General features: G+C 47.8%; 43 protein-coding genes and 2 tRNA genes (1 of these 45 running past the window's edge). 30 read left to right on the top strand and 15 right to left on the bottom strand.

The window, feature by feature from the left end; all coding sequences use genetic code 11:
• From thiL to acnA, 9 genes are all read left to right on the top strand, one after another.
• Positions 1-386: the 3' portion of a thiamine-phosphate kinase gene (thiL, locus tag JNN12_14845; GenBank protein MBL7979613.1), read on the top strand. The gene continues 643 nt to the left of window position 1, outside the view; the window shows 386 of its 1,029 coding nt (coding positions 644-1,029); its start codon lies beyond the left edge, outside the window; the stop codon is at positions 384-386.
• A gap of 9 nt (positions 387-395) precedes the next feature.
• Complete coding sequence (locus JNN12_14840) at positions 396-1,049, top strand: hypothetical protein (protein MBL7979612.1); 654 nt, start codon at positions 396-398, stop codon at positions 1,047-1,049.
• A gap of 24 nt (positions 1,050-1,073) precedes the next feature.
• Positions 1,074-1,952, top strand: a complete 879-nt coding sequence (locus JNN12_14835) for a 1,4-dihydroxy-2-naphthoate polyprenyltransferase (protein ID MBL7979611.1) — start codon at positions 1,074-1,076, stop codon at positions 1,950-1,952.
• Positions 1,953-1,973: 21 nt separating this feature from the next.
• Positions 1,974-3,005 carry an o-succinylbenzoate synthase gene (menC, locus tag JNN12_14830; GenBank protein ID MBL7979610.1) on the top strand — a complete coding sequence of 344 codons (1,032 nt, stop codon included), beginning with the start codon at positions 1,974-1,976 and terminating at the stop codon, positions 3,003-3,005.
• A 113-nt stretch (positions 3,006-3,118) separates the two neighbouring features.
• A tRNA-Ile gene (locus tag JNN12_14825) sits at positions 3,119-3,191 on the top strand.
• 92 nt (positions 3,192-3,283) lie between these two features.
• Positions 3,284-4,774, top strand: a complete 1,491-nt coding sequence (locus tag JNN12_14820) for a phosphotransferase (protein ID MBL7979609.1) — start codon at positions 3,284-3,286, stop codon at positions 4,772-4,774.
• A gap of 324 nt (positions 4,775-5,098) precedes the next feature.
• Positions 5,099-7,348, top strand: coding sequence for a S9 family peptidase (locus tag JNN12_14815; GenBank protein MBL7979608.1), 2,250 nt, complete (start codon positions 5,099-5,101; stop codon positions 7,346-7,348).
• Positions 7,349-7,785: 437 nt separating this feature from the next.
• Entirely contained in the window at positions 7,786-8,442 is a 657-nt protein-coding gene (locus JNN12_14810) for a DedA family protein (protein MBL7979607.1), read from the top strand.
• A gap of 231 nt (positions 8,443-8,673) precedes the next feature.
• On the top strand, positions 8,674-11,400 hold the full coding sequence (acnA, locus tag JNN12_14805; protein ID MBL7979606.1) for an aconitate hydratase AcnA: 2,727 nt from the start codon (positions 8,674-8,676) through the stop codon (positions 11,398-11,400).
• 1,005 nt (positions 11,401-12,405) lie between these two features.
• On the opposite strand, the gene JNN12_14800 is transcribed toward acnA, so the two are convergent.
• Positions 12,406-13,110 (bottom strand): acetolactate decarboxylase, encoded by a 705-nt coding sequence (locus JNN12_14800; GenBank protein MBL7979605.1) that lies wholly within the window; start codon positions 13,108-13,110, stop codon positions 12,406-12,408.
• Positions 13,111-13,131: 21 nt separating this feature from the next.
• Positions 13,132-13,836, bottom strand: a complete 705-nt coding sequence (locus tag JNN12_14795) for a sulfite exporter TauE/SafE family protein (GenBank protein ID MBL7979604.1) — start codon at positions 13,834-13,836, stop codon at positions 13,132-13,134.
• A gap of 1,012 nt (positions 13,837-14,848) precedes the next feature.
• On the opposite strand from JNN12_14795, the gene JNN12_14790 reads away from it, so the two are divergent.
• The 4 genes from JNN12_14790 (at position 14,849) to JNN12_14775 (ending at position 17,341) form a co-directional block, all read left to right on the top strand.
• Positions 14,849-15,214, top strand: a complete 366-nt coding sequence (locus JNN12_14790; protein MBL7979603.1) for a WG repeat-containing protein — start codon at positions 14,849-14,851, stop codon at positions 15,212-15,214.
• A gap of 72 nt (positions 15,215-15,286) precedes the next feature.
• A complete protein-coding gene (locus JNN12_14785; GenBank protein MBL7979602.1) occupies positions 15,287-15,844 on the top strand; it encodes a WG repeat-containing protein in 558 nt (185 codons plus the stop codon).
• On the top strand, positions 15,834-16,403 hold the full coding sequence (locus JNN12_14780) for a DUF1572 domain-containing protein (protein ID MBL7979601.1): 570 nt from the start codon (positions 15,834-15,836) through the stop codon (positions 16,401-16,403). Before JNN12_14785 ends, JNN12_14780 begins: the two co-directional genes overlap by 11 nt.
• A gap of 224 nt (positions 16,404-16,627) precedes the next feature.
• Positions 16,628-17,341, top strand: a complete 714-nt coding sequence (locus tag JNN12_14775) for an SDR family NAD(P)-dependent oxidoreductase (protein ID MBL7979600.1) — start codon at positions 16,628-16,630, stop codon at positions 17,339-17,341.
• Between the two features lie 273 nt (positions 17,342-17,614).
• On the opposite strand, the gene JNN12_14770 is transcribed toward JNN12_14775, so the two are convergent.
• On the bottom strand, positions 17,615-18,208 hold the full coding sequence (locus JNN12_14770; GenBank protein ID MBL7979599.1) for a hypothetical protein: 594 nt from the start codon (positions 18,206-18,208) through the stop codon (positions 17,615-17,617).
• Between the two features lie 4 nt (positions 18,209-18,212).
• The gene (locus tag JNN12_14765; protein ID MBL7979598.1) at positions 18,213-20,561 is read right to left on the bottom strand and encodes a glycoside hydrolase family 127 protein; all 2,349 of its coding nucleotides are present in this window, start codon (positions 20,559-20,561) and stop codon (positions 18,213-18,215) included.
• Between the two features lie 330 nt (positions 20,562-20,891).
• Here JNN12_14765 and JNN12_14760 point away from each other — a divergent pair, with 330 nt between their 5' ends.
• The gene (locus JNN12_14760) at positions 20,892-21,119 is read left to right on the top strand and encodes a hypothetical protein (GenBank protein MBL7979597.1); all 228 of its coding nucleotides are present in this window, start codon (positions 20,892-20,894) and stop codon (positions 21,117-21,119) included.
• A 75-nt stretch (positions 21,120-21,194) separates the two neighbouring features.
• Here JNN12_14760 and JNN12_14755 read toward each other — a convergent pair whose 3' ends face one another.
• Positions 21,195-22,976, bottom strand: a complete 1,782-nt coding sequence (locus JNN12_14755) for an AAA family ATPase (GenBank protein MBL7979596.1) — start codon at positions 22,974-22,976, stop codon at positions 21,195-21,197.
• Between the two features lie 199 nt (positions 22,977-23,175).
• Here JNN12_14755 and JNN12_14750 point away from each other — a divergent pair, with 199 nt between their 5' ends.
• The 16 genes from JNN12_14750 to JNN12_14675 all read left to right on the top strand — a co-directional run bounded on the left by JNN12_14750 (position 23,176) and on the right by JNN12_14675 (position 39,162).
• Positions 23,176-23,646 (top strand): putative metal-dependent hydrolase, encoded by a 471-nt coding sequence (locus JNN12_14750; GenBank protein MBL7979595.1) that lies wholly within the window; start codon positions 23,176-23,178, stop codon positions 23,644-23,646.
• 21 nt (positions 23,647-23,667) lie between these two features.
• Positions 23,668-24,336: a hypothetical protein gene (locus JNN12_14745; GenBank protein MBL7979594.1), complete on the top strand. Its 669-nt coding sequence runs from the start codon at positions 23,668-23,670 to the stop codon at positions 24,334-24,336.
• 16 nt (positions 24,337-24,352) lie between these two features.
• Positions 24,353-26,566: a hydantoinase/oxoprolinase family protein gene (locus JNN12_14740; protein MBL7979593.1), complete on the top strand. Its 2,214-nt coding sequence runs from the start codon at positions 24,353-24,355 to the stop codon at positions 26,564-26,566.
• A 244-nt stretch (positions 26,567-26,810) separates the two neighbouring features.
• Positions 26,811-27,818, top strand: a complete 1,008-nt coding sequence (pheS, locus tag JNN12_14735) for a phenylalanine--tRNA ligase subunit alpha (protein MBL7979592.1) — start codon at positions 26,811-26,813, stop codon at positions 27,816-27,818.
• A 55-nt stretch (positions 27,819-27,873) separates the two neighbouring features.
• On the top strand, positions 27,874-30,366 hold the full coding sequence (locus JNN12_14730; GenBank protein MBL7979591.1) for a phenylalanine--tRNA ligase subunit beta: 2,493 nt from the start codon (positions 27,874-27,876) through the stop codon (positions 30,364-30,366).
• A 92-nt stretch (positions 30,367-30,458) separates the two neighbouring features.
• On the top strand, positions 30,459-30,893 hold the full coding sequence (locus tag JNN12_14725; GenBank protein ID MBL7979590.1) for a hypothetical protein: 435 nt from the start codon (positions 30,459-30,461) through the stop codon (positions 30,891-30,893).
• Complete coding sequence (locus JNN12_14720) at positions 30,890-31,225, top strand: cell division protein ZapA (GenBank protein ID MBL7979589.1); 336 nt, start codon at positions 30,890-30,892, stop codon at positions 31,223-31,225. The genes JNN12_14725 and JNN12_14720 overlap by 4 nt, the downstream gene beginning before the upstream one ends.
• A gap of 98 nt (positions 31,226-31,323) precedes the next feature.
• Positions 31,324-33,606, top strand: coding sequence for a phosphoribosylformylglycinamidine synthase subunit PurL (gene purL / locus JNN12_14715; protein ID MBL7979588.1), 2,283 nt, complete (start codon positions 31,324-31,326; stop codon positions 33,604-33,606).
• Positions 33,607-33,777: 171 nt separating this feature from the next.
• A complete protein-coding gene (gene rplM / locus JNN12_14710; protein MBL7979587.1) occupies positions 33,778-34,221 on the top strand; it encodes a 50S ribosomal protein L13 in 444 nt (147 codons plus the stop codon).
• A 19-nt stretch (positions 34,222-34,240) separates the two neighbouring features.
• Positions 34,241-34,636 (top strand): 30S ribosomal protein S9, encoded by a 396-nt coding sequence (rpsI, locus tag JNN12_14705; protein ID MBL7979586.1) that lies wholly within the window; start codon positions 34,241-34,243, stop codon positions 34,634-34,636.
• 179 nt (positions 34,637-34,815) lie between these two features.
• Entirely contained in the window at positions 34,816-35,667 is an 852-nt protein-coding gene (rpsB, locus tag JNN12_14700) for a 30S ribosomal protein S2 (GenBank protein ID MBL7979585.1), read from the top strand.
• A 138-nt stretch (positions 35,668-35,805) separates the two neighbouring features.
• Complete coding sequence (locus tag JNN12_14695) at positions 35,806-36,624, top strand: elongation factor Ts (protein ID MBL7979584.1); 819 nt, start codon at positions 35,806-35,808, stop codon at positions 36,622-36,624.
• A gap of 66 nt (positions 36,625-36,690) precedes the next feature.
• Positions 36,691-37,413, top strand: coding sequence for a UMP kinase (locus tag JNN12_14690; protein MBL7979583.1), 723 nt, complete (start codon positions 36,691-36,693; stop codon positions 37,411-37,413).
• Positions 37,414-37,471: 58 nt separating this feature from the next.
• On the top strand, positions 37,472-38,041 hold the full coding sequence (frr, locus tag JNN12_14685; protein ID MBL7979582.1) for a ribosome recycling factor: 570 nt from the start codon (positions 37,472-37,474) through the stop codon (positions 38,039-38,041).
• Positions 38,042-38,118: 77 nt separating this feature from the next.
• A tRNA-Ser gene (locus JNN12_14680) sits at positions 38,119-38,209 on the top strand.
• A 71-nt stretch (positions 38,210-38,280) separates the two neighbouring features.
• Positions 38,281-39,162, top strand: a complete 882-nt coding sequence (locus JNN12_14675) for a YicC family protein (GenBank protein ID MBL7979581.1) — start codon at positions 38,281-38,283, stop codon at positions 39,160-39,162.
• A gap of 178 nt (positions 39,163-39,340) precedes the next feature.
• Here the strand turns inward: JNN12_14675 and JNN12_14670 are convergent, their stop codons facing one another.
• From JNN12_14670 to JNN12_14625, 10 genes are all read right to left on the bottom strand, one after another.
• Entirely contained in the window at positions 39,341-40,645 is a 1,305-nt protein-coding gene (locus JNN12_14670) for a DUF1298 domain-containing protein (GenBank protein MBL7979580.1), read from the bottom strand.
• A gap of 111 nt (positions 40,646-40,756) precedes the next feature.
• On the bottom strand, positions 40,757-41,872 hold the full coding sequence (gene recA / locus JNN12_14665; GenBank protein MBL7979579.1) for a recombinase RecA: 1,116 nt from the start codon (positions 41,870-41,872) through the stop codon (positions 40,757-40,759).
• Between the two features lie 160 nt (positions 41,873-42,032).
• Positions 42,033-42,479: a hypothetical protein gene (locus JNN12_14660; GenBank protein ID MBL7979578.1), complete on the bottom strand. Its 447-nt coding sequence runs from the start codon at positions 42,477-42,479 to the stop codon at positions 42,033-42,035.
• A gap of 264 nt (positions 42,480-42,743) precedes the next feature.
• Positions 42,744-43,019, bottom strand: a complete 276-nt coding sequence (locus tag JNN12_14655) for a hypothetical protein (protein ID MBL7979577.1) — start codon at positions 43,017-43,019, stop codon at positions 42,744-42,746.
• Between the two features lie 277 nt (positions 43,020-43,296).
• Positions 43,297-45,243 (bottom strand): hypothetical protein, encoded by a 1,947-nt coding sequence (locus JNN12_14650; GenBank protein MBL7979576.1) that lies wholly within the window; start codon positions 45,241-45,243, stop codon positions 43,297-43,299.
• 59 nt (positions 45,244-45,302) lie between these two features.
• The gene (locus JNN12_14645) at positions 45,303-51,605 is read right to left on the bottom strand and encodes a carboxypeptidase regulatory-like domain-containing protein (GenBank protein ID MBL7979575.1); all 6,303 of its coding nucleotides are present in this window, start codon (positions 51,603-51,605) and stop codon (positions 45,303-45,305) included.
• A 15-nt stretch (positions 51,606-51,620) separates the two neighbouring features.
• A complete protein-coding gene (locus JNN12_14640; GenBank protein MBL7979574.1) occupies positions 51,621-53,348 on the bottom strand; it encodes a hypothetical protein in 1,728 nt (575 codons plus the stop codon).
• Between the two features lie 75 nt (positions 53,349-53,423).
• Positions 53,424-56,150 (bottom strand): serine/threonine protein kinase, encoded by a 2,727-nt coding sequence (locus JNN12_14635; GenBank protein ID MBL7979573.1) that lies wholly within the window; start codon positions 56,148-56,150, stop codon positions 53,424-53,426.
• 124 nt (positions 56,151-56,274) lie between these two features.
• Positions 56,275-56,838: a sigma-70 family RNA polymerase sigma factor gene (locus JNN12_14630; GenBank protein MBL7979572.1), complete on the bottom strand. Its 564-nt coding sequence runs from the start codon at positions 56,836-56,838 to the stop codon at positions 56,275-56,277.
• 206 nt (positions 56,839-57,044) lie between these two features.
• Positions 57,045-57,362, bottom strand: coding sequence for a hypothetical protein (locus JNN12_14625; GenBank protein MBL7979571.1), 318 nt, complete (start codon positions 57,360-57,362; stop codon positions 57,045-57,047).
• Positions 57,363-57,671: the final 309 nt, after the last annotated feature.

Raw genomic sequence — 57,671 nt, 5'->3', positions numbered from 1 at the left:
CACGTTTGGATATGGTTCGAAACTGGCGTGAAAATCAAATTGTGCCTTCCGCTGCGATAGATGTTTCTGATGGCCTTGCCTCCGAGATCAACCATCTTTGTGAGCGGTCTAACGTGGGGGCTTTGCTACAAATGGCAAAAGTCCCCATCGAAATCCTGACCCGTGAAGTGGCCGAGCAGTTTGGTGAAGATCCGGAAACGTTTGCCCTTTACGGCGGGGATGACTACGAGGTACTCTTTACGGTAACACCGGATGAAGCCGTCTTGTTGGACGAAACTCTTTTTACGGTAATTGGAACCATCACCCATCCAGAGGAAGGTCTCCATCTGGAATTACAAGACGGTAGTACCATGCCCATCGCATCAAATGGCTTCCGACATTTTTAAGCGATCCTTATGCGTATGCTTCGTTGGGTTGTAGGAGTATGTATTTTCTTGGTATTTGGTATTTGGGTTCTTGCCCGCGTTACAGGTGGAAGGTCACGCACCTTTCCGGTTGTTGCACCGGATGCGGCGCTTCATCTGATGGGGCGCACACAGTCGGCAGCGGCTTGGGCTGCCAACTTTCGTCCTGAAATATATGTGGCCAAAGAAAAGCCAACCGAGCCGCTCTTGGCCGTTTGGTATCAGGTACAGGCACAAAAAGGACAGTATTATTTTACGTACCACCCGGTTTGGCAAGACGAAACCCATCCAATCGCCTTGGTGGACTTTTGTTATCGTGCGTGGCGGTGGGCTTTTTATGGAGCTGTTGCCGATGTAGAGGCGTTGACCATAAGGGTATCGGGCGCAGGCCCAACAGGTGTTGTCTATGAAACAGCACCCGCTGATGCCGCTTATGAAGCTACCCAGCCCAAACACGTTCGGATAAAAGAACATATAGAGGCCTCCGAAATACCCATACGCTTTTATATTCGAACGTGGAATCACTTGCTGACCAAGCAACCGATAAAAGGCGGGATATATCAAAAAGCCCCCCTTGAGCCACTCAGCGAAGAGCTGTATGGCTTGTATAAAATGGATCGTCGTGCCGGAGCGGTCCTTTGGTAAACCATAGACCTAAACCAAAAAAACATGTCGCCTATCCATATTTGGTGGGAAGCCATACGCCCCAAAACCCTTCCAGCTGCCTTGGCACCCGTACTCATTGGTACGACAATGGCATGGTCTGATGGTTTATTTCATGCCCCTTCCGCAATAGTGGCAGCACTCGGTGCCGTCTTGATCCAAATTGGGACAAATCTGACCAACGACTATGCTGATTTTTTTAAGGGGGCTGATACCGCAGAACGCAAAGGTCCGAGGCGCGCCACCCAAGCCGGACTTTTATCCGCGAATGCCGTTCGGAATGGCGCCATCTTGGCCTTTTCACTGGCCTTCTTCTTGGGACTTTATCTGGTGTATCGCGGCGGTTGGCCCATTTTACTTTTAGGCATTGTCGCTATTTTTTCTGGAATCACTTATACGGTAGGCCGTTATGCCCTTGCCTATACAGGACTGGCAGATTTTTTTGTACTGGTATTCTTTGGCCCGGTAGCCGTGGGGGGAACCTACTACGTGCAGGCACTCGTTCTGCCATTGTGGCCCATTTTGGCGGGCTTAGGACCAGGTCTGCTTTCCGTTGCAATTTTGGTAGTGAATAACCGACGAGACATGCTCGAAGATGCCAAGGCCGACAAAAAAACCCTCATTGTACGTTTTGGCCGCACATTTGGAAATATATGGTACACCCTCTGCGTGGTCACTGCCATACTCATGCCTATTGTTCTTTACCTGATCGAGGGAAAGCATCCGTTTGTTTTATTGGAACTACTGATTTTGATCCCAGCGACCCCGTTGATTCTCGCCCTGTTTCGGGAAGATGGCGTGGCGCTCAATCCACGGTTGGGTGCTACTGCCCGTTTGTTGCTTATATATAGCCTACTGTTTTGTATTGGATGGGCTTTGCGTTAAATTCTGCAAAATCCAATACCTATGCTCCAAGAATTATCCCTGTTTCGCTACCAAATACCGTTCACATCCCCGATTCGGATGGGCGGGCAACTACAAATAACCCGTACAGGCTTGTTGCTTCGCTTGACCGATGCAGATGGCTTTGAAGGCTGGGGGGAGGCAGCCCCTCTGCCTGGATTCAGCCACGAGACCATTCCGGAAATCGTGTTGCAATTGGGGCATTTGCGTACAAAGAACAGGCTCAATCCACCGCCGCTTCCGTTTAAAAACTGGTATCCTTCCGTCAAGTTTGGGCTGGATACCGCTTTCTCAGACCTTCAATCCCAAAAAAATGGCCTTCCTCGTTATAATACCGCACGAAAAACAGTACGACTCACGATGCTTTTGACCGGGTTGCCGGAGGCGTGTGTGCATCGTGCGGAACAAGCCGCAGAACAAGGGTACCAAGCGGTAAAGGTAAAAGTAGGGATCGGAAAACCAGCACAAGATGCGGCCTTGGTACGTCGGGTGGCAGCAATCATGGGCGAAGGATGTGCTTTACGCTTGGATGCCAACCGTGCCTGGACTTTAAAAGAGGCCCTATTGTTTGCGGAACAACTGCACGGTGTCCCCATCGAGTACATCGAAGAGCCACTCAAGAGCAGCCGACATCTACCGGAATTTGCACGTTTGACGGGAATGCCCATTGCATTAGACGAGAGTTTACGCGACCGCGCATGGGACAAACTACAACAAACCTCTTTCCGTCCGGCAGTCCTCATCTATAAACCTATGCTCTCGGTACGCCCCGCCTCGTGGTATTTGGAAAGTGGTCTTCCGGTCGTACTTTCTTCTTCGTTTGAAAGTGGAGTGGGCATACAAGCCTTGTTGGCCCTCGCCTCCTATATTGGCTCGCCCGATACCCCGATCGGGTTGGATACGTACAATTGGCTTCGGGAGGATGTTTTACGCCCAAGGCTTTCGCTGGATGCTCCTGTAGTGGACTTAGAGGAGTCTTTGGATCGCTCACATTGCGTGGAGGTCGAAAAATTGGAACTCTTCCACTTAGGCTAAACCATTGGGTTCGTTTTAGGGCTTACAAGAGATGAAAAAAATACGTTTTTACGACGGCTTAAAGAAAATCCCTTTGTTTTTTGGGGACTGCTACCGTATTTTACAAGACTTGCGGGCCTGTAGCTCAGCGGTTAGAGCAGGGGACTCATAATCCCTTGGTCGGGGGTTCAAATCCCTCCGGGCCCACCCCCTGAAAGAGGCGTTCTAATCTGGTTTGGAACGTCTTTTCTCTTTTTAGCTATTGCTTGTTTCTTCCCACGCCTCAATTTTGTCTTGTTGTGTTTGACCCAAACCGCGAAATTTTATCCGACTTGTTCTGCCAGTGGGCAGGTAGTTCCGAAGTCCGTATTACCGAAATTCCCCCTTCTGGCTCGGAGCGTCGGTATTACCGGTTATTCAACGACACCCACAGTGCTATCGGTGCATATGGCCCCAATTTGGCCGAGAACCGTGCTTTTCTGACATTTGCCCGTCATTTTCATGCCAAGGGCTTGCATGTTGCACCCGTTTTGGGGGAACATGAAGCGGGGCATCTGTATCTTGTGGGCGACTTGGGCGACCGGTCCTTGTTAGACCATCTGCTCAAAGAATGCAAAGACAAGCCTTTTCCGGTAACGACTTACCAAAAGGCCCTTACGGAATTGGTGCGGTTCCAGATAGACGGAGGTGAAGGATTGGACTATTCGGTGTGTTACCCGCGTTCGGATTTCGACAAGCAGTCTATGGCTTGGGACCTGAACTACTTTAAATATTATGTAGCGAAACTCAAAACCCGATTTGATGAGCAGGCATTAGAGGATGATTTTAATCGTTTGTCTGGCTACTTGGGATCGGCGCGGGCAGATTATTTTATGTACCGAGATTTTCAGGCACGAAATATTCTGCTCGTAAACGACGCACCCTTTTTTATTGATTTTCAGGGGGGGCGCCGAGGACCACTGCACTACGATCTTGTTTCGCTCCTCTTTCAGGCAAAGGCACGCATCCCGCATGAAATCCGCACCGAATTGGTCAACCACTATTTAGATGTATTGGAAACCCGAACGGCGGTAAACCGAAAAGAGTTTTGGGACTTTTTTATGGGATTTGTGTTGATTCGGACGCTTCAAACCATTGGTGCATATGGCTTTCGAGGCTGGATTGAACACCGACCTCATTTTCTGCAGAGCCTGCCCCCGGCCATAGAAAACTTAGCATGGTGGATGGAAAAAGCAGACCTCCCCGTTGCCCTACCAGCGCTATTGGGGGTTATCCAGCAGATGGTAGAAAATCCCGAACTGAGGGAAGTGGGGGCCATTTCAGCGCCGCAAAAATCCGAACCTGTCAAGCCAGAAAATACGCCTAAGCGCCAAGAAAACAAACACTTACAAGTGATCGTAACGAGTTTTTCCTACAAGAAAGGGATCCCCGAAGACCGGTCTGGCAACGGTGGGGGGTTTGTCTTTGATTGCCGCGCTATCCATAATCCCGGAAAGTATGAACCCTATAAGCGGCTGACAGGCCGAGACCAGGCGGTTAAGGACTTTTTGCTGGCCGAGAGTGACGTGTTATACTTTCTGGAGGGCTGTTACCATCTCGTGAACATGCAGGTGGAAAAGTACCTTTCACGAGGTTTTACGAATCTGATGATCAATTTTGGTTGTACGGGTGGACAGCATCGGTCGGTTTATTGCGCCGACCGCATGGCACAACACCTCGAAGAAAAATATGGTGTCACGGTTTTACTGACACACGTGGAACAGGAGCGAAAAAATTGGCAGAATGGATAAAAATTGCCTTTTTTATCCACATATTGCCACTAATCACTTTTTCAAAGGCAATGCCCGCCTTCTTTAATGGTGCGGCATTGTGGTTGCTTTACCTTGGCCTTTCTATATTGTACCACACAAGCCTTAATAGACCAAATGCGATGTTTTACTATATTTCATAGGATCATTTTTGTCTGATACAATAAGATTGTGTATTTGTTCTTTGGTGATCATCGTCCTTCATGCTTGCCGATTGTTACCCTGAGAAAAATAATTCTGTTGCTTTGCCGGGTTCTTTTGTAGATTACTATTATCTTTTATCATTACGATCCAAACGAAAATTCCATGAGATCCTATTTGCGCTTTTGTCTTTTTGTAATGCTCGCCGGAAGTGGATGGCTCTTCGCCCAAAATCCAGCATCCGGAATGCTTACGTTCGATCAATTATTTAGCGGGCATTTTGGTGCTGAGGGCTTCGGTCCCGTTCGGTGGATGGATGGCGGAGCGTCTTATACGACCTTAGAACGTCCTGCCAATGGTAGTGTGGGGCAAGACTTGGTTGCCTATGATACGGCTACGGGTGTGCGGCGCATCTTAATTCCGGCCAAAACGTTCACCCCCAAAGGCAGTGAAAAAGCGATCGAGATAGAAGATTATGAGTGGTCGCCGGATCATAAGCAAATGCTTCTTTTTACAAATTCAGAACGTGTTTGGCGCACCAATACACGTGGCGATTATTGGGTGCTGGAGGTGGCTTCTGGAAAACTTTGGAAATTGGGCGGAAAAGCCCCGGCCTCCACGCTGATGTTTGCGAAGTTCTCTCCGGATGGAAAACAAGTGGCCTATGTACGTCAAAACAATATATATACCGAAAACCTGACGACGGGCCGAATCCTGCAACTCACCCGTGATGGCAATAGAACCACCATCAACGGCACGTTCGATTGGGTGTATGAGGAAGAGTTTGGTCTCCAAGATGGGTTCCGGTGGAGCCCCGATAGCAAAAGCATTGCCTATTGGCAGTTGGATGCAAAAGGTGTCCGAGATTTTCTGTTAATTAATAATACGGACTCGCTCTATTCCTATGTAATCCCGATTCAGTATCCCAAAGCCGGAACCACCAACTCGGCGGCGCGGGTGGGGGTGGTTCCGGCTACGGGTGGTCTTACCAAGTGGATGAATGTACCGGGAGACCTTCGGAATAACTACATTGCCCGTATGGAGTGGGCCGGAAATGCACACGAATTGGTTATTCAACGCATGAATCGTAAGCAAAACACAAATCAAGTGATGCTGTGTGATGTAAAAACCGGACGTACTCGTACCGTCTTCACCGATGCGGATCCCAAGGCGTGGGTAGATGTGGTAGATGACTTGATTTGGACAGACAGCGAAAAGGCATTTACATGGGTCAGTGAACGCGATGGTTGGCGTAAACTCTATAAAATACAAAGAGATGGCAGCCGAATTGAGGCCATTACCAAAGGCGATTTTGATGTGGCGCGGGTGCTTCAGATAGATCCTGCCTCCGGATGGGTCTATTATATCGCCTCGCCAGAAAATCCTACTCAACGTTATTTGTATCGTATCCGATTGGACGGTACGGGAAATGAGCGTCTGACACCAAAATCACAAGCAGGTGTTCATCAATACAATGTTTCTCCGAACGGCCAATTTGCCTTGCACACGTGGTCTGCATTTGGGACACCACCCACAACCGAGATTATCCGCCTGCCAGCACATGAAACACTCCGCATACCCGTGCCCAATACCCGTCTAAAAGAGCGTGTGGCAGCCGTTCGCGCAGCAAAATCCGAGTTTTTCCGGATTGACGCTGGAAATGGCGTGCAATTGGATGGCTGGATCATGAAACCTGCTGACTTTGATCCCAGCAAAAAATATCCGATCCTCTATCATGTGTATGGCGAACCCGCTGGACAAACCGTTATGGACTCTTGGGGCGGTCGGAATTTTCTGTGGCATACCATGCTGACCCAAAAAGGCTATATCGTGGCCAGTTTAGACAACCAAGGAACCCCATCTTTACGGGGTCGTGATTGGAGGAAGATCATCTACGGCCAAATTGGTGTTTTGGCCTCGCAGGAGCAAGTAACCGCCTCGCGCAATATGGCCCAAAAGTGGTCTTGGATAGACTCCACACGGGTAGGTGTTTGGGGATGGAGCGGGGGAGGCTCTATGACGCTTAACCTGCTTTTCCGCTCGTCCGATTGGTACAAAACGGGCATGTCGGTTGCACCCGTGCCTGACCAACGGTTGTATGATACCATTTATCAAGAACGTTACATGGACACACCACAGGACAATCCAGAGGGTTACCGCATTGGATCCCCGCTCACGTTTGCCCACCAACTGAAGGGGAATTTGTTGGTGGTGCATGGCACAGGCGACGACAATGTGCATTACCAAGGGACCGAGCGCCTGATTAATGCCCTGATTGAGGCCAATAAGCCCTTCACCATGATGGCCTATCCCAATCGGGCACATGGCATTTATGAAGGAAAAAACACGAGCCGTCATTTGTATGAACTTCTTACCCGCTACTTGCTCTCGAATTTAGAAGCGGGCGCACGATAAGCCGCCACCCTCAATTGGTAAGGGCTAAGTTGTTTGGCGATGCCTCTATGCGAAAGAGGAAGCCTGTAAAATGGTTAAGAACTTGCGTGTTCTTTTGTTGGGCATTTGTTTTTTGTTGGCAATCCTGCATGAAGTGGCTCAGTCCAATCCGTCGCCTGAACCATCGTCGCCAGTTGTATCGTTGGGGGCAAATAGAGCACGTACCTTTAAATAGTGGCGGTCTTGTGAACCTGGTTGTATGTATCTAGGTTTACACCGTAACTCCAACGCGATTTTGGGAGTTAATTCTACCAGGCTTATCCTGCCCACGCTAAAAACAACGAGCGCCTATTTGATCTGTTAAAAAAAGACTTATTTGGTCTTTTTGGGGAACTGTATGGATGATAAATGCGATTCTGCCTTTTCTCCTGTCCAATTAAATTTAAAACAACCTCCTAATGACGCACAGCACAACCGAGAAAGACCGATACAGCGGCCTTTTTGGATGGATACACCGGATCAAAGACTGGGTGGAATCTTTGGCCAGCAAGCCGTATGGAGTTCCAGCACTTGCACTGCTTGCCTTCTCTGAGTCTATCTTTTTCCCCATTCCACCAGACGTTTTGCTCATGGCGCTTTGTGTAGGTTTGCCTAAGCGTTCCCTTTGGTTTGCGCTGGTTTGTACCATTGGCTCCGTTGTGGGTGGTGTGTTTGGGTATGGGATCGGACATTTTCTTTGGTATGATGCGGCGGGCGCATTTAGTGGATTTGCACAGTTTTTCTTCGACCATATTCCGGGGTTCACCACCGAAGTTTTTGAACGTGCGGGAGCGCTTTACCGCGAGTACGACTTTTGGGCAGTGATGGTGGCCGGTCTCACTCCTGTTCCCTACAAAGTAGCCACAATCACGGCAGGGGTTTTTGATTTAAATTTTGTGGTCTTTATGTTGGCCTCAATAGCCAGTCGTGCGTTACGCTTCTTTCTTATTGGAGCGTTATTTTATTTCTTTGGCCGAGCTATAAAAGCTTTTATAGACAAATATTTAGAAATCCTGAGTGTTTTGTTTGTGCTCTTATTGGTAGGTGGGTTCTTGGTAATTCGTTGGCTTAGCTAATGAGTACCGAGCGTGGGGATACATCATGGTGAGGGACACCTCATAAAACCCTTTCGGAAGAGGGAGCATCAGCGCGGAACCTCGTATATGGCCTGTTTGTCGTTGAAGACGGGCCATTTTTCATCATTTTCCGCCGATTGTCTGGAAAATTTCATCCCAGTCTCTCTCAACACGTTGTAGATTGTGAAGGCCCCTGCGCGCCATCCTTTCAACAGCAAACACGTTACGCACATGAGCGAAAAGAAAAACCTTTTTGGAGCACGACAACTATTTGATACGGGCTCTGGACAAGCCTACCTCTACCGTTTGGACAAATTAGAGCAGGATGGATTCGGGCAAGTAAGCCGCCTCCCATTCTCCATCAAAGTGCTGTTAGAATCGGCCCTACGGAATTGTGATGATTACGTGGTACCGAAAACGGCCATCGAGCGATTAGCTGCCTACGATCCCGCCAATCCAGTGGCCGAGGAAATCCCTTTCTTGCCCGCACGCGTTATTTTACAAGACTTTACGGGTGTGCCTTGTGTGGTGGACTTGGCCGCCATGCGTTCGGCCATGCAACGCCTCGGCGGAAACCCAGATGTGATCAATCCGCGTGTTCCTGTAGATTTGGTGATAGACCACTCTGTGCAGGTGGATGAGTATGGCTCGGAAGCCGCAATGCTCATCAATAACCAGTTGGAATTTGAACGCAACCGCGAACGCTACGAGTTCTTGCGCTGGGGACAACAAGCCTTAGACAACTTTGGGGTGGTTCCCCCCGCCCGCGGAATTGTCCACCAGATCAACCTCGAATACCTTGCTAAAGCCGCTTGGCGACGACCAGAAGAAGAGGGTTTGGATGTGATCTATCCAGATTCATTGGTCGGAACAGATAGCCATACCACGATGATCAATGGCCTCGGGATTGTAGGTTGGGGTGTGGGTGGTATCGAGGCCGAGGCGGTCATGCTTGGTCAGCCGATTTACATGCTCATTCCGCAGGTCATTGGCTTTAAGCTCGAAGGTAAACTCCGCGAAGGGGTTACACCAACAGACCTTACGCTCACGATTACGCAGATGCTCCGTAAAAAAGGCGTAGTGGATAAATTCGTGGAATTTTATGGTCCAGGCATCTCCAGTATTGGTCTCGCAGACCGCGCCATGATCGCCAATATGGCCCCAGAATATGGCGCAACCATCGGGTTTTTCCCGATTGACGACGAGGCATTGAATTACTTGCGTCGTACGGGCCGCGACGAAGCGCTGGTGACGATGGTAGAGCGCTATACCAAAGAACAAGGGCTTTTCCGCACCGACGAAACGTCCGATCCGGTCTTTACCGATACACTCAGCCTAAACTTGGCCGATGTCGTGCCAAGCGTTGCCGGGCCCAAACGTCCGCAAGACCGCATTTTTGTACCCGACGTGGGCAAGGAATTTCAATCAGCCCTTACCGCGCCAATCGGGCCAGCCGGCTTTGGACTTGTACCGGAAAAAGTGGCTGCTTTATCCACCTACGACGATGGAAAACAAAAACTTACCATGAAGAATGGCGATGTGGTGATTGCCGCTATCACGTCTTGTACCAATACCTCGAACCCCTTTGTTTTGATGGGTGCAGGGCTGATCGCCAAAAGAGCCATAGAACATGGCCTCAAGGTGAAGCCTTATGTCAAAACTTCGCTTGCTCCCGGTAGCCGCGTGGTAACGGAATATCTACGCGAAGCCGGTCTTCTACCCTATCTAAATCAAATCGGGTTTAATGTGGTGGGATATGGCTGTACCACTTGTATCGGAAATTCAGGACCACTTCGGGAACCTGTCAACAAAGCCATTACCGATGGCGACTTGGTGGTAGCGGGCGTTCTTTCCGGAAACCGCAACTTCGAAGGCCGTGTTCATCCCTTGGTGAAAGCCAATTATCTGGCCTCACCGATGTTGGTCGTTTCTTATGCCTTGGCCGGAACAGTGGACTTGGACCTCATGAGCGACCCCATCGGTACCAACGACTTGGGCCAAGCAATTTACCTAAAAGACCTCTGGCCAACCGCTGCCGAGGTTAACGAATTGGTCTCAAAATATGTGACGGCATCTATGTTCCTGAAGGAATACCATGGTGTGGAAACCTCCAATGAAGACTGGAACGCCATTCCGGTGGCCGAAGGCGCGCTTTATGAATGGAATGCGGTTTCGACATATGTGCAAGAACCACCCTTTTTCACCACGCTCACCCGCGAGGTCTCGGCGATTGAACCCATCTCTGGTGCAAAGGTGCTGCTTAAACTGGGTGATTCTGTTACCACGGACCACATCTCGCCCGCTGGCTCGTTCAAAAAAGACACACCCGCCGGGAAATACTTGCTGGAAAATGGCATTGAACCCAAAGACTTCAATAGCTATGGCTCGCGTCGGGGCGCACACGAAGTGATGATGCGCGGTACGTTTGCCAATATTCGCATCAGGAATCAAGTGGCTCCGGGAACCGAAGGCGGCTGGACCACTTATTTTCCAACGGGCGAAGTGACAAGTGTCTATGACGCTTCCATGCGATACCAAGAGGCCGGTATGCCGTTGGTGGTCTTGGGTGGAAAAGACTATGGAATGGGCTCCTCCCGCGACTGGGCCGCCAAAGGAACCATGCTTCTGGGCGTAAAAGCAGTAATTGCCGAAAGTTTTGAACGGATTCATCGCTCCAATTTGGTGGGGATGGGCGTTCTACCATTGGTATATAAAGCGGGAGAAACCGCCGAGACGTTGGGCTTAGACGGAACCGAGTCCTTTGATATTCCTGTCACGGACGATGTAACGCCCCGTCAAGAAATCACGGTAACGGCAACCAAAGCAGATGGTACACAGGTGCAATTCCAAGCCATTTGCCGTTTAGACACACCGATTGATGTAGATTACTATCGAAATGGCGGTATCTTAAACTACGTCCTTCGTGAATTCCTGAACCAAGCAGCCGTCGCGGCGTGAGGTGAACTCAAGGTTTGAAGTCAAGTAAAATGGGTTGTTTCTCTATGGAAGCAACCCGTCTTATTTTTAAATAAGTCCCCTTTGGGGAGTCTATTGTATGCTTAAACGAACCGGATAAAACAAAAAGGACCACTGTAACAGAGACAGAGGGCCGTTGTATGATTTTGTATAAAAAAGGTTTATTTAATGCCGTCTAAAAGTTTTGCATAAACCCCGTCAGCAGTCTTTTTCTCCAGCAAGGTCTATTTTCATAACAACAGTGCTACCCCAAGTGAGTCCTTGACTGATACCTAAAAGCGCATTGGGAAAAATTACCCACCTCCAATTAACAGTATATATGGGCATAAGGGAAATTGGTATTGGAAGAAATGAGTCAAATAGAAGTAAACTTATATATCTAAATTTATTGGCAAGTTATCTTGTATAATAGTTTACTATTGTCTTTCTAGTGCCGAAAGCTGTATGAAAGAAAGTATAGCCGTTGTTGATGTCACTCCAAATTCTAATTCTGCAAATTGGTTAAAGATAGTTTGCTCTATTCCAATCATTTTGCCCACAAATGCATTTACAAGTAGCAAAATGGTAAACTACTTGCAATTTTCTTTCAATCCGAGTTTTGTATTTTAAATTAGGATAATTTGTGCCTTTCGTTACATCATTATAAGGTCAAAACTTTTTCACTTTCAATAATCTACTTGGTTCGTTCTGCCATTGTGCTAATTTCTGCCTTTTCAACAAGTTCTATATTTTTAAGTCCCCTTGCTTCAAGACAACTTCCACAAAGTAAGAGTCGAGTTCCTTTATTGGTGGATAATTACAACATTCGCTCAATGTGGTAATTATCTCTTGGGGTGTTTTGGTTTGGAATAGCACAATTTACACCACCGGCCATTAAAACGATTACTACGGAAAGTTTTTATTGAGTTGATTAGCAATTCTTAAAGCATTAAATGTCTCCTCTATGCCATATGGTGCATCATTGATAATGATCAACGTTTTCATATCTTAATATTTTGGCAAATAAAGTTTCATTGTTCCTTTCTTGAGCAAAACCTCATCTAAATGCCCCATTTTTTGCCTGTCGGTCGTTATTAGATGCATGTGAAGATAGGTGTCGTGGTGCGTAAAAATGGCCTTGTGTTCTGTTGAGAAGAAGCCAATAATGTCTGCTTGTTTGTTTTGAATCTCGTAATTCACCTGTCCTTGATGCGCTTCGGCTGGCGAATGCACTTTTGCGCCTTTGGGCAAGTTTACAACATGAATTATCGCCTGTTCAACCGTTCCAGAAAGTTTAAACATAAATGGCCTTGGTGAAGATATAGTCAACTTATCAAGATGTTCTTCAAGTTGTTGAACGGTCTGAATGCTGTCGGGCAAAGATTGTTCAGTCCACATTGGAATGTTTGCATAACCAAAAAATGGAGCTTTTATGTCGTAAGTTTCTTCGACTTTCATTATTGAGTCAGAAGACACGGTTGATTTATATGACCTACCATCAATAATTAAGATTTCACCTGCTAAATACTCAACAGGCCCAAGTCCGTACAAATTTGTCTTGTTTGCAATAGTGCGAAGGTTAACATTTCCGTAAAGCTGTCCTTTCCACATTACATTTTTCATCTCCCCAACGATTTTTACCTCGTTAGTCGTTTGTTGTGCTTTGGTCGTGCAATTTGTTAAGATCAACATTGCCAATCCAATAAGTGTCATCTTTAAGTTCATTTTTCTATTTTAAATTATTCCCGCACCCAATGCGAGTGAAATGATTATTAACATTATTGCTATGGTTATTTGCAGAAATCTTAAAGTTACTTTCTTCAAAAGTTTATTACCAAAATATGCTCCTGCAATTCCTGCGAGTGTAGCACAAATTACTAATACTATGTTGTCTGTCAGTCCTGATTTAGTAAACCTTGTCGCATAAATACTTAGGCGAGTGAAGTCCACAAAAGTTGAAACCACTACGGAAGTGGCAACAAATGCTTCTTTTGAAAGTCCTGACTTAATTAAAAAAGCACTCCTAAAAGCACCTTGGTTTCCTGAAAGTCCGCCAAAAAAGCCACTTAACATTCCGCCAATTGGTAACTTATCTTTTTCAAATTGTAAAGTGCTAAAATAAGGAATAAGATCAATAATTGCAAAAATAATAAGCAAAACTGAAATAATAGAATTCACAGGGTAAACTTCAAAATATTTTCCAAATGCGTAATAAGAAAACAAAGGTTGTAAGTCGGTTATGTTTAATAACATCCATGAACCTAGCATAGCGGAAATTACAGCAGGAACACCAAAGCGCAACAAAACTTCTTTGTTAGCATTGTTACCGACCAAAAACAATTTGAAAATGTTATTAAAGAAATGAACCACTCCTGTTAATGCAATTGCCAACTCCACAGGAAAGAAAATCATAAAAACAGGCGTAAGGATTGTTCCCAAACCAAAACCCGAAAAAAAGTAAGTATAGAAACTATGAGTGCTGATAATGATATAATGATTATTTCCATTTATTTTAAATATGAATATTGAACTATTAACATGATAATCATTTTGTAAGTTTATTTTTTGATTTCAAATTATAAAATTTTAGTCCAGAGTCGTTTGATTTCTTCAAGGATCGGGATCTTTTAAAAACAATTTTATCATGCGTTAGATTTGGCAATATACTTGCAGATCGCGTTGGCAATTCATCTTGTTATATTGATGATAGTCCCAATTCCTTTAAAAATTTATTACTATATGTTGGCCAAAAATTAGTTCTTTGAGAAGGGGTTGGTTACGTGAAGCCATAAACCGCATGTACCCATTAGTAGTTTTATACTACCAAACAATCACCCATGCAGTTTACAGCATCACTGCTATCGTTTCTACAATCAGATACGATTAGCCCGACCAATTTACGAAGACTTCGTTCCATTACCAATAGCGCCCTTTGTGTGCCAGGCCACTCCCTCCGCACTTTGTCTAAACTATTCATAAACAAGGAGATAAGACATGATTAGACTGTTCTTGAAGAAGGTTCACATCATCCACTGTTGTCGGAGTCTGGACAAAAGCCAAGCATCAACTGATAGCAAAATTTAACGAAGTCTTTGTGTCGCAACGTGGCAGAACTAAAGAAGCGGCGGAGTCTTTGCTCGTTTGAAGCCGTCTCAACCGCGTTTGAGATCGCCGCCGCAATGGCTGGTAGTCTCACTTTACCACATTAACAAAGGGCGCTCAAAATATCGGTAAAGGTCTTTAATGTCGAAAGGTGAAGCAGGAGCTTGACGCCAAAAATTAATTGACGTATTTTGTCGGAGAAGGATTGCTATATCTTGGTAGTTTTTGTTTAAACCTAAAAACTACTTTAGATATCCCAGTAATCTTTTTTATTTGTTTATTTTTATTGAACTTAAATCATTTCTAGAATTGTAGGTGGAAGACCGCCTTTATTAAAACAGGCAGAGACATGAAGAGAATATTTCTAATAATTATACTGACAACATTTTGCTTGAAGACATTGGGGCAAAGTACGGACCGACTTTATACCATTAAGGACAACAACTTATATAGCTACATTGACAAAACAGGAAAAACAATAATAAAACCGCAGTTCTTATCAGCAGGGGAATTTTCAGAAGGTCTTGCTCCTGTTAGACTGAATGGAACTTATGGATATATTAACACCAAGGGAAAATTCATCATTTCGCCCAAGTTTGATTTAGGATTGTCTTTGTATAACGGGCTTGCAAAAGTTTTTATTGACGGAAAACCTTTTTTTATTAACAAAAAGGGAAGTATTTTTTTTAACTATAACTACAAAAAAATTTCATAATTTATTAGTAACTCATTTGGGATAATTGTTACACAAACAGGCAAATGCGGAGTAATTAATAAGGCAGGAAAGTTGGTAGTAGATACACTATTCAAACAAATGACTGCTTTCAATAATGGTATTTCTGTTGTAACAGGCTTAAATCACAACTCCGATTCAAATGACAGCATTGAGAAAGGTGTTTATGAAAAAGGCGTAATAGATACATTTGGAAAATGGAGAGTTCAATATGGGAAATACAAAGATATTGGAGAGTTTAATAATGGCTATGCACGCGTTAAATTAATTGTTGAAAACCAGAAAGGATATTATGACTACGAAGGAATAATAGATGACATGGGGAAGTATAAATTTACTATCCCGTCAAAAAAATGGAAACTCGACTACGGTAATGATAATTTTCATCAAGATATTGCGATTATTGAAATATATTCTGTTGATCCTGATACTGTTAAGCTATGGTCTCCAAAGAATCGTTATGATTATAAGGGAGCAATCAATACAAAAGGAGAAATAATATTTTCAAACACCGATTGGGACGAACTTACGCCTTTCTCTTTCAATAGAGCATTTGCAATCATAAGAAGCACAAAACCACCACTAACCAGAAAAATAAATTATGACAAATGACTATTTGGATAGCGCAAGAAAACAATTTGCGTATTACAAAATGCTTGGGGACCAAACGTTTTCGCAAGTGCAAGACGATAAATTGTTTTGGCAATACAATGACGAAAGCAACAGTATTTCGACAATCGTAAAACACCTTTGGGGCAATATGCTTTCACGTTGGACAGACTTTTTGACTTCGGACGGAGAAAAAGATTTTCGGGATAGAGACGCTGAATTTGAAAACGACATACAAAGCAGAGAAGAGCTTTTAGACAAATGGAACGAGGGTTGGACTTGCCTTTTCAACACAATCAACTCATTAACGGCAGACGATCTTGACAAAATTATTTACATACGTAATCAAGGACATACTGTAATTGAGGCTATTAACCGACAACTTGCACATTATCCATATCATATTGGGCAAATTGTATTTTTAGGGAAGATGCTTGCTGAAAACGGTTGGGCTTCGCTGTCAATTCCAAAAGGAAATTCTCAGCTATTCAACAAAGATAAATTCTCAAAACCAAAACAACGAGAACACTTTACCGACGAATTTATAAATGATAAAAAATAGCCTAAAATCGAACCGCCAATACGGATTCTGTGTCTGCTGGGGTGGTACGGCAAGCAAACTCGGTAGGCCGCACGTAAAGTTGAAACTCTGTGTTTTATTTCCTCCAGTTCAGTGTAGGCAGCTCGGAAGTGAAAATGAGCGAAACTAAGCCAGCTGTACAGGATTTTTTTGCTCTGCCCCATCCTCAAAGACAGGCCATAACAGTAAAGTCAAACATAAAGACAATGAACAAAGTAGCGCTTATTACAGGAGTAAGCCGAGAAATGGGACTTGGGTACGAGACTGCACGGCAATTAAAAGAACTTGGATTTAAGGTTCTTATTGCAGCAAGAGACCTACACAAGGTATCTGAATTGGCTGAAAAGATTGATGTTTCTGCACGGCAATTAGACATTACAAACGACCAATCAGTAAATCAATTGGCAAAAGATGTTGAAACTGAATTTGGTAAATTGGATGTACTGATTAATAACGCAGCGGCATACTTTGACCAAGGCAGACAAGCATTAAATGCCGATATATTGTTTATCAAAGAGGCAATTGATACCAATCTTTTGGGTGCTTGGCGAATGATAAAAGCGTTTCAGTGGCTCCTACAAAAGTCGGACAGTGGAAGAGTCGTAAATGTTTCAAGCGGTGCGGGTTCATTTACCGACCCCATATTCGGTTTAGAGAATCATCAGGGTAATACACCTGTATATGCCATTACCAAACTTGCTTTGAACGGCCTGACCGTCAAGTTGGCAAGAGAATTGAAAGACACAAAAGTAACGGTCAATTCAGTTTGCCCTGGTTTTGTCGCCACTTATCTAGGAACAGAACAATGGGGAGCGAGACCAGTTTCAGAAGGAGCACAAGGAATTGTATGGGCTGCAACTTTGCCAGACCCTTCACCGACAGGTAAGTTTTTTAGAGACGGGGTACAGGTCAGTTGGTAATGGACATTAAAAACAGCATACAGTTTTTTACGCGAAAGCACAAGTTTTCGTTTGTTATAAAACATGTAAAAACAATTCTTTAATTTGTTATTAGATTGTTCTTGGGAAGATTTTTGTTATTCATTGTTTATCTCTGACCTATGACGATGCACTCAAATATGATTGGGGTAAGTGGTATGTCGAACATGTCGGAGAAAACGTCTTCGTTTGTGCCTTTGTTTTCGGTTGTTTTTTTATCACAAGACCGTATTTATAGGATTAAAAAAGCCCGTCTCATCCCCTCAACATCCACCAGCCATACCAAAGGACAAGTGTTGGGATCAGTGAGATACTCAGCCATTGGAGAAAGGGTTTAAGCGGTGGGGGGAAATCTGGAATGGGGGCAAATCGCCGGATCCGGAGCAAGCGATCGAAGGCAAACCAAGTTAGCAAATGATTGATGGGACAAATAGGGCACAGAACAGGCATGTTCGCCAACAAACCCAAAAAAAGCAAGGTAAATGGCACAGCAGCCAAAAAACCCAATGCCAGTACATTGTATGCCCACCGACGATAGACCAGTCCCAGCTTAGGAAAAAGCGCAAACCAGACCGTTACCCATACAAAAAAACCAAACCCCAAATACGCATTGGGTAGTCCAAAATACCGTGCCTCGGCAGATTGGAGTACCTTGTCGCAATCTACCCGTGCCGACAATGAGCAAAAACCTGTTCCGGGAGTTGCCAGACCCGCCTCTAAAGCCGTAAAGCGCCACGTAAGCCAACCCGTGTTCAGGAGGATCAAGAACATCAGCATCCAAAATACCCGTTCGGCCCAGTAGTAAATGGGAGCTAAGGGTTTTGTCTGGGCAGTCAGCGGCATATCCATTGGTTTAGTACACCTTCCATTCGGATAGGGCAGGAAGTTGGGTTCCATCAGGTTCCACTTCCAAGCGAATTTGTTGGGTTCGGGCGGTTTCTAAGATCACCTTGTTCCATCCCTTCTGGACGCCCCATCTCTCGGAGGGGTTCCAGATTCGGTGCCAGCGTCCCTCATACATCGCGAAAACCGACCATGATTTGGGCGGGGTATCCCAAAATACCTCCACCTGCGAAACCTCCTCTGTAGCGGGAAAGTCGTATTGAACCCATAATTTACCACCGGATGCGTTCCAAACAAAGGGGGTGTTGGTTTTTCCATCCCGTAACACTTCGGCATTTCCGCCACCAGAGGTTTTAAGGAGGCTTTGTGTAGGAAGTGGAGGCGAGAAGACCGCTGTGGCAGGTCCCGAAGAGTGGGGTATCCAGACAGCCATCTCGGTTCTGCCTCGGTGAGACCAAGCAAAGTATGGAATTGCCTTAAAGTTAACTTTTCGGACCTTGATGTTGTTGTGAACATCCTTATAAACAGCCTGGGCTTGTCCAACCAAGGTTCCAATACCTTTGAATAGGTTTGCATCGTATTGAAACTTCAGCTTGTGGGTATCTGGTACATACAAATGGTGTACCCGCCCGTCCGGATAATCCGCTCCTTCGATAGCAAAAACAATGGGGCCATGTTGTAATGCCATTCGGTCCTTATTTTGAATTACTTTTTCGTGTGCGCTCACCCGCCGAACCGTCATAGGCAAAGACCATTCCAGCACATCATCTTGCTTCCACATTCTACGGATGACAGCATACCCATGCTCGGATGTAAAAGGTTGTATTTGACCATTGATTTTGAGGTGTGGTGTAGCTGTTGGGGGTTCCATAAAGCGATATAGGTCGCTGGGCAATACTCGATCTCCCACCCAGCCGGGAATCCGGAGGCGGAAAGTGGCCTGACCTGACCCGGATTGTACCGTGAGGCGAATGCGGCCATTCCAAGGATATTGCGTTTCTTGTTTCAGGCGGAAAGCATGGTTATTCACAACCAAATCTGCGGTGCTGGTCGCAAACAGGTTCACATAAAGGTCTTCACCCCGTATCCCATACATCAAACCGGGCACTTGAGGGAGAAACCGCGCCACATTTGGGGGGCAACAGGCACAAATAAACCATCTGGAACGGGCGTGTTGGCCTTTAGAAGCCAATGGATTGTCATAAAAAAACACATTTCCAGATAAACCAACGCCAGATAAAAAGGCATTGTAGAGGATGCGCTCCATCACATCGGCATATCGAGCATTGCCCGTTTTCAGGAACAGCCGATGATTCCAGAAGGCATTGCCAATTGAAGAACAGGTTTCGGAATAGGCTGTCATATTGGGTAGGTCGTAGTTGTCCGTAAATCCTTCACCAAAACCCACCGACCCAATACCTCCGGTAAGGTACATTTTTTTACTGGTGACATTGTTCCATAAGTGTAGGCTGGTGGTTTCGTATGCCCGATCGCCCGTTAATGCAGCGACATCCATGATGCCCATGTTCATATAGACAAATCGGACAGCATGGCCCACGGCTTCGGTTTGTTGTTTGATGGGGGCGTGGTCCTGTGCATAAAAATCCCAAAGTTTATTCCGGTCCCCCAACTGGCCTCTGGCGTCCAAAAAGAATTTGGCGGTTTTCAGGTAATGTGCATCTTGGGTGGTGCGATACATTTTTGCGAGGGCCAATTCCACTTCCTGATGTCCGGGGGGCATATGCAAACGATCAGGCCCAAACGTGCGGGCAACAAGATCTGCATTTTTTAGGGCAATCCGCATGAGCCGATCGCTTCCCGTTGCCTCTTGATGGGCAATGCCCGCCTCGTATAAGTGTCCAGCACAATATAACTCGTGGCTGCCTTCTAATTTTTCCCATTTGCTGAGGCCCGCCCAGGCTTCGAGTCGGGCTGCACGATTGGTGCGGGGGGTGTATAAATACCCATCCTCTTCTTGCGCACGGTCTATCTGGCCGATAAGCCCTGCCACACGTTTGACAAGGGCCGTATCTGGGTGAGTTTTTAGGCTGTAGGCTGCTGCTTCAATGTTTTTGTAGGCATCGGAGTCGTAAAACGGGTAGATCCCCCTATGCACGCCCGTATCGGCCTTTGCAGCAAGCCGGAAATTGTGCAACGTGCCTTGTGTTTCCATCTGGTCAAAGTTATGTGGAATGGTGATCCGACGGTTGGTTTCTAAACGGGGCCGCCAAAATTCATCTTCCAGAACCACCCGATGATATGGGACAGCTACAATGGGGTAATCATCAGGAACAGGCGCGTGCTGACAAGCACATAGGCTACAGAGCGACAGCAGGAGGAAATAAGATTTTATGGACATAACTTCTTGGGGTTTGATTGAAGTTAATGCAAAGACACATGAATCACCAACCCCTCTCACAAAATGTGATCGGTGTAAGGTGATCCCTCAATATTAATCTCCAATAAATAACCTTATTTAGGCTTGAATAAAATTATTGTACTTTTGATTGGAAAAAAGAACGCATAAATTTATTAATGATCCGTAAAGAAATCAGATAATTGAAAAAAAAACAGGATTTGGGTTGTTTATGATCAGTCTATATGCTTATATTCTCCGCACTTATTCGATTTTGGCTTATTCACTGTCAATATAAGCCAGTTTTCTAACCTCATATAAATTCTTAAAAACATGCTTAGCACTAAAGGAATTGTAGGCATTGCCTCCCTTGAAGATCTCAAAAACCAGACTGATCTTATTGTAAAAGAAGTGGTCAATTCAAACGATGCCGTTTTAGTAGATGATGCAGGTGTTGTGGTGATTAGCCGCCAGGCCTATAACAAGTTGATTGGCGCCAAAAAAGTGAGCACAGGCCGTCGTGGTCGTCCGCGTAAAAATGCCGATGTAGCCGAAGGTTAATTGGTCCCAATGCTAAATGCAAAAGAGCGGGTTTGTTTCTCCAAATCCGCTCTTTGTTTTTAGCGACCCTTGTGCTTAAATGCCCATTAAGCGCTTGATTTGCTCAATACGTTGCAGGATTTCTTCGCGCTTCATGCTTCGGTATTTTTCGGGTAATAATTGTTTGCTGGTACATTCCATCACCGCCGCCAAATTCTGTAGTTCCACCTCCATTGGATACGTAGGAGGGATAAAATCATCAATCGTTTCTTGCAGGATTTCTTTCGTTATTTTGGCATCTGCTGCTTTCTCGGAACGGGAAACAGCGCGAAATTTTGCACGCGTAAAAATGGCCTCCATATCGGCGCCAGAAAAGGTGGCGTCTCCATTTAGGAACGTTTCGGGGACTTCCTCCATCGAAAGGGCCGTCTTGGTCTTCTTCATGGTTACGGTCAGTAATTCTTCCCGATCTTCGCGTGTAGAGGGGTAAAACAGGGCCAAGTGTTCCTCGGCACGGCCTTGCCGCTTTAAGTCAATAGGCATTAGGTCTGGACGAGCGGTTAGGAGGAACCAGAGGATTTTTCCCCGGTTCTTGGAGTTGCTCATAAAACTCGCAATTTGGCCAAAAACACGGTTAGAAACCCCAGAATCACCTTGGTTGTTACGGTCGCCAAGCATAGCATCGGCTTCATCAATCATCACGGCAACAGGGGTCATGGCTTGCAAGAGTGCCAAAATCCGCTCTAAGTTGGCTTCGGTTTGGCCCTGCCATTGTGACCGGAAGTTCTTCAGCTTCACCATTGGCACGCCAATTTCTCCGGCAAAACAAGTGATGATAAAGGTTTTTCCTGTGCCTACTGGTCCATTGACCAAATACCCCATCGGCATGACATCCGGACGACCACTTTTAAGGGCAATGGCTGCCTCGCGCAAATGTTTTTTAACCTCGCGGTGTCCGGCAACCATGTCTAAATTATAATCTGTTTCGACAAACTCAAGCATGCCAAATGCTTCTGCTTCGATGAGTTCTTTTTTCCGGTTGATCAAAAAATCAAAGGTGAGCGGATGTTGGTTTTCAAGGACATCGGCCAAAATGGTGCGGAGTTGGATGTAATTGAGGCCCGCCGTATTTTGTGCCAAGGTTTCGGGGGTTACTTCCGATAGTTTCTTGAAGTCCGCAGTTCTTTTTCCGATATACCATTTAATAAAGGTATGACGCTGCGGTTCTTCAGGAATCTGAATTTTTATTTCTGCTGTATAAGGACTTTGTACCAACTGTTGGTTGAGTGCAGTCAGACTTTCCGCAACCAAACAAAGGGTAAAATCACGGTTTAGAAAGAGCGGATCGTGTGCCCAACGTTGCAAAAAGACCAAGGCATTCCGGTCTTCCGTAGAAAGGCTACCTGCTTCCGACATTGGAATAAGCGTCTCGGCATAATCCATAATGACGGCCACTCTTTTCCCATCTGCTAATCGAAGCCGGAAATAATTTTCTAACACAGCAAAAACACGTACCGGATCCTTTGGGACTTTTTGCGCGTAATCGGTTCCAAAAATGGTATCATAACCAGATAATGCGCGGTTAAAATCCTTCTGGGATTCTGCATTCCCAAACTGAATTCCAGCAGAACGGTCATAAAACAGGATGATATCACGTCCTGCAAAAAGATCCTGAATTAAAAATTCCCGTAACGATATATAGGTAGGATTGTCGTTATCATCCAATGATGGAACCAAGTTCCGGACATTCCCATAGAGAATAAATTGATTCAGGGTTTTGGTAAAATACTTTCGGGCCAATTCCTTTGCCCATTCGGGGTAATAGGCGATGTATTGTTCCACTGCTGCAAAGCCCGTTGGAGCGCTTTTTTTTGCCATGATTTCTTGGTCGTTAAGGGTTTGATAAGTCAATAAAACAGAATGCTTGGACGGGATGACCGATAGACGGTTTCATTTGTTCCTACTTTTTTAGGCGTCTGTTGTATCCAGCACTTGCAAACTACTACACGAACGGGCTATTATCAAATCTGGTTCTCGTAAATTGGGGTTTTCTTACGCTCCAGTATCTTTTAAATAAATGCTACATTCTGAAAAAATTAATCGGCTTCGGGTACTCCCCCATCTGTTAGAAAACGCACTTTATGGCCTTGAAGACGCACAACTTGATACGCCCTATCGGCCACTGGGCTGGACTATCCGGCAGGTAGTACACCATTTGGCGGATTCGCACATGAATGCTTATATCCGCTGCAAGCTGACCCTTACCGAGGAAAACCCAACCATTCGTCCTTATAACCAAAATGCATGGGCTGAACTTCCGGACGGTCGAACAGCTCCAATAGACCACTCGTTGGCCATCCTTCGCGCCTTACATGCCCGATGGGCAGACGCCCTGACAGCCGTAACCGAGGCAGATTGGAAACGCCCTGTTTTTCATCCGGACAATGGCCCCTCATTTCTAGAAGAACTCTTGGATTCCTATGTCGCGCATGGAGAAATCCATGTCGCGCAAATTACAGGACTCCGCCAACGCATGAACTGGATTTAATAAACTCAGCCTTTTTGAAGTATGAACCATTACCGATTTTTAGCGATTACACTGGCCTTTGGGTGCCTTTATATGTTTTTTGCTACTGAAATTCTGGCCCAGAAAAGTAAACCCGGTCAGTTTGATTATTACCTCCTTGCCCTTTCTTGGTCGCCCACTTATTGCGCCGAGAAAGGACAGAATGACCCGCAGCAATGCGGTATTGGTAAACAATTAGGGTTTGTCCTGCATGGTCTTTGGCCGCAAAACACCAAAGGATGGCCGCAAAATTGTACCCAAGAAGCATTAAAAGACCGTACATTAGCCCTGTTTCCCGACCTCTTTCCGAGCGAAAAACTGGCACGCCACGAATGGAAAAAGCACGGGACTTGCTCTGGCCTTTCGCAACAGGGATACCTGAATCTTTCCAAAAAACTTAAAGACGGCCTCCGGATTCCGGCGGCTTATCAACGGCCTTCCCAGCCATTTAGGACCACCACCGATGCCCTGAAACAAGCCTTTGTACGAGAAAATACCACCCTTAAAGCAGATGGTCTGGCCCCGATTTGTTCCGGTGGTGGAAGGTTTTTTCAAGAACTCCGGGTTTGTTTTAATAAAAATGGCTTCCCCACAGGGTGTTCGGATGAGGTATTACGGGTTTCCAAACGATCTTGTGGGCAACCGGATTTTTTGGTGCGCAGTGTGCGATGACAAAAGAGAAAATGATATGGAAGCATTACCCTATGAACTTTGGATGGATACGGGTGGAACATTTACAGACTGTCTGGCACGGCTGCCAAACGGAAAGGTCCGTTCGTTCAAAATCCTGAGTAATGGGGCATTGCGTGGACGCATTAACCGCTGGGAAGACAGGAGAACGCTGTACTTCGAGGCCCAGTGGCCCATCCAAGTATCCATTTTTGACGGTTATGCTTTTCGGATTTTGCCTGATAGTCCTCCCCTTTTCGTGGAAACGGTGGATGTTTCGGCCCGGCGAATTGTCCTACAAAGCCCTTCTCCAGCCTTAGACTTGGGTACCTTTGAACTAACCGCGTTCGAGGAACCTCCGATCTTAGCTGCACGCTTGGTCACACAAACGTCATTAGGCACAGCCTTTCCGCCCATTACACTAAAATTAGGCTCTACACGGGGCACAAATGCGCTCTTGGAACGAAAGGGCGCACGGGTAGCGTTGCTCATTACACAGGGATTTCGGGATTTACCGCTCATCGGAACACAAGCCCGGCCTGAACTGTTTGCACTCGAAATCCGTAAACCACTACCACTGTACGAGGGCGTATTCGAGGTGCCAGAAAGGCTTGCAGCGGATGGAAGTGTTTTGAAGAATCTGTCTGAACAAACTGTTCAGACATTGGTAAAAGCGGTCCAGCAAGGCAACTTTGATTCTATCGCTATTGCCCTACTTCATAGCTACCAAAACCCCATACACGAACAGCTTTTAGAAGCAGCTTTTCGGGAAGCAGGCTTCCGCTTTGTATCGGTCTCATCAGCCCTTGCGCCCCACATAAAACTATTGTTTAGAACCGAAACTACACTCATAAATGCCTATTTAGATCCTATCATACAGACGTATTTATCAGGAATTTCGAGTAAACTTTCTTGTGATATTATACCCAACTTTAGGGTGATGACCAGTGCCGGACATTTGGTCCGATCGGATTTATTTGCTGCAAAAGATAGCCTCCTTTCTGGGCCAGCCGGCGGGGTCATCGGTTCTGCCCGTATTGCTCGGCTTTGCGGCGAAAACCGCATCCTCACCTTCGACATGGGGGGCACCAGTACCGATGTTTCGCGCTACGACAATGGGTTTGATTATCGGATGGAAACCCAAATTGGAGAGGTACGATTACTTTCTCCTTCACTCGCCATCGAAACTGTGGCTGCGGGAGGTGGGTCCGTCTGTGGGTTTGATGGGTTCAGGCTGACGGTGGGGCCAGAAAGTGCCGGGGCATACCCAGGCCCGGCCTGTTATGGAGCGGGTGGTCCATTAACGATAACGGATGTAAACCTTCTTTCAGGGCGATTAGATGTACCCTCCTTTGGTCTGCCCATTGAAACGGTAACCGCAAAGAACCGCCTTGCGGAAATCCGGCAGCGTATCCATGAAAACACCGGGAAAAACTTTTCGGAAACAGCCGTACTTGCGGGTTTTATCCAGATTGCAAACGAAAAAATGGCTGATGCCATCCGTAAAATTTCGTTGTCAAAAGGGGTAAACCCGGCAAGATATAGCCTTCTCGGCTTTGGAGGAGCGGGTGGACAGCATGTATGTGCATTGGCCGATACACTGGGGATCCAAAAAATTCTTATCCCCTATCAAGCAGGGTTACTCAGTGCTTATGGTATTGGACATGCGGCCATCGAACGGTTTGCGCACCAAGAAGTACTTACGAAACTGCCTTCCATCCCACGCCTACGCCAATACTTCCGGCAATTGGGAACACAGGTTCGGGCACAATTATCCGAAGAGGGTATTCCCGAAGCCGCACAAGAAATCGTTGCACAAACCGTGCAACTTCGGCTTTCCGGCCAAGAAACTTGGATCGAGGTGCCCATGCAGGAAAATCGGCGTGAATTAATCCGTGTATTCAAGCGTGCTTATGAACGTATGTATGGCCATTGGATTGCTGGTCGTGCCATTGAGTGTGTTTCCGTACAAACGAGGGGTCGTAACCGCGTTCCACCCGAAACCTTGACAGAGACAACACCCCCCTATGTTCCGCCTGCCCTCCGAAGTACCTTCTTTTTGGTACAAAAGACGTGGTTTGCTGCTAAGGTTTACCAGTGGGAAGACCTAAGTTCCGGTGCAACATTCAATGGCCCGGCGCTTCTGGCAAGTCAAAATGCAACCGTGGTACTGGAACCGGGCTGGCAACTTTCTATCAATGCCCGGAATGTGGCGGTGATTGCCCGCTGTTGAGGCGTATTAGCAATTCATGTTGAAATGGGCCAGTCCCGTTTTCATCGTCGTCCTCATTTAAGCGTCTTGGAGTCCCTTACGCGAAAGGTGGTCTATCTTTGGCAAAGGAAATGAAAACGTTTTTCCAAAAAACAATACACAAATCCGGTTATTTTATTGCCGCTTTCGCCAAGAATCCTTTATCGGCTTGGTCAGGTACGATATAATTTAACGGATTACAAAACTTGATACCAAAACCGTTGTTATGATTTCTTCCTTAGCCGCGCTGGAGTCGCAAATTCAGGCAGAAGACCTGCACGATGCTGCCTCGGTAGAAGCCTTTCGTATTAAGTACCTAGGCCGTAAAAATGGCCTTCTCACCGATTTGTTTGGCCAGATCGGGAAGATTGCCCCGGAGGAACGCAAGACCTATGGAGCTGCTGTCAATACCTTAAAACAACAAGTGGAGGCCCGTCTTGCAGCGGCGCAGGCGCTTGTGGAGGCTGCACAGAAACAGGCGGTGGCCCAGACTATAGACCTTACACTACCAGGGCGGATGCAACCCGTTGGAGGGCTACATCCCATTCGCCAAACAATGGAAGAGATTAAGCGGATTTTTCTCAGCTTTGGATTTGGGGTAGCCGAGGGGCCAGAGATCGAGGAAGACTGGTACAATTTTTCCGCGCTTAACTTTCCGCCCGATCATCCCGCCCGCGATATGCAGGATACGTTCTTCGTGGAGTCGCCCAATAATGAAAATGGTGGCGTAGTACTGCGTACCCATACTTCGCCAGTACAAGTGCGTACCATGCAGAGCACCCATCCGCCCATCCGCATCATCGCTCCGGGGCGTGTGTATCGGAACGAGACCATTACCTATAAATCGTATTGCCTTTTTCATCAAGTAGAGGGGCTTTATGTGGATCAACAGGTGACCTTTGCAGACCTGAAACAAGTCCTCCGGATGTTTGCCGAAGCAGCCTTTGGCGCGGGAGTGAAAATGCGGTTTCGTCCCAGTTTCTTCCCTTTTACCGAGCCAAGTGCCGAGGTGGACATTTGGTGGCAGAACGAAGATGGCTCTGGACGTTGGTTGGAAATTCTGGGGTGTGGCATGGTGGATCCGAACGTCTTAGAAAACTGCGGGATAGATTCCGAAAAATACACAGGTTATGCCTTTGGCATGGGGGTGGAGCGCATCGCAATGTTGCGGCATGGTATTACCGACATCCGCGTGTTGTACGAAAATGACTTGCGGTTCTTAGAACAATTCTAAGTACCTTATTATGGTCTTTCGGATTTTTTAAAAAATAATTACGTTATTATAGAACATGAACATCTCGCATAATTGGCTTAAGGATTACATTTTGCATGATCTTACGCCGAAGGAAGTAGCCGATACCCTCACCATGCTGGGGCTGGAAGAAGAAGAATCATGGACGGTGGGTAATACGTTTCCCGGACTAATAGTGGGTTATGTCCTGACCCGCGAACAACACCCCAATGCCGATAAACTCTCGGTGTGTCATGTGGACTTGGACGGCAGCGGAAAGGGGGTTAAAATTGTTTGTGGTGCGCCCAATGTGGCTGCCGGACAAAAAGTGGTGGTGGCAACGATCGGAACAAAATTGATGCTGCCGACCGATAAGCACAATCCCGATGCGCCAAAAGCCGAGTTAACCATCAAAAAAGGGAAAATCCGGGGCGAAGAATCTAATGGCATGATTTGTTCGGAGATGGAACTGGGACTCTCGGATGACCATAGTGGGATCATGGTCTTGACACAAACGGCGGTGACAGGCCAAACCTTTGCAACCTACCTAGACCAGCAAGGTACTTCCGAGAGCGACACGGTGACGGATGTGAACATCACTCCGAATCGTCCGGATGCCATCAGCTATCTGGGGATTGCCCGTGATCTTAGTGCTGTGACGGGTATCCCAGTACAACTGCCTGCTGTGGATCTGCCAGAACATGGCGGTGAAGCGGCCCATAAATTCACGGTAGAGATCGAATGCCCCGATGTCTGTCATCGGTATGTGGGTATGTTGATTGAGGGGGTAAAGGTTGGTCCCTCACCCAAGTGGGTGCAGCAACGCCTCGAAGCCATCGGGCTCCGTCCACGGAACAATATAGTGGATATAACCAACTATGTGATGTATGAATGTGGGCAACCGCTACACGCCTTCGATTTTGATCAAATTGCGGGACATAAAATTGTGGTGCGCCAATCCGAAGGTGAGTTGCCTTTTACCACCTTAGACAGCAAGCCACGCATCTTGCCCAAGGGCACAATAATGATATGCGATGGCGTGCGCGAGGTTGCGATAGGGGGGATTATGGGCGGCGAAAACTCGGAAGTAACAGACGCTACAGTAAATGTCTTGTTGGAATCGGCTTGGTTCGATCCAACAGCGATACGCAAAGCAGCGAAGAATATTCGTGAAGCGGGGAAAGAAGAAGGACGCCTTTCTACGGATGCGTCTTATCGTTTTGAGCGGGGCGTAGATCCCAACGGACAAGTGTGGGCGGCGGCAAGGGCGGCGGCACTCATCGCCGAACTCTCTGGTGGACAAGTGGTTCCCGGTATGGTGGATGCAAACCCCATTCCGGACATTCCTTTGGTACTCACCCTGCGTCCAACGCGGGCGCGGGCAGTTATTGGTGCCGATATTCCAGATGAAGAAATGAGCCGCCTGTTAACGGCCATCGGGTTTAAAGTCTCGGTATTACCTGAAGGGTTTGCATGTTCTGTGCCCACTTTCCGTCCAGACGTAGGGCGGGAAATAGACATCATCGAAGAAATTGCACGGCTCTATGGCTACGACAACATTCCCTTGCCTACACACTCGGCCACGCCAAACCAGCCGCCAGCCGCCAATCCAACCGACGACTTGCGGCGTTCGTTGCTCCAGTTTGGTATGGGCATGGGTTTCCGGGAAATGTACACCAATAGCATGGTGAAAGCGGAATGGGCCCAGTTTTTTGCCGAGGAAACGGGGATCGTGGAAACCCTAAATCCTATTTCGAGCGAGATGGGCGCCCTCCGGCCTAACTTGCTGCTCTCTGCACTTCCTGTAGTGGTGCATAACCTAAATCACGGGCGCAAAAGCCTTCGCCTGATGGAGGTTAGTGCCGTATATCGTCGTTCAGAAAGCCCACGTGTACCCGTAAAAGGCTACGATGAATATGAAGAGGCTTTATTTATTATGACGGGCACAGTGAATGCAGCCGGATGGAATGTGCGTGAAGAAAAAGTGACCATTTTTGACGTTAAAGGTGTTGCCGAGTCGCTCATCCGGCGTTATGGCTTAGTACAGCAGGTTCAGTTTGTTCCGGAAAATGAACCCTCTGCACTAACATCATACCAAATAAAAATCCAATCCGGGCATCAAGTACTGGGGGTTGTGGCTCGCCTTGCCGATGAAACGGCCAAACATTTCGATGTTAAGCAAGAAGTCTTTTTCGCCTCCTTGAATTGGACAGCCTTATCCAAATTAATTGGGATAAAAAACAGACGCGCATATCAGGAAATTAGCCGCTACCCGATTGTGGAGCGCGATTTGGCCGTTACGGTCTCCAAAAACGAAGCAGCCGGCGCATTACTCGAAACCATCCGCCGAACGGGTGGAAAGCTCCTTCAAGAAGTCCGTGTGTTTGACCTCTATGAGGGCGATAAAATTGCACCAGATACCAAAAGCATCGCATTTTCCCTGCGTCTTGGTGCTCCCGACCGGACGTTGGTGGATAAAGAAGTGGAAACCCTGGTTGCTCGTATTGTTAAACAACTGGCAGATCGTCATCAGGCGGTTCTGCGTACCTAAACCCATGAAAGATAGTGAGCTTGGTTAATCCCTAAACGAAGGCTTATATTATTGTTTTTATTGTCAAATTTCTTTCATCAGCCAATTATTCAATGGCCCAGAACCGACCACATCATCATCGCCATCGGCCTAACGACCGCAACCGTAACCGAGACCGAGACAAGGAACGCACGATTGCTGTTTCCGAAAATCCAGAGGCCTCATCCCCCACGCAAAAACCGACGTTATTGCCTTCCTCGACTGCACCTGCGGTTCTGCAAAGTACAGCAAGCCTCGAACAACTGCGGATCAATCTGCAATTGGCCGTTCTGGAAATGGAAAAACTGCGTGCAGAAAACGTCACATTGTCTGAACGAATCCGAACTTTGGGAAATGAAATACCCCAAAGCCGTCTCTCGCTACCAGCTCTTTTGGAAGAAGAATCTTCTTTCGTAAAAGATAGAATCGAACTTTTTGTAGGGGCATTGGATGCTTATGTGGCCTCCGAGTCCGAAATCCCACCTCCTCCTGACGTGAATGGCTCATGAATCAGCGCGAACGGAAGGTTGTGTTTAAAGTCCTCGGACGGGATATCGCTCTTCGTGTACAACACGATCACGAACGGATCATGCACGAAATTGTCGGAATGGTCAATGACCGTTTAGCCCAAGTACGTGCAAATTTGCCAACCGAAACCGATCTGACAACGATGACCCTCGCCTGTATTGCATTGGCCGAGGAACTGTACCATGTACAACTTGCACTGAGCCAAACGGATTTGAAGCCCCAAACCTTGCCCGCACAAGAGCCTATCGCATCCATACCAATGGAGGCCGTCAAAACGCCGCCAACACGTCGCTCTAAACGTCGTACAGAATAATTAGGTGTAAGCCCGTTCATGAATAAACCCTTCGTATGCAAAATCCAACCACACTTCGCAAGCAGTGGATGAACTGGAGCGTATTTTGACACGGTTCTATGTTAATTCCCCCATTCGTCATGCAAACTGTTGACCTTCAAATGGCCCTCGATCATGGCCTTACCGAAGCCGAATATGGCTGGATTTTGGAAAAATTGGGCCGTATTCCCACCATTGTGGAACTGGGCATTTATTCCGTCATGTGGAGCGAGCATTGTTCGTATAAAAACTCCATTAAAGTGCTGAAAACCCTTCCCCGCAACGGAGAAGCCTTGCTGGTGGGTGCGGGTGAGGAAAATGCTGGATTGGTAGATGTGGGCGATGGGCTTGCGGTGGCTTTCAAAATTGAGTCGCATAACCACCCTTCTGCGGTGGAGCCGTATCAAGGGGCTGCAACAGGGGTAGGCGGGATTCAACGCGATATTTTTACAATGGGCGCACGCCCTCTTGCGTCGCTTAATTCACTTCGCTTTGGAGACCCCCGTAAGGCCAAAGTTCGTTGGTTACTAAATGGTGTGGTGCGCGGTATTGCGGGCTATGGCAATGCCTTTGGTGTACCTACGGTTGCAGGTGAAATATATTTTGATCCAGCCTACGAAGGCAACCCTTTGGTCAATGCGATGAGTGTAGGCGTGGTAAAAGTAGGAGAAACGGCCTCTGCAATTGCCAAAGGAGAAGGAAATCCAGTCTATATTGTCGGGGCATCTACCGGAAGAGATGGCATACATGGTGCAACCTTTGCCTCAGAAGAAATCAGTGAAGCCAGCGAAGCCAAACGGCCCAGTGTGCAAGTAGGCGATCCGTTCACCGAGAAGTTATTGCTTGAAGCCACCTTAGAGGCCATCAAAAGTGGTGCATTGGTGGGAATTCAAGACATGGGGGCAGCTGGAATCACGTGTTCAAGTTGCGAAATGAGCGCCAAAGGGGCATCCGGTATGACTTTGCATTTAGAAAAAGTTCCTGTTCGAGAGTCAGGTATGACCCCTTACGAAATTATGCTTTCGGAAAGCCAAGAACGTATGCTCCTGGTCGTACAACAAGGAAGAGAGGCCGAGGTGGAAGCCCTCTTCCAAAAGTGGGACCTCCATGTGGCCCATATCGGACAAGTCACCGACGATCCGCGTGTGAAAATCTATTGGCAGGGAGAATTGGTGGCCGATGTCCCGCCAGACCATCTTTCGCTCGGCGGAGGAGCGCCACAATACGACCGCGAAACCCAAAAACCAGCTTATTTGGCGCAAACCTTGGCTTTTAACAGCCAAGACCTCCCAGATATTCAATCGGATGAAAGTGAATCACTGTTACTGAACATGCTCTCCGCGCCCAATATCGCCTCCAAGCGATGGGTTTGGCAACAATATGACCACCAAGTACGGACCAATACGGTTGTTGGCCCGGGGCCAAGCGATGCCGCAGTGGTTCGCATAAAAGGAACAAAAAAAGCCTTGGTTCTCAAAACCGATTGTAATGGCCGTTATGTATATCTCAATCCCCGAAAAGGTGGCCAAATGGCTGTCGCTGAAGCCGCCCGAAATGTGGTGTGTACTGGTGGAAAACCGCTTGCCATTACAAATTGTCTGAATTATGGCAATCCCTATAAGCCAGAAGTCTATTGGGTTTTTAAGGAGTCCGTCGGTGGAATGGGCGATGCTTGCCGGGCTTTAAATACTCCCGTTACAGGGGGGAATGTCTCCTTTTATAACGAAAATCCGGATAGTGCCGTTTTTCCAACCCCCACAATAGGGATGCTGGGGCTGATTGAAGACGTACATACCCAAACCACAACCCCAACCCTCAAACATGCTGGAGACGTGCTAATGTTGGTGTCGCCTGCACATTGGATACACCGCGATAATATTGATGGTTCGGAGTATTTGGCTTGGGTGCACCAAAAAACCCTGGGGGATGCACCTCATTTTGAGCTAAAAGAGGAAAAAGCAGTCCAAGATGCGGTGTTACAAATGATTCATAAGGGATTGGTGCATAGCGCACATGATGTCTCGGATGGCGGATTGGCCGTATGTGTGGCAGAGATGGTCATTTTTTCTGAGCATTATGGCGCCGATATTCAGCTCGAAAACACCGATCATATCCGTCTGGACGCCTTGCTTTTTGGTGAAGCACAAAGCCGCGTGGTGGTTGCTGTTCCTGCCAAATATGTGCAAGAGATTCGAAAAACCGCAAAAACCAGCGGTGCACAGGCCACCCGAATCGGGACTGTAACCGGGAATTCGTTCCGTCTATTGGTGAATGGTGCGGAAATGTTCGATCTTTATTCCGATGAACTACGACATGCATATGAGAATGCGTTGCCTCATTTGATGGAAGCGACGGCTGTTTAAAGAAAAAAGATCTTTGAACAGGCTATAAAATAAAAGAATACGTAAAGAATGTGGACGTTTGTGGGATTGTATAAATAAAGTCCTTAGCTTATGAAGCTATTTAAGGAAATAAGATATACTGTTTTATAGAACGCACGAGTTGAAAGCTCGTCTCAACTGTTTACAAAAGTCATGGACGCCAATAGCTTCAAGACGTTCTCGGAAAAAACGGAAAATGTACAGCGCAAGTGGTACGTTGTAGATGCCGAGAATCAGGTTGTGGGCCGTGTTGCTTCAAAAATTGCCGCCATCCTGCGCGGAAAGCACAAGCCCTCCTACACGCCCCACGTAGATACCGGCGATTTCGTAATCGTCATCAACGCAGACAAAGTTCGTTTTACGGGCAAGAAAGAAAACGTAAAACAATACCTGCGTTATACTGGTTATCCCGGTGGGTTGCGGCATCGCACGCCCGCCGAAGCACGAGTCAAGAAGCCACAGCAAATTTTGGAACATGCCGTTAAAGGAATGTTACCCAAGAATAGCCTCGGCCGTAAAATGTTCGGTAAGCTCAAAGTGGTCATCGGGCCGGAGCACGAACATCAAGCGCAACAACCCGAAGTAATCACGTTGTAATACATAGATAATCAAACGTATGGCAAGCCCTGTGCAATATATTGCTGTTGGTCGTCGCAAAACCTCGGTCGCTCGTGTGTACCTCCGTCCGGGAACAGGTAACATGACGATCAATAAACGCGATCTCCAAAACTATTTCCCTGTTCGCATCAACCAAATGGTGGTGCAAATGCCGCTCAAAGTAGCCGCCTTAGAAGGCCAATTTGATGTGGTGGTCAATACCAAAGGCGGTGGCACCAAAGGCCAATCCGAAGCCATTCGTCTGGGTATTTCCCGTGCATTGGTGAAGTTTAACGAAGACTTAAAGAAACCATTGCGTGATGCGGGATTTCTAACCCGCGACCCGCGTGCGGTTGAGCGGAAGAAGTATGGTAAGCCCAAAGCCCGTAAAAGATTCCAGTTCTCCAAGCGCTAATATCGGCTTGGTTGTAAATATAGAGGCACGGCGGTATGGGTTTCCCTTACCGCTGTTGTCGTGCTTTAACGTAAATAAACCACATACTTCTGGTTGCCTCCGATGGGTGTTCGGTCATTTAAACTGAATTTCGGAGATACTCGCCAGCGGTAGCGGAATAACCCAAAACAATACTAAATATCATGCGCGTATCGGTAGAAGACCTGCTTAAAGCAGGATCACACTTTGGTCACCTGACCAGCCGCCGCAACCCGAAGATGCAACCTTATATCTTCATGGAGCGGAATGGTGTACACATCATTGATCTGACAAAAACCCAGCAAATGCTCGAAGATGCGGCTGGTGCTGCCGGAAATATTGCTAAACAAGGCCGCAATATCCTGTTCATTGGGACTAAAAAACAAGCCCAGGAAATCATGAAGCAGGAAGCGGAGCGTTGTGGCATGCCCTATGTTTCTGACCGTTGGTTGGGAGGGATGTTAACGAACTTTCAAACCATTCGTAATTCCATCAAGCGGATGGACGGCCTGATCAAAATGGAACAGGACGGCACAATGGATAAGTTCAAGAAAAAAGAGCGCCTTATGAAATCCCGTGAGCGCGAAAAATTAGAACGCACCCTAATGGGGATTTCCAAAATGGGCAAGTTGCCAGGAGCTATTTTTATTGTGGACACCAAACGCGAACACATTGCTGTTCAAGAAGCACAACGCTTGGGCATTCCAATTTTTGCCATCTGTGATACGAACTGCGATCCCGACCCGGTTAACTTCCCCATTCCGGCGAATGATGACGCCATTAAGTCTATTCACTTGATTACGGCAGCCATTGCAGACGCAATTCTAGAAGGCAAAAAAGCGCGTGAGTTTGATCAGGCCACCAAATCCGCCGAGAAGGAAAAACGCGAATCTGCACAAGCTGAAAAAGAGGCCCGTCAAGGTGGTGGTACGCGTCGTCGGAGAACGAGCGAACGGAAAGAAGAAGTTCCTGCATCCGAGGCACCTGCCGCTTCTCCCGAGGCCGAAGGCTAACCCTCTCCATAAAGTTTCTTTGTCGGAAAGCGGCGCAATCGGACTTTTTAAGCTTTCTGGTTGCGCCTTTTCCATGCCTACCCCTTGTGGGTACTTTATCAGGTCAATAACAACATTAAAATATTATAGAGGTTGATTATGAACATCTCTGCAAAAGAAGTGAACAAATTGCGTCAGGCCACTGGCGCGGGTATGATGGACTGTAAAAAGGCCCTTGTAGAGGCCGAAGGCAACTTTGATGAAGCCATTGCCATCCTCCGTAAAAAAGGCCAGAAGGTTTCCGAAAAACGGGCAGACCGTGAGGCCAAAGAAGGGGTCATTGCTACGGCAATCACGGGCGATAAAAAAATGGCGGTCATTACAGAGGTAAACTGCGAAACCGACTTTGTGGCACGAAATGAAGAATTTCAGGCCTTTGCACAAGCGGTAGCGGATTTGGTGCTTGCCACCCAGCCCGATAATATGGAGACCCTTTTGACTACTCCTATGGGAGACATCACGCTGGCCGAGAAACTGAATGAAATGACCGGAAAAATCGGTGAAAAGATTGATGTCCGCCGCTTCGAGAAAGCCGTTGCTACAGGATCGGTGGTGAGTTATATTCATCCAGGCGCACGTTTGGGCGTTTTGGTGGAGCTAACGGCAGAAAATGAAGAGGTAGGCCGCGACGTTGCGATGCAGGTTGCAGCCTTAGACCCAATTACCCTAAATGCGGATCAGGTTTCGGAAGAAATCAAACAGCGTGAAATGACCATTGCCCGTGATCGTGCAATCAATGAAGGCAAGCCAGAAAATATTGTAGATCGGATCGCACAAGGTGCTTTAAATTCCTTCTTTAAAGAGCGGGTTCTATTAGACCAACCGTTTGTAAAAGATCCAAAGCAAACGGTTGCACAGGTGCTGAAGAAAGCAAATGTGGACGTGGTTAAATTTGTTCGCTTTGTTTTGGGCGGCTAAAACAGATAAGGGTTCATGAAGTCCAAGTCATGGACCCTTTTTAAAATTTTCAATCTGAGGTTGGTTATGGAAACGTCAGCACCCCAATACAAACGAGTATTGCTAAAACTAAGCGGTGAAGCCTTGATGGGCGAACGGGCGTTTGGTATTGATAAAAACATTCTGCGGGCGTATGCCATTGATATTCAGGAAGCGGTTGGTGCGGGCATCGAATTGGCGATCGTCATCGGAGGCGGGAATATCTTTAGAGGGGTATCGGATTTGGGTTCGGAGATGACCCGTGCACACGCAGACTACATGGGTATGTTGGCCACAATGATCAATGCCATGGCGCTTCAGGCGGCATTAGAGGAAATTGGGGTTTACACCCGCTTGCAATCTGCCATTAATATGGAAGAAATTGCGGAGCCTTTTATCCGCCGCCGTGCTGTCCGTCATTTAGAAAAAGGGCGCGTGGTCATTTTTGGAGCTGGGACCGGAAATCCTTATTTCACGACCGATACCGCAGCCTCTCTACGTGCTGCCGAGATTGGTGCAGAAGTGGTGCTCAAAGGAACTCGTGTGGACGGGGTCTATACCGCAGACCCACTGAAAGACCCAACAGCAACACGATTTGAGCGGATTTATGGCATGGATGTGATTGAGCGCAACCTGAAAGTGATGGACCTAACAGCCATTACCTTGCTGAAAGACTCCAAAATTCCCATCATTGTATTCGATATGAACCAAAAGGGCAATCTGACACGGGTCTTAAAGGATAGTAGCATCGGAACCACCGTATATTGGTGATCATTCCAGCCTTGAAGAATCCTGTGTTGTATTGTTGCCTGTATAAACTGTTATTGATATGCTTTCTGAAGACTTAGATATGATCGTAAGTGTGGCCCATGATGATATGGGGACCGCGATTAAACACCTGACCGGAGAGTTTAATACCATCCGTGCAGGTCGAGCCAATCCGGTAATGCTCGAATCTGTTCGGGTGGAAGTTTATGGCTCTCTGATGCCGCTGAACCAGTTGGCGAATGTAAATGCCCCAGCTCCTGATTTATTATTGGTACAGCCTTGGGACAAAAGTTCGCTCCAACCTATCGAAAAAGCCATTCGGAATGGCCATTTGGGGCTTAATCCCTCGAATGACGGCGTTGTCATCCGCATTCCAATCCCACCGCTTTCTGAAGAACGCCGACGCGACATGGTGAAGTTGGCCAAACACAAAGCAGAAGAAGCACGGGTGGCAATTCGCAATTTGCGCCGTGATGCCAATCAAGAGGTCAAAAAAACAGTCGCAGAACTTAAACTTTCGGAAGACATGAAGTTTGAGGCTGAAGACCAAATCCAGCGTCAGACAGACCTAAGTATCAAGAAAATTGATGAGATGTTGCATCACAAAGAAGCGGAAATTATGAAGGTCTGATTTTTTAATTGCGACCAAGAATTCCATTTTGTATTTTAGTTGTCCTTCGTGCATTTTGCGTGCAAGTAGGCGAACAAGGAGAGGTGTCCGAGTGGTTGAAGGAGCTCGCCTGGAAAGCGGGTGTACGTGCAAAAACGCGTACCGAGGGTTCGAATCCCTCTCTCTCCGCACAAGCCGGAACATCATGTCCGGCTTTTTTTATGGGGTAAATGTAAGGATTTCACCATTCCACGACCAATATGATTATAAGCATGACAGGCTTTGGCCGAGGGGTAGCCGAAGAAAAGCACATTCGGATTTCGGTTGAAATCAGTTCGGTTAACAGCCGATATTGTGAGGTTTACAGCAGAATTCCCCGTTCTATTTCGGTATATGAACCTGCTTTTCAGAATTTGATCAAGAAAGTACTTGATCGTGGCAAGATCAATGCGAGCCTTCAGTTAGAAGATATTTCCGGAGACTTATCGGTTCCGCCATTAGATCCGGGTGCTGTCCGGGCGTATATGTCGCGCTTTGCCGAACTAAAAGACATTACAGGCATTATTGAGGAAGTCCGGTTGGAACACCTAGTTCGTTTGCCCGAGATTTTTGCGGCGAAAGAAACATCGGAAGAAGATGCCCAACGTACTTGGCGGTGCATTGAGCGGGCAACCCAGTCTGCCCTTCAGTCACTAACAGCCATGCGCAAAACGGAAGGTCAGGCCCTGCGCGAAGATTTTCAATTCAGGAGGTCACAAATTGCTTTGCTGTTAGACGAGGTAGAAGTACGCGCACCAGCACGCGCCATTGAGGCCCGTCAGCGCATTCATGACCGCATTAACCAAATTCTGGCGGATGAAAGAATTGATCGCGAACGGTTAGAGTTAGAAGTGGCAATCATGGTGGATAAAATGGACATTACGGAAGAAATGGTGCGGTTAAGATCTCATTTTGCGGTGTTTGATGCTGCATTGGATGCCCACGAACCCTCTGGCAGAAAGCTTAATTTTTTGGTTCAGGAACTCAATCGCGAGATTAATACGATCGGCTCAAAAGCAAATGACGCCCCTATTACACAGGCCGTAATTAAGATGAAGGAAGAACTGGAGAAGATTAGAGAACAAGTGCAAAATATTGTATAATGTGCTTGCTTTTGATGCGTTAAAGCAAGTGGATACAACTGACGCATCAAATTAAACCCAAATTATCCTGCACTGTCAAAAGGAATTGCACCAGCACAAAATCACCTTCGAAGCATCTATGGCAGGTCAAGGTGCATTGGGGACAAGCCAGAACGGGCCGTAGCGGTATGGACGACATCTATTTTTTTAGATAATGTGTCCGCAGGTATTCAAACTCCTCGATAAAGCCATCTGCGAACATTTTCGGATCCGAAAGAACGGCAGTATCCCCCATAATACCCACACGTACCGCCCCCGACATGCTGAGAATGGAGATTCCCATCCCAATTCGGGCACGGGTAGGCACCCAGAACATCATACTCCGCACCCGTTTTCCTGCCAAATGTAGGTCTTCTTGCGGTCCAGGCACGTTGGTTGTAACGGCAGTGGTTTTGTTGGCAAACAAGTTTAGCACAAAGCGCGCAACATTGGTCGGGAACATATTGGATACGATCGCTGCCGCTTTGAGCATAATAAAAGGCTGTAAAGACCGTTTAAACCGATCCAATCCTTGTTTTACTTTTTTTGCCCGCATGATTGGATCCGCCGGGTGCAAGGGTAGTTCGAGAAATGCAATAGAGAATTGATTTTCCATCCGGATTCGCTCGCCAGTTGTGCGGAGGTTAACAGGCATAGATGTCCGGACTTTTGTTGGAACGTTTTGGCCATTTTGCTGCAAATAGCGACGAAAGGCACCAGTGACACAAGCCATTAATACATCATTCACCGTTGCCCCCATCGCATTTTTAAGCGCTTTTACGTCTTTCATGGGGAGTGGGGCTGTCCAGCCAAAACGTTTTTCCCCATTCATTTTAGGGCCATGCAAAATAGTGCGGTCCGGAATCCAGCACAAACGGCGCAATAGGACGGGAATTGCGGTGAGCGGAACCAAACCAAAACGAACCCAAGCGGGGATGAGTGGTTTTGAGACTTTTTCTAAATCGGATGTATTTCCAGAAACCTCGTCAATCAAAGAGAATAAAATAGGGATCAACGCTACCCCGTCGCCCATGCAATGATGAATACGAACAACTAAGGCCGATCCATCGCCAATTTCCTCAAAGAAATGCAGTTGCCATAATGAGCGTTCTCTGGGCAGCAACTTAGATGCCTCGCGTCCCAGATAAAGCGCAAGATCTTCTTCGTTTCGTATTTCCGGATCTTGCACGGCAAAAATGTGATTATTGATTTCGAAATGAGGGTCTTCTTGCCAGTAAAATTTACCTTGCTGATATACCACCCTTTTCTTAAACCGATGGTATTGCATTTGTCCAGTAGCCTCGTCGGTTACTTGCATCACATTTTTATCCCAGACCTCTAGAAAATCGGCAAGGCGTAACCGATCGAACAACAATACAGCATTAATGATCATGGGATTATCTGGTGTATCTTGTAGCCACACACCATCTTCGCCACGCATATGCGTCAATTCTGGGTTTTTCATCGAGGCTTTGGGTTTTCTGTTAAAAATAATATTTGGAAGTTAACGAAAAACGATGGAAAACAAAAAGAGCCTTTTCCGGGGAAAAGGCTCTTTGATAGGAAAATCCATCCATTAGTCGTCAAGGTCCCACAAATCATCGTCTTCGGCATCTAAATTGGCTTCAGCAAGTTCTTCCGGTGTGACGGGTGCTATTTCGCTGTCTTTGTTGAGCAAGGTTTTAATTTTATCTTTGATTTCGCTCCGGTACTGGTCATTTTTGAGCAACCATTCTTTTGTGGCATCCCGTCCTTGCCCGATACGAATCTCACCATAAGAGAACCATGATCCGCTCTTGCTGATAATTTTATGTTCCAGTGCAATATCAATCAGTTCGCTTAATGCCGAAATGCCTTCGCCATAGATGATGTCAAATTCCACTTCTTTGAAAGGCGGTGCCACTTTGTTTTTGACCACTTTCACCTTTGTACGGTTTCCCACGACATCAGAGCCTTCTTTAATTGCTGCAATACGGCGAATGTCGAGCCTAACCGAGGCGTAAAACTTAAGTGCACGCCCCCCAGTGGTGGTCTCAGGACTACCAAACATGACCCCAATCTTATCCCGCAATTGGTTGATGAAAATTACGACGGTGCGTGTGCGGCTGATCATCCCAGTTAACTTGCGTAGAGCCTGACTCATAAGGCGGGCATGAACCCCCATAAAACTGTCACCCATTTCACCTTCTATCTCTGCACGCGGCACAAGCGCAGCCACCGAATCTATCACCACAACATCCATCGCACCAGAACGCACCAGCGTGTCACAGATTTCGAGGGCTTGTTCACCATTATCCGGCTGGGAAATTAAAAGGTCATCTATATTGACCCCTAATTTTTTGGCATAAGTAGGATCAAAAGCGTGTTCGGCATCAATGATGGCACAGATCCCGCCAGCTTTTTGGGCTTCTGCTACCACATGGGTGGCCAAGGTTGTTTTCCCCGAAGACTCCGGCCCATATATCTCAATGATCCGTCCCCGTGGCACGCCGCCAATTCCCAGTGCAAAGTCTAAGGCCAAAGAGCCTGTAGAAATGGCTTCAATTTTGGTGGCAGGACTGTCACCAAGCCGCATGATGGTTCCTTTTCCATGATCTTTTTCGATTTTCTGAAGGGCCATTAGCAAGGATTTGCGTTTTGCGTCTTCGGTAGATGCGCCAGATTCGGCACGGGAGATTGAGTTCTTTGCCATGAGCGTATGGTTTATATTGTGGTTGCTGTTTTACGGATAGAAAGTTACCCATGAAGGGGTGACAACAGTGTGTCACATGCGGACGCACACATTTATTACATGTGAAAACAATATAAGCACCCACTTTCATACATGCAAATGAGGCCCGTGAAAAAGTGCCTTAGTCAGGCTTCTTTGTTCGCCTCTGACCTTCTTGGGTGGCGGCAAAACTGCGGGTCATGGTTTTAATATTGCCGACATGCCGAAATCGGAGAGCGGACCAGTCTTCGTCAATGGCAATTTGTGTCACGGGTTCGAAGTCTTGGCCTCCTAAACAGGCCCCAACCACTTCGCGGGAGAGGTCAGATTTGTACGCTCGTGAAGTTTTCTTGGGATAGGCCAGCCAAAGATGTCCATCACCTTCTAAAAGGGTGGTGATGCCCGTAGTCAATTCGTTCAGGGCTTGTTGATCTTTTGCAAAAGCAAGGATAAAGGTGTATTTTTTATTAGGTATTACTTCTGGTGGCGTTTCAAATGCTTGTGCCACCGCTGCAAAAGACTCCGGTGCCCCCAGTAGTAGTACCAACGATTGGCCTTTATAGCCTAATTTTTTGAGTATGGGATTCATAAAATTGCGTTTTTATTTTTTCGAGGCGTAATGCCAGATGATACGATGTCAAACGTATAAGTCCTACATCTATAGGCATTCATCGTTATCTTAGTTAGCATTGGCTCTAACGGTTTGTCGCTTACCACTGTGGGGGTTTCGTTTCGCTGATTTTCAATTCGGAGCACTAAGCTGTCAACCTGCACTTGAATACCTGCTGGCAGACAGGGAACCGCAAAACTCCAAGTTTGCACCGTCGCTGGAAACGCCAAAACGATACGACGCTCAGGCTCTTGGATTGGTAAGGCAAATTTGTAATTGATGTATTGCCCCAAGGGCTACATGAAAATCGGAATAGTGCGAAGGGTTTCCAAATGTTTTAATTTCTACTGCAATTTTTCCGCTTCCTTTTTCTGTCGCCAAAATTTTTTCTGCGCCTAAATCTCCTTGCCAATCGTCTTTGTTGTCCACGTGCAAAATGTATGGATTGTGTATGATAATCCATTTTTCTTTAATCAGTGCAACTTTTACCGCTTCGTGGTATTTGTCTTTTGCAGCCATGTTTGTATAGAGATAAAGCCCTAAAGATTTTTAATTTGTCTCAAATCTAGGCTTTTATATGGCAAGCATGTTGCAAAGGAGTGGTGTAATGTATGCAATGTAGCATAAGAAATTACACCTGACTCATGGCTTTCTTCTTTTCCTTATTAAATAACCAGTACTGCAGCGTATAAGGTACGAGATGTTGCTGCAATAAAGCAAGGGCTTTTGCAGGTAATGGCAGAACGATTAAAAGGAGGCTTTTTTTAAGTTGGCAGGCGAATAGGTGAATAGGAGCTTAGTGGAAGGTGATAGAGACCTCTTCTGAATGCAAGTTTGGGTTGGTAGCGGCGGTAATCACGTAGGCATAGCGTTTCCCTTTTTGAACCGTTGCATCCAGCCATAAGCCATCCGAAATGGTATTGGCGACTTTTTCCAGCAGGCCATTTCCAGTACGGCGATAGACGGTATGTGGTTCTGGATTTGTCCATGTGAGCAAGATGCCTTTGGAAGTTCCACTCGCTTGTAGAGACGCGGCAGGAGTGGAGGTGGCGACGACAGTTCGGCTTTGGGTTGGTGGACTTTCTTGTGGGCCTAAAACGGCGGTAATTGCATATGATCTGGTTTCGGTAGCCGGATTCTCATCCAACCAGTGCAATGGTTCTCCCGATGTAACGGTTCCAATTTGTTCCCACTGACCATCTGTGGTGCTACGGAAGATGCGGTATCGGTCTGGGAATTGGTTATAGGGGGCTTGCCAGTTTAGTTGAATACCTCCCAGAACGGGCGTTATCTCGATGTTTTCTGGTGGGTTTGGTGCAAGGTTGGGTGTGTAAAAGGTGGGTTCACTGATTTGCCCTGACTTTCCAGAGGCATTGATGGCTTGAACGGAAAACCCAGCCACTTCTCCTTTTCGGAGTAAGTGTGCGGGCAATACAAACATGGATTCGGTGGCAGGAATACGGGCAGACAGTTGGATGGGGTCGGCTCCGACGGCGGCAAAGTAGAATACTTCGTATCCGATTGCGCCGTAAACGGCTTCCCATGAAAGCAAAGTTTTTTCGTCTTGTACCTTTATGGCCACGTTTTCGGGTGCGGGCAAGATTTCGGTGTTTTCCCAAATGGCTGGAATTTGGGCAGACGTATCCGCCACTGCGCCTGTTTCATCATATAACAAGATGCGGTAGAGGTATGCGTCTTCGCCTTGTACATTAGGATCAGAGAAGGCGGTCATTTCTGGTGCAAGGGGCTGCGTCGTGAGTAACCGAAGGTCTTTTGGATTGCTTAAGGAGGCCCGTAGGATTCCAAAGCCCCTTGCGGCATTTTCGGGACGGTTTTTCCAGCGCAATTGTATGGTATTGCCCACTGAAATGGTGTGGATGCTGTCTGGAAGCGGGTAGTGGCGGGTGGGGTGTAGGCGAATACTTGGCGAAACGGTTAACTCGCTTTCATTTCCAGCCAGATCTACTGCCCGCACGCCATAATAGACTGTCTCATCGAGTGCAAGGGTGGAGTCGGCAAAAATACCCATTGGCTCTGGATCGTCGCTTCGCGGCAGGATGATGACCGGATTGGGGTGTACCCGAATCCAGCTTCGGTCTGGGGATGTGCTACGATAAACATGATAAAAGGGCGCTTTGGCGGTTTTGTTGGGAGACCACTGTACAATGGGTAGTAAACCTTGTTGTACGATATGGATGCTTGTTGGCTTTGCGGGCGGCTCTGGCAACCCTGCTGCCACTTGAAACCGTGCAATAGGGGCAGATTCGGTTCCATCGGTTTTAACCTGAACTACGCGATAGGTATAAGTTTGTTGTGGTTTTGCGGTGCGGTCTGTATAGCGTACTCCCGCGACTTCGGCAAAAAATGGGTCGTACAAAAATAATAATTTGGTACGTGGGTCTTCGGTTTGGATACGGCGCAACAAGGCTTCGGCATCTTTTGCACGTGCCGCTTTGATCCATTTTATTACGCGATCTCCTGCTTTCTGCGTCAATTCGGCTTCGTTGGCAGGCATGGACAACGGTTGATCGGTCAGGCGAATAGGGTCACTTCCCGGAGATTCGCGATAGATATGGTATCCGACAAAGCCACCAATAGGATTGGTTTGGTTGAGTACGGCTCCTTCCCATGCCAAGACTACACCGCCGGGACCGCGCAGGGCAAAACCGCCCTCTTGTGCTACTGCATGGTTTTCTATTAAGTGAAGGCAGAGGCAGAATAGCAAGAAAAAAAACTTTTTCATAGGTCTATGCTTTTTTATACTTTATACAAAAAATGAGGGTGATTATGGGGTAGGGTGTATTACCAATCCACATCCACATCAAACTTGCCATTTCGGTAGCTTAACTCGGCGCTTACGCCCAAGCACCCTGCACACCAACGAGAACAAGAAGAATTGCTATCGCAGGGCCAAACGGTTCCTTTTAGATTTGAGTTTGCACGTCCTTGGATATCCCAACGCCCATTGTAACTGACCTCTCCTTTCACATCGAAAGAAGCACCGAGCGAAGCCACGTAAACATCGAACGTACCATAGACCCGTGCATAAGCCCCACCGGCGGCGCGTCGTTGCCGCCAGTCGTACAAAAAGTAAACGGCCTGATTGGCACCACCTTCGATAATATCTAAGTCTAAACTTCCTCCACTATAGCCAGAGACATAAATCCCATTCAGTACCTCATTTGTAGTGGGATGGTGGTTGAAATAATCTCGGAAACGTTGATCTACATCGCCAAAGGGACGATAATTGGCTCCGGCAAACATCCGCCCTCTGGCCTCGATAACCCTAAACAAGTCCACATCCAATCGTGCGCCTACAAACCAGTATTGCAGGTCGTTGCCACCAGGTTGCCATCCTGCCCGAATATCTACGGCTCCCTCAGCATTGGCGACGGAGCGAATCGGTTCACCAAAAGGATTTCCGATGGTGGTATTGCCTTCAAAACGTCCTCGTGGTACATCCAACAACAAGTGGGCTGTTCCTAAGGTGAGTTGTCCGGAAGCGGCGGTCATACGTCCGTCTATTTCGATACGCGGCCCCCCATTTGATAGGCGCACGTCTAAGTCACCCACTAAAGCCAGCGCGTCTTGGGTACGGGGGAAGCCCAATTGTACATTTTGCAGATAAAAGCGCCAATTGTCGTTTTGGCGGCTCATCCCACCCGTAAATCCTGCCAGTTCTATGGGGCCGAGTGGAATAGGAGTTTGGTTCCGCACCTCGAAGGCATAGTTACGGCCATCCCGATACCGAAAAGAGCCACCTACTTCCATTGTTCCAGCAATCGCCATATCTAAACTACCAGAGAAGGTCTGATTTTGGTATCCAAACCGTAGGTTGTCTAAACTTACAGGCCCCAGACTAAATCGTGGCACAGCGATCTCGTTTACCCCAAAACTGAGGTTGCCGTTTCGGTGGCTGAAATACATTTGGGCAGCAGGTGCAGGCATTCCGGGAATCGGGAAATCTAAGCTGGCTCCTAAATCCAAGCGGATATTCGGCCCATTGACTTGTAGGTTCATATTAGCGAGCAAGACCTGAATGCCCGCTAGATCAAAACGAGTGTTGGCAGGAAGTAGTGCGGAAACCGCGCCGCTTTGTGCAATTTCGAGAGATTGTAGAGTCAGGCTGCGGCCTATTGGGTCCGGTAGAGGGATATTCCCCCCAAAGCGTAGGGCAATGTCTTGTCCCAAGGTTACGAAGCTGGCGGATGTGATATTCATAGGAAAGCCCGGAATGGCCAGCCGATTGTTCGGAACCTCGATGTCTGCACGCACAATTTGTCCTTGTGTGGAAATGCGCAGGTTTCGGAAGTTGATGGAGAGGCGGCCCCCATTTGCGGCCAGGCCGTTGATGCCAATGGTGCCACTGGCGGCGCTCAATCCTCCGGCATCAAAACGAATGGTGCGTAGTTGGAAGTGGAAGGCCGAAATGTCGAAGGTAAATTCAGGGATGGTTGGCCCAGTAACCCGGCCTTCGGGCGAGATACAAAGCCCCGTAAACCGAATGGGTTGTATGCCTGCCACGGGTATTTCACCATTTAAACAGATACCATTTCTATTGAGGGTAAGGCGTTGTATTTGAAGGCTATATCCCCATAACTGGATCTCCCAGTCTAAGTTAGGTAGCACAATATCTGCATTAAATGCCGAGAGGCCATCTGCTGTAAGACACGGGCCATTGTTGCAAGAAACTGGAAGCGGAATGAGGATGGGCGTGGCCGATGCCCCCGGAATCAATGAGAGCAGGCGGTCTGTTTGTAGCAGGATTTCCCCTCGGATAGCGCCTGTACCGTTGGCTTGTGCGATCAATTCTAGCGGTTGGCCATTAGGCCCACGTAAGGTTGCTTCGATACCAAACAGGCGTAGCGACAAGTTCCCTATCGAAAGCCGGGCGCTGCCACCAATAGGACGGTTATTGGCATCTATTTCAAGCTCGTCGAAGGGTAACTGTATTTGTGGGGCTAACGTGAGAAGTGGGGTATTGGGAACGGCTGTAAACGCACCCGAAACAAAGCGACGGCCATTTTCTTCCCGCAGGTTTTCCACGAAGATTTGGAAACCCAACAAGCGGTCGAAGGGGGCTGGTTGTAGGGTAAAATCGGCAAATACGGTTTCTCCGGAAGCAAAAGTAACCGTTTGGGAACCTGCTTGAAATCCTGTTTTGGTGGCCAATATCAGCGGTGTGGAGGCCGGAATATTTACGCCTGCAACGGTTCCGCCATTGAATCCCGCGATACCCCGCAAGAGGTATTCACCTAAATCATTGGTGGTGGTCGTGAGATCGGGGCGGCCTTCCATGCTCACCCGTACACCCGAAAGTGGCCTTCCAAGGTTGCTTCGGACAACGCCGCGCACAACCATGCCTTCGTTTAAGAAAATAGAAGCCCTTGCTTCGTTCGAGAGCAGGAACGCAAAGTTGAGGGTTTGGGTCTTGGGCGTAAACGGGCCGTTTGGGGTAGAAACACGGAAGGTTGTGGATCCCGCCCGTATGTCTTCAAATAGGACGACCCCATTCCCGTCGGTTCTCTGACTCTGGTTTGTAGCGGGAATTTCTACGACTGCATTTGGAATGACCACATTTTGTGGCCCATAAATGGTTAAGCGAACATTGCCCCGCACTTCCTCCAGACTGAAGTTGAGGGTGGTGGTTCGGTTCACGGAAATCGTCGTTGGTTGCGAGGTGGCCGTTCGTAGTCCTGTAGAAGAAGCGGTCATGCGATACTCGCCGAGCGGTACAAGGTCTATCCGGTAACTGCCATCTGCGGCGGTACGGGTATTTCGCCCCAAACCATTGATTGTCACAAGGGCATCATAGCGCCCAACGCCGTTGGTATCTCGCACAAAACCAGAAAGGCTCCCTGTTTCGCGGTTGATCATCAAATCCACCTGACGTTGCGAAGCAGCATCTACCTGAATACCGGCAACGCGAATGGAACCAATACCTGTTTTTTGGGCTGTGATCGTATAATTTCCTGCTGAAATCCCTTGAAAAACATATAAACCGTCTGCATTCGTGTTTTGTGAATACGTCAAGTCGCCAGATTGTATCTGGACGAAGGCATCCACAACAGGTTCGTTTGTATCATTCCGACGCACAATGCCCGAAATGGTAGTTGGGCAAGCAGTGAGCCGAATCTGCTGTGTTTCTGGTGCATCGGTTGTGGCTTCAATTGTCCGCATCCGGAAGCCATGACCGGGGAGGAAATACACAAAATGGTATTGGGTTTCCCCAAAGTCGCCATCTAACGTCGGGAGGAGGTGCAGATGTTGCTGCGCATTCGCATTGGCATCAGCCACCGAATGATAGGTAAACAGTGCTGGAAGTGGCATCGCCGAAGCGCATGTATTCATGAGCCGCCAAGACTGAAATGCCTGGAATTGGGCAGTGTTCATGGCAAAAATGGTAGCGGCGGCAGGCTCGTTGTCACGGTTACGGGCGCTCAGATAAAAAGGTTTGTCATTCGGCTTGGCCTGAAGGGTTTGAAGGTTGATTTGGTCTGCCCAATTTACCCGTATGCCACCTGCCAAAATGGGATTGTGCGGATGTAAAGCCGACTGATAGCCATTTTTGACAAAGTATAGGTTATACGTACCCGGCAATAGGTTTTGGAAAGTAAAAGTGCCACTTCGTAAGCCACTGCGTTGAAGGGTTTGCCCATTGGTGTCACGCAATTCTGCTACGCCATTGGTCATAGCCAGGCCAGTTTCCATACGTTCCAAGCGCCCGGTAATTTGGCCGCCCACTCCGGGCAGTTCTACCGCAAAATTCAGAATGTCGCGGCCTGTCAGAAAACCCGTATAGGTGCGTTCCAATAGCTTTCCTATCAGGTTGGCGGGCGGGACGATACGCAAACGAAATTCTTTTGGATTGGCCTCGGTTGGTGTCTGCGCGGTTGGGAAGGAGTAGCGGATTTGGAACTTGCCATTCCCAATGGTCTGTGCGGTATAGGGCTGGAGGGGTTCCCATGTTGCTGCTATGCCCAATCCTGCGTTTCGGGTTTGGAAAAAAACCTGCGCATCTTCTACATTGAACCCAGCCTCGTCTTCCACATCGCCCATAAACACAAAATCTTGGCGATCCGGAGAGAGGGTAAAGTCTATATTTTCAATATTCTGCCCTCTCAAAGAACCTTGCCATACTTGGGAGAAATAATAGGCTTTACCATCCACCGACAGTTCAAAGGGCAAGGGACTTCGATCATTAGGAGCCGTTAATTTGGGGAATTCCAATTCAAAGCGGTAGCCGCCATTGGCGTCCGTGCGGGTGTTCAAGGTAACTGCCCGTCGGATTTGTCCGATTATCGTCGTAAACCGTAGGGTCACATCGTAACTACCCAGCGGGTCTCCAGCGAGATTGGTAATGATTCCGGCAATGCGGCGCAATACAAGATTGGAAGGAGGTTGGGTTAACTTATATAAGCCTACCCCAGAGCGGACGATCTGGTTATTAACCATGCCTTCTACACGGAATGCCACAAATACAGGGCCTTCCAGATCGTTTGCCGGAAGGGATAAGACACCATTCGTCGCGCCAGCCAATACCTGTTGCCAAGTTTGTATGCCGGGGGGCGGCTGGTTGTATAGGGTACTAAATTGTCCGAAAAGGGTTTGTGCCGTCGTGTTTTCGTCGGCTCCTTCTGGAATGGGGTAGAGAAGTGCTTTGACCGTCAGGCCACTCCATCCTGTATCGGGCAGTTTGGTGAAGGAAAATGGCAGGGGATCGTTCGTGGTTTTGGGCGTTTGGCCTCCCGCTTCTGCAAGGCGTAGCTGTACCGGAGCCGATGACCGAACCAGTACATATTGTACGGTGCTGTATTGGTTGCCACTGGCGGTCTTTCCCATAAAACGCCAAGCCAAGACATAGGACTGCCCCACATCATCTAAGAGCCATTCGGTACTTTGTATGGCTTGGTTTTGGAGTAATAGTACCTCGCGTGAGGGCGTGAAGCCGGGTGAAACGGAAAGCATCAATCGGTCAAAAACGCCGGGGGTTTGCAGATCCGCCATATCAAATTTTTCGTCGGTTATCACCACTTTTTCCACCCCCAAGGCGTTCCATGCCCCTGCATCTTTTTGGGGAGAAGGTTCTAACTGCGCCTGAGCCAGCAAACGGTCGCCTGCTCGAAAATTTGACTTACTTGGCTTAAGGGCTATAATATATCCTTGTTCTTGCGGATCGGAATACGAAAACGTAAAGGCTTCGCTACGGAATCTTGTGGCAATAGGCTGGCTATCGGCATCCAATGCTGCCACCTCCCAAGCATAAGTGCGGCCATGCTCAAATTTTAGCGCATCGGCAGGATAGGCCAATTGGGTGGCATTTTTGATACTGGTTGCAAAATAGTCTGCATTGGTGCGAAGGGCTTGTTCGTTACTTTGCCCTGGTAGCACCTCTACAATCCGGAGGCGGTAGAACACATCACCCATTGGATACGAAGCGGTCGCCGTCTGCCACGAAAACCGCGGATAGGCTTCCCGTAGGGTTGTCTGATGCTGCGGGCTAAGGAGAATGGGCGGCTCCGGGCTGCTAAATTGGGTGGAGTAGGTGTACTCGGCGAGGAGATCACCCTGACCGTCAGATTTGGTGGAAAGCCAGACATAGAGGCCATGCTGCCCTTCTGGAAGCGCATTGGTTTGGATGAGGGTATTCCGGAGTTTGGGATCATAGTTCGTGCGCCAACTTAAATCGTCTGCCCAGTTTCTTAACGTTCGGACTTCGGAGAAGGGGCCTTTTTGCATGGTATGGGCTGCCGAAAAGGCTGTGGCCAAAACCCGTGAGGTGTTCAGACCGAGAGACCTTGCACGGTCGAGGGCCGTCCCGAGACCATTGGTGGCCACACCCGCCGCCCCTGTATAGTCCGAGGTGACCAATACATTCACATAAACCGTTGGGCTGCTGGATCCAGTATAACGTACCGAAACTGTGATCTTACCAGAGTCCAACAAGTCTAATAGACTACTGACGGTATTGGGCGGATTGGACGGGATGCCGGAAACGAGTACCGACCATTCTGTGGATTGTGCGCGTAACGACAAGGGCAGGAGGAAGAGTAAAAATCCCGTCAAACGCAAGAAGGAGGAAGAAAGGGCTGTTTTCATGAGCATGGTGTTGAAGGGTGGTTAAAAACGACGGGTAAGTTGTACACGGCTTCTTAGTTCACGGAAGGTATTGTTTTCGTTTTGATTGAGCGTACCCGTTGCAGATGCCTGAAGTTGGGTTTTGGCATCTATCCGAAGCGTGACACCCAAGCGGCTACTCCACTGAATGAAGGTGGCAGCGGGTTGATCCGGTATTTGCTGGTCGGTTTGTGTATATCCGGCGGAGGCATCTAAGCGGAATTTGCGTTTCCCAAAGGCCCGATTCGTACCGATTTGCGCCGTCAGACTCTGGCTTTCGCCAAAGGCTGTTCGGTTGTCTAAGTACCCAGTCTGGAGATTGACCGCAAAATCTCGGTGAAACTGGCTATTCCAGAAAAGTGACGCATTGCGGTTGTCGAAGGTACTGGCAGGTTGTTCTTGGTTTTCGTTGGTGAACCGTTGGAGTCCTGCGTTCAGCTGGAGCGTATGCGTTCGGTTTTTGCGTCCGGGTAAGTTAAGGGCTGGGCTAAGGCTTAGGTTTTGCACCACTTGTCGGCGTGCTTCGGTGGCCATTCCTATCGCTGCCTCCGAGCTAGTCGCTACTTGTTGTATTTGGCCATTAAACGAGAACACTGTCCCGGGCTGTGCCCGTAGGTTTACCATCCATAGGTCTCGGCTAATGGTAGCTGCTCGTTGGGCAGACAAATTGTTTACTTCCGATCCCCAAAGACCAGAAACCGAAAAGCGCCCTTTGGCCAAATTAAGAATCGGCTGCACCTGCCACGATTGTACGTCGTTGCGGGTGGTGTATAAACCCAGCGACTGAAAACCGGGTGCAATGTACCGGAATTGTCCGGTCAGGCTCACGGGCTGGATCCTGATTACCGAGCGGGCGCGTATCGCATAACTGGCCGATGCGCCCAAAGTGGGTACAAAACGATCTAAAGCCCATCGTACAGCAGGGTCTAACACCTCTGGAATGGGGTTCTCGGCTGCGTTTAAGACTTCTTCGGTATTGATTTTGGTGGCAAAAAGATCCGAGTTCAAGGCTGATCCAGTGGCCTCGCCTTCCAACATGAAGAATTTGGTATTTAGGGCCAATACACCGGTCATGCTCAGATTCGACATTGGTTTTGTAGCACCAAAATTTCGGATAGATAGCGTGTCATCTTTGGCCGAGAGCCCTACCAAATAGAGTTTAAATACCTTGTCTTGAAGACCCAATGTGGCTGCGAGTAAACTCCGTCGGAATTGCCCATCTTGCAAAAATCCATCGGCGGAAACGCCTGTATCTTGTTGTCCTTCTATGGCTTGCTGGGTGGTTCCTGTCGCAAAACCCAGTCGGAAACCACGTGGCTGGAGCAAGGCATAGGCCCCACGGAGCGATACGCCACCAAGACTCAACTCCGAGAATTGCGGATAGGTATCCCCCACACCCAGTTGAAGCCACGCCCACCCTCCTTCTACCCCGATACGGTTCAGCGATTGGCGGAAATTTTGGTTATCGGTAGAATAGAGTAGGTTCATCCCTGTCCGGAAGCCTCCTACAGAAAGCGCGGTATTGACAAATGCTTGTCCGATAAAAGGGGATCGGTTGGTGGGGCGGTTGGAGCTGAAAAATTCGGTACTACCGCCCATTTGGCCATTAAGAGAAATGATCGGGCGTTTGGTCGAAGTGGCTTGCCTTTCTAGGTCGGCGATGGTTTGGGCCGAAGAAAAGAGGGGGCCACACAACCAAAATAAGAGCCATAAAAAGTATGATCGGTTCATAAAGCGTTGCGATTTGCGTGTATTGTCTTTACATGCGCAAACCCAATACCATTTGGTTCATACCCGATAAAAAAATTATCCCCTTTTCCGATAAAACGCTTGAAGTGCGGCTATTGCTTTTTGTTTACGAATCGGAGCATCGCGGTCTGGCGACTGATAGTGGGCCACCACTTGCTGTAAGGCACGCTCGGCTTCGGCAAATTTTTGCTGGCCGATTAGGGCTTCTCCCCATGCAGCACGGGCATCGGCCAGATAATTGCGGTTCTCTTTGGGTTGTTTTTCCAAGGAGGTAATGGCGCGTTCTGCCCAATGTGCAGCTTCCGAAAATCGGCCTTGTGCATTGGCCCACTCCGACCACACAATCCATACATCGCTTAATCGGTAGTGGTCTGGTGGTAAGTACTCCCGAATGAGTTTTTCAGCGGTTTTTAGCTGGGTTTGTGCTTCATTAAATTGTTGCCGCTGTACCAAAATTCGGGCCAAAAGCGTGAGATCCACCCCTTGGTAATAGGTATTCAGGTTTCCTTTGGCAGCAACGGCCATGCGTACCTGTTGTTCGGCTTCGGCCAATTTCTGCTGGCCTAAAAACGTAAACCCCAAATTTCGTCGCGTGACCGCAATATTGACATGATCGGGGGGCAGGGCTTTTTCTTGGATACGAAGTGCGCGGCTTAGCACCTCGAAAGCGTCTTGGTATCGGTCGCAGATCAAGAGTGCCCCGCCTAAATTGTTTAGGGTTGTGGCAATTTCTACATGGTCTTCGGCATAAAGTTTTTCCTCGATGGCAAGGGTTTGACGGTAATAGGGCAGGGCTTTTTCGGATTCATCCATTTCAAAGTAGAGGTATCCGATGTTGTAGAAACTTTCAGCTAATTCGGGATGTGGGGCCTCGCCATAAACGGCGCGTCGGATGTGCAGTGCTTCTGTAATCATTTGTTTGGCCTCCTCGTAGCGCCCCATATTCATGAGGTAGCCGCCATAATCGTTGAGCGAGAGGGCCACTTTGGGGTGTTTATAAGGATAGAGGCTTCGGCGCAATTGGAGGGCCTGTTTATAAAACTGCTCTGCTTCGGCCATTTTGCCTTCATCATGTGCTAAGTAGGCCCGCCTGTGTACCAAGTCTGCAAACTCCGGCTGGTTTTCGGTATGTAACGCCGCAAACATCTCGTCGGCGCTACGGTAGAGCGAGTCGGCAATGGCATAATACCCCATGTTTTGGTTCCACTCGCCCCACGTAGAATAGAACCTTGCCAGCGAGATATGTGGGGCTTGGGTGTTTTGTTTTAGTACGCGGTATGCCGCACGCAAGACGGCTTCTGCTTGCCCGTCTTCGCCCAATTTGGCATAGACCTGCCCCAGTACCCGCAACACCTCGGCTTTGACATGCGGCTGATCGGTTAACTCCTCGTTGGCCACCCGTGCGCCTATGTCTAAGATTTCGCGGGCGCTAAGGTCTAATCCTCGTGCCTGAGACGGATCCGCTTTTTCAAACAGCCCTACCAACAAGTTTTGAACAGCAGTTGCACGGGCAGCTTCTTCAAGCGCATGGTTTCGCTCTTGTGTAATGCGGTAATCGTGCCAAAAGGCAAAACCAATCGTCAAAAGCAACATGGCAACAGCAATTCCCACCCCTTTTTTGTGACGAAGCGCAAATTTGCGGATGACATATCCTGCGGTATTAGGGCGTGCTGCTACGGGTTCTCCTTTTAAGTAGCGGTCAATGTCTGTATAAAAAGCCTCCGCCGAGGCATACCGCCGTATTGGCTCTTTTCGTAGGGCCATCATCACCATATTGTCCAAGTCACCACGCAACATACGCTGCAATTGCTTCCGGTGGTGGGTCTTCTCGTCGTTCAATTGGGGCAATGAGTGGGAGGTAGCCGGATCTGTCACACGGTCGGAGGGCCTCATGGGATCGGTATCGCTGATGATGCGCACCACTTCTTGTAAAGCGCGTTCATGAAGGACATAAGGCCGTTGTCCGGTGAGTAGTTCGTAGAGAAGGATACCGAGTGCATAGACATCGGTGGCGGTGGTGATGGCTTCGCCACGGACTTGTTCGGGGGCGGCATATTCGGGGGTCATCACCTGAGAAATGGTCTGGGTTTGGGCTTCTTTTTCGTCTTCGGCCAATACTTTCGCAATACCAAAATCCAATAATTTTACCGTTCCGTCTGCCGTAACCAAGATGTTAGAGGGCTTCAGGTCGCGGTGAACCACCAAATTTTGGTGGGCATAATGGACGGCGGCGCAAACGGTTCTAAAAAGGGCCAACCGTTCTTTTACGCCTTTGTGGTTTGCGTCGCAGAACTGGGTAATCGGCAGCCCGTCCACATACTCCATCGTGAAATAAGGATCGCCCCAAGGCGTACTGCCACCGTCCAGCATCTGGGCAATATGGGGGTGCTGCAAACGGGCCAAAATCTGGCGTTCGGTGTGTAGGCGGCGCAACAGCTCATCGGTATTCAGACCGGGCCGCAAGAGCTTTAGGGCAACCTTCCGGTCGAAGGCACCATCCCGACGTACCGCAAGGAAGACCTGCCCCATGCCTCCCCGTCCGATGCGTTTTTCTAACCGATAGGGGCCAAGATCTTGCCCTTCCGAGACCATTTGTGGCAACAAAGGCTTCTCTAAAAAAGTGGCCGCGCCTGCCTCTGCAGCCAAAAGGCGCAATACTTCTTGCTCTAATTCGGCATCTTCTTTGGCTTCTTGAGCCAGAAAAACAAGGCGATCGGATACTGGAAGGTCAAGCGCCTGCTCAAATACCGTTTTGATGCGCTTCCAGCGTTCAGGACTATACATAAGCAAAGTTGGCTTGGGGCAATGAGCGAATTTAGAAATCCGATATGGGTATATGCGCAAAAAACAATCCGAGTAGGTCTCCGAAGTCCAAAAAGGTGTCTAATGCTTTAGTACCTGAAGCGGGCTAAAGATCTAATGGAATGCCCTTTAATTCGGAAAAAAGCCAGACCTTGGCGGTTTCCCAATCGCGCTTTACCGTAGAATCCGAGACCTGTAATAATTTCGCGGTTTCTGCAATGGTTAACCCTCCAAAATAGCGGAGTTCCACGATGCTGGCCATGCGTTCATCCATTTCTTGTAACTGTTCCAACGCATCGTTCAACGCAAGCAATGCCTCCGATTTATGCTCGGAGAGCCAGTCTGCCGCATCTTCTATCGGCATGGGTTGCAGGCTTCCGCCTCGTTTGGCTGCATTCCGCCGTCGCGCTGCATCCACCAAAACCTGACGCATGGCGCGTGCGGCCACCGCAAAGAAGTGCAGGCGGTCGTTTAGGTTTTGCAAAGGTGCATCCACCAAGCGTAGCCAAGCCTCATGCACCAAATCGGTGGTCATCAAGGTCTGGGCGCGTTCTCCCGAAAGTTGACGGTGTGCAATATGCCGCAACTCCTCGTAGATCAAGGGCAAGAGTTGTGCGTGGGAACTGGGGTCTCCGGCCCGTACATGCTGGAGCAGTTGTGTAATGGGCACGCTTGGCACGATGGACTTGCGTTGTTTAATTCAAAACGACAGCGGCAGGTCTCGGAAAGATAAGACCTTCAACCCCAATTGCCAAGAAAGAAAAACGGGCATACGCCCAAGACCCATAGCCGTCATGCTGATATTTTATCCGCCCGTAACGTTGTTTGGCGTAGAACATCCTACACCACAAACAGCGATCACATGGCACACCGGCGTTATTCTTTGCCCAAGGCGTCTTTTAGCTCAACAACCCCTGTGGGGGCTTCTTCCATGGCTTCTTTGCGGTTTTTGTTTTCTACCAACAGGGGGCTTTTGAAAGATTCCGTTTCCGAGGACTTGAAGATAGCCACAACGGTGATGGTGCAAACGGCGTTTTCGTCAGGACAGCCTTTTTCGGCCACTGTTTGAATGTCTTTTAGGGTAAGCCCCTCTTTTTGAAGGGATACGTTCCCAGCATTGGACTTTGCGCGAATAGACACGATGCCGTCATCATCGGTGGCGTGTTTTTTTTGCCGCAATAAAGACCAGACCAAAGGAGGCGACGAGGATAATGGTTATGAGTTGTTTCATTACTTTATGTGTTGATTGTTGAAAGGAAGCTGATTGCGCAACGGTGGTTAAATAACAATATATTTATTTTTTAATTTAATACGCAAAAATAGTTTATATAAGCATAGTAACCAACTTATTTGATTTAAATATCTAAGTACATGACAAAAAAGGGGTAATGATTTTTTGGTACAAGTGATTAAATTGATTGATTAAGACTTGCGCCACCCATTCTAAGCCATATGCGAATAATGATTTTTCTGGTCTTCCATGTTTCTTGATTTTGATTGGTT

Source organism: Bacteroidetes Order II. bacterium (assembly GCA_016788705.1).
Classification (GTDB): domain Bacteria; phylum Bacteroidota; class Rhodothermia; order Rhodothermales; family UBA2364; genus UBA2364.
Note: the sequence above shows the minus strand (reverse complement) of the source record. Positions and strands in the feature narration are given on the sequence as shown.

Bases quoted from the DNA above. Each gene is read 5' to 3' on its own strand.
- menC (MBL7979610.1), top strand. From the start codon at position 1,974: ATGCTCCAAGAATTATCCCTGTTTCGCTACCAAATACCGTTCACATCC.
- purL (MBL7979588.1), top strand. From the start codon at position 31,324: ATGTTAATTCCCCCATTCGTCATGCAAACTGTTGACCTTCAAATGGCC.
- JNN12_14745 (MBL7979594.1), top strand. From the start codon at position 23,668: ATGAACCATTACCGATTTTTAGCGATTACACTGGCCTTTGGGTGCCTT.
- rpsI (MBL7979586.1), top strand. From the start codon at position 34,241: ATGGCAAGCCCTGTGCAATATATTGCTGTTGGTCGTCGCAAAACCTCG.
- JNN12_14720 (MBL7979589.1), top strand. From the start codon at position 30,890: ATGAATCAGCGCGAACGGAAGGTTGTGTTTAAAGTCCTCGGACGGGAT.
- JNN12_14770 (MBL7979599.1), bottom strand. From the start codon at position 18,208: ATGGATATGCCGCTGACTGCCCAGACAAAACCCTTAGCTCCCATTTAC.
- JNN12_14695 (MBL7979584.1), top strand. From the start codon at position 35,806: ATGAACATCTCTGCAAAAGAAGTGAACAAATTGCGTCAGGCCACTGGC.
- JNN12_14640 (MBL7979574.1), bottom strand. From the start codon at position 53,348: ATGAACCGATCATACTTTTTATGGCTCTTATTTTGGTTGTGTGGCCCC.
- JNN12_14675 (MBL7979581.1), top strand. From the start codon at position 38,281: ATGATTATAAGCATGACAGGCTTTGGCCGAGGGGTAGCCGAAGAAAAG.
- recA (MBL7979579.1), bottom strand. From the start codon at position 41,872: ATGGCAAAGAACTCAATCTCCCGTGCCGAATCTGGCGCATCTACCGAA.
- JNN12_14815 (MBL7979608.1), top strand. From the start codon at position 5,099: ATGAGATCCTATTTGCGCTTTTGTCTTTTTGTAATGCTCGCCGGAAGT.
- JNN12_14690 (MBL7979583.1), top strand. From the start codon at position 36,691: ATGGAAACGTCAGCACCCCAATACAAACGAGTATTGCTAAAACTAAGC.
- JNN12_14635 (MBL7979573.1), bottom strand. From the start codon at position 56,150: ATGTATAGTCCTGAACGCTGGAAGCGCATCAAAACGGTATTTGAGCAG.
- JNN12_14755 (MBL7979596.1), bottom strand. From the start codon at position 22,976: ATGGCAAAAAAAAGCGCTCCAACGGGCTTTGCAGCAGTGGAACAATAC.
- JNN12_14650 (MBL7979576.1), bottom strand. From the start codon at position 45,243: ATGAAAAAGTTTTTTTTCTTGCTATTCTGCCTCTGCCTTCACTTAATA.
- JNN12_14670 (MBL7979580.1), bottom strand. From the start codon at position 40,645: ATGAAAAACCCAGAATTGACGCATATGCGTGGCGAAGATGGTGTGTGG.
- JNN12_14765 (MBL7979598.1), bottom strand. From the start codon at position 20,561: ATGTCCATAAAATCTTATTTCCTCCTGCTGTCGCTCTGTAGCCTATGT.
- JNN12_14800 (MBL7979605.1), bottom strand. From the start codon at position 13,110: ATGACACTTATTGGATTGGCAATGTTGATCTTAACAAATTGCACGACC.
- JNN12_14655 (MBL7979577.1), bottom strand. From the start codon at position 43,019: ATGGCTGCAAAAGACAAATACCACGAAGCGGTAAAAGTTGCACTGATT.
- JNN12_14840 (MBL7979612.1), top strand. From the start codon at position 396: ATGCGTATGCTTCGTTGGGTTGTAGGAGTATGTATTTTCTTGGTATTT.
- JNN12_14780 (MBL7979601.1), top strand. From the start codon at position 15,834: ATGACAAATGACTATTTGGATAGCGCAAGAAAACAATTTGCGTATTAC.
- JNN12_14775 (MBL7979600.1), top strand. From the start codon at position 16,628: ATGAACAAAGTAGCGCTTATTACAGGAGTAAGCCGAGAAATGGGACTT.
- JNN12_14835 (MBL7979611.1), top strand. From the start codon at position 1,074: ATGTCGCCTATCCATATTTGGTGGGAAGCCATACGCCCCAAAACCCTT.
- JNN12_14750 (MBL7979595.1), top strand. From the start codon at position 23,176: ATGCTACATTCTGAAAAAATTAATCGGCTTCGGGTACTCCCCCATCTG.
- JNN12_14730 (MBL7979591.1), top strand. From the start codon at position 27,874: ATGAACATCTCGCATAATTGGCTTAAGGATTACATTTTGCATGATCTT.
- JNN12_14725 (MBL7979590.1), top strand. From the start codon at position 30,459: ATGGCCCAGAACCGACCACATCATCATCGCCATCGGCCTAACGACCGC.
- rplM (MBL7979587.1), top strand. From the start codon at position 33,778: ATGGACGCCAATAGCTTCAAGACGTTCTCGGAAAAAACGGAAAATGTA.
- frr (MBL7979582.1), top strand. From the start codon at position 37,472: ATGCTTTCTGAAGACTTAGATATGATCGTAAGTGTGGCCCATGATGAT.
- acnA (MBL7979606.1), top strand. From the start codon at position 8,674: ATGAGCGAAAAGAAAAACCTTTTTGGAGCACGACAACTATTTGATACG.
- JNN12_14810 (MBL7979607.1), top strand. From the start codon at position 7,786: ATGACGCACAGCACAACCGAGAAAGACCGATACAGCGGCCTTTTTGGA.
- JNN12_14790 (MBL7979603.1), top strand. From the start codon at position 14,849: ATGAAGAGAATATTTCTAATAATTATACTGACAACATTTTGCTTGAAG.
- JNN12_14760 (MBL7979597.1), top strand. From the start codon at position 20,892: ATGCTTAGCACTAAAGGAATTGTAGGCATTGCCTCCCTTGAAGATCTC.
- pheS (MBL7979592.1), top strand. From the start codon at position 26,811: ATGATTTCTTCCTTAGCCGCGCTGGAGTCGCAAATTCAGGCAGAAGAC.
- JNN12_14660 (MBL7979578.1), bottom strand. From the start codon at position 42,479: ATGAATCCCATACTCAAAAAATTAGGCTATAAAGGCCAATCGTTGGTA.
- JNN12_14645 (MBL7979575.1), bottom strand. From the start codon at position 51,605: ATGCTCATGAAAACAGCCCTTTCTTCCTCCTTCTTGCGTTTGACGGGA.
- JNN12_14740 (MBL7979593.1), top strand. From the start codon at position 24,353: ATGGAAGCATTACCCTATGAACTTTGGATGGATACGGGTGGAACATTT.